This window comes from Myceligenerans halotolerans (genome assembly GCF_054782975.1).
The window spans coordinates 1-44,003 of record NZ_BAAGRL010000009.1; the positions used below are offsets into that span (position 1 = coordinate 1).

The window sequence follows — 44,003 nt, forward strand, 5'->3', positions numbered from 1 at the left end:
CAGCAAAGGTCTCTCACCTCCACACGGATAAACAGCGCCTCGTGGCGCACAACGATCTGCCGATGTTTCGGTGGGCCGCCACCGCCGTCGCCATGGCCGGAGCGCCCGCCGTCGTGCGCGCCGCTGCCGACATCACGACCGGCACCCTTGAGCAGCACGGAGCCGCGTCCATCCTGAACGCCATCGCCGCAGGCAAGCTCGTCACCGAACCGGCCAGCCGCCACTGAGCCGGTCACCACAGATCTTGCGGCCGGTGCACCGCCCCGCACCGGCCGCAGGCCCGCCGTCACCCAGACCAGCGGCGGGAGCGGGCCGGGACCCACACCGGGCCCCGGCCCGCGTATGGACCCAGGACGTACGACGGCGAGTTCCGAGACGGACCTTCCCGCCACCTGACCCGCACCGAGCCCGGCCCATCCTCGGAGGGACGACTGCCGTCCTATGAGAACGTGTCGCCCGTGGATAGCTTGCGCTGCCGCCAGTCCCTGACCGACGACCCCGAGCTCCTGCGACCGCTGGGAGCCACCCCATGACCGACACGCCCGTATCCGCCTGGCGGCCGACCGGGCTCGTCTGGACCGGGACCGGCAGCCCGGCCGCGGCGCTGGCGTGGCTGTCTCCGACCGGCAAGACGCGCAGCAGCCAGGTGGACATGGGTGTGCCGTTCTCCGCGACCGTCGGTGCCGATCGGCGATGCGTCGGCCTGTGGTGGGACGGGCGCCGCATCCCCTGCACCGCCCGCGCCACGATCGCGCCGGAAGCGAAGTCCGGCCAGTGCGCCTCGTGCGCCGCGATCGCCCGCACGCGGTCCATCGCGACCGACACGAAGCTCGACGACCCGCGCCGGTTCACCGTCTACCTCGCCCACCACGGGAGCATCGTCAAGGCCGGAATCACCGCCGCGGAGCGCGGACACGCCCGGCTGCTCGAACAGGGCGCACTGTCCTCGCTGTTCCTGTCGTCCGGGACTCTGCTGTCCGCCCGCCGGTGCGAGTCCCTGCTCAGCGCGGCGCTCGGCCTGCCGCAACAGGTCGGCACCGCCCGCAAACGCGCCGCACGCGCCGCGCCGGGGACGACGTCGTCCCGCGACGACGAGCTGATGGCCATCGCCGAGCAGGCCGAAGGCATGGACTGGCCGCCCGGACAGACCCGGACCCCCGCCGGGCCCGTGGATCACACCCGAACCTACGGGCTGCCCGACGCCGGCGTCGCGCCCACCCGGCAGATCGACCCCCTGCACGCGGGATCGACGATCAGCGGCGAGGTCACCTGCCGCATCGGACGCGACCTGTACCTGACCACGCCATGCGGGATCGTGCTGCTCGACACGGGCCTGCTCCAAGGCTGGTCCCTGACCCGAGCCGCCCACGATGCAACCCTCACCGCCACCACGTCACCTGTCGCCAGGCCGAAGGAGACACCGGGGGAGACGGGCCAGGACGTCCTCTTCTGACCGTCGCTCACCCGCGCAGGCCGTGGATCAGCCCTCTTCCGCGGCAGTGCCGCCCCGGGCGCTGTGCGAGCGCGAAGATCCCGTGCTGCCCCCAGAAAGGTTTGCAGGGGCGGATCTTCCCCAGCTACCAGTCCGACGTGTCAAGTTGCTGAAGGTGGACGCGCACACGCTCTGCGAACTCCGGGCACCCTGCCAGCTTCAGCGGTGCACAGAGGTCGGCCTCGCCGCGGGTGCGCCAGAAGTGACGCGCCTGTCGCTCGGTAACGGCGTGGACCGTCTCGGGTGAGCTGTCGTCAAGGAGAACGAAGAAGTCGTCGGCGCTATAAACCTCGTACGGGAGCGTGTCCTCGATCCGGCTGAACCCGGCGTCGTCGGTGAGAACTATGTCAGCGTTGCACGCCAGGGCTGCCCCGTGTACGTGCCGGTCGTTCGCATCGGATCCCGGGAAGGCGGCACCGACGGGGAAGTCGTCGACTCTGCCGCCCTCGAGTACCTGCGCGATCCGGTCGCGGATCGTGGTGATCCTTCCGCCGTCCCAGTCCGGAAAACTGCGTCGCAGTCGGTAGACCGTCTCGGCAAGGATGTCCTCCGTCCAGTACACGGCGAAGACTTCGCTGTCTGAGACAGTCTGTGACAAGAGAAGCCAGTCACGGAGCGTCCTGGAAAAGAGGATGTTGGCATCGGGGAGGACGCGGATTTGCACCCGTCTAGACTAGATTGCCGCTCTAGATTTCGCGCTCCATGGCGTCCTCCAGCTCGATCAACTCTTCGAGCGCCTTGCGCTGCCGGGCGAGGCGAGCCCTCTTCGCAGCGAGTACGTCCGCGGATCGGACCCGGGTGTGGCTCCCGACCTTGTGCGCCGGCAGCTCGCCCGCCGCGACCATCTTCAGGAGCGTGGTCCGGGAGATGCCCAGCTCACGTGCCGCGACGGTCGTTGTCAGCTCTTCTGGCATCCTCCCGACGGTCACTACTCCGCCTCGCGCGATGGTCTCGACGACCTGGCTGATGACGGCACTGAGCTCCGCGGGAACTTGGACTCGTTCATCGCCCCGTTCGACGACCCACGTCACTGGTTCGTGCGGTGAGCGTTCCTGGCCGACGTGCTGTGCCTGCTTTGCCTCGGCGTCGCTGACGGTGATCGACGTCCTGGCTGTGAGTGTGGACATGACGTCACTCCCTTCTGCGCTCATGGTGCATTCACTACCGAAAAAGCCTACCACTTATAAGTGGTAGGAGTGTCGGATGCGCGATCCTTGTCGGTAGAGGTCGGCAGCACGTTCGACTGTCCTGAACGGCCGCGCGGGTGGGGGACGTCGTCGTGACCGTCGCTCACCCGCGCAGGCCGTGGATCAGCCCTCTTCCGGCCAGCGGTTCGCCAGTGCCAGGGCCTTGCGGGCCGCGTCCGTGGTGGTGCCGGTGGCCGCGGCCACCCCGGCCGCGTAGCCGACGGCGTACGTGGTCACCGGGGCGGCCGGGCGCGCGACGGCGTGCGCCGCGTCGCGTGCGAGGTCGAGGACCGCGTTCATGTCGACGGTCCCGGGCTCGAGCCCGAGTTCGGTCTCCAGGGCGGAGATCCAGGTCTTCAGGTCGGTCATGGTCACTCCTTCGATGCGGGCCCGGGGCGGACGCCGAGCCGTTCGGCGTCGTCCCACGTGTCGACGTCTGCGGACAGACTGCCAGGATCCGGAACTTCGAGCAGGCGGAGACCGCTCACGAGGCGTCGCACGGAGGCGCCGCGCCCGGAAGGCGCATCGTGTCCGACGGCGATCGCGGCCAGACGCTCGGCGAGCGCATCGGCGCGGTACAGCCCGACGAGCCACTGCGACCGCCCGCCGGCGACAAGGTACGCCCCGTCCGCCCCGCTCTCACCCCGGACGGCGCGCCACAGCTGCGGTACGGCCTCGCCAACCCGCGGCACATCGACGGCGAGCAGCAGCACCCACGGCGATCCAGGCTCGGCGTGGTCGGCAGTGGGAGGGGACGGCGGTCCGTCCGGCTTCGTGTGGTCGGGGGTTATCCGTGTGGTCGGTCGATCACTTGCCCGACCACGCGGAAAACCCCCGACCACACGAGTGTCGCTCGTCGGGGGCGCCTCGGCCGGCGCCGGAGGTACGAGCGCGTCGAAGGCCGCGGCGATACCGGCCACCGGGCCACCGAACGGAGGATCCTCCCTGGTCAGGACGGTCCTGGGCGCGGCCGGGTGGGCGGCGATCACCCCCGCGAGGTCGTCGGGGCCGACGACGGCGATCCGGCGCGCCCCCTGCGCCGCGTCCAGCGCGAGATGGAGAAGCGGGACGCCGCCGGACAGCAACCCTGGCTTGGTGGCGCCACCGAGCCGGGACGCGCGACCGCCGGCGAGCACGATCGCGTCGTACGGCTCGAGGCGGGCGTCGCGCTGTGTGGCGGGAACATGTGTGAGGGGGCCGCCGACGGTGGGGCCTCCGGCCGTGCCGTCGACTGCGTCGTCCGCGGCAGCGGATCCTGTCGCTCCGGGAGCGTCGCCGCCAGTGCCTCCCGCGCGTCCGCCGGCGTTCACAGCGGGATCACCGGTACCGGGTCGCCCGGGTCGACCTTCTCGACGCCGGCGGGAACGACGGCGAGTGCGTCCGCCGCTACCAGCGCCGACAGATGGTGTCCGTCCCCGGTGGGCTCGACGCCCTGGGCCAGCACCCGCACCGGCACGACCTGTTCCCGGTCCCGCGGACTCTTCCACCCGACGGCGGCCGGGCGGGTCTCCGGCGCGGTGCTCACCCCCGGGAGACCGCGCAGCCGCCCGATCGCGGGACGCACGAACATCGCGAACGAGACGTAGGCGGCCACCGGAGTACCCGGCACGGCGACCCACGGCACTCCCCGCCAGCGCGCCAGCGCCTGCGGACGCCCGGGCTTCATCCCCACGGCGGCGACGTCGACGTCGGACACCGCCCCGGACGATGCGGTGGACCCGGCCGGCGGCATCGCCGACCGCATGTCGGGCCCGCCCGACCGCGACGCCGCTCCGGCACCCGTTCCACCACCGACAGTGGCGACGTCCGCACCGCCCCCGGACGGCACGCTGTTCCCGGCCGAGAGCAGGGCCCGTACGACGTCCGCCGCCCCGGCCGACACGCCCCCGGCGGTCACGATCAGATCGACACGTGCCCCTGCCGTCGCGGCGGAATGTTCCGGCCCGGGCCGGCCGAACGCCGCATCGTCCAGGGCGGCGCGGAGCGCTTCCGGGTCGTCGGGCACCGGGCCCAGGCGGATGACGTCCGCCCCGGCGGCTCGTGCGGCGGCGGCGAGCATGAGCGAGTTCGAGTCGGTGATCTGACCCGGCAGGGTCGGTGCTCCCGACGGCACGAGCTCCGAGCCGGTCGCGATGACTGCCACCCGTGGCCGCCGTCGGACACGGACCCGGGAGACGCCGGCGGCGGCGAGCGCCGCCACGACCGGCGCGGTCAGCTCCTGACCGGCGCGCGCGAGCACGGCATCCACCGCGATGTCCGAGCCCTGCCGGCGGATGTGGTCGCGGGGCTGCCGCGCCAGCGTCACGGTGTCCGCCGTGCCGGGCCGGGCTTCCGCGGCTGGGTCGAACCGGCCGGTAGACGTCCGTTCCACGGGGACGACGGCGTCCGCCCCCGGCGGGATGGGCGCGCCGGTCATGATCCGGGCCGCGGTGCCCGGCGCCAGCTCGCGAGGTTCGGCCGCCGCGGCGGGGATGTCGGCCACGACCTGGAGCGTCACCGGGTCGCCGGTCACCGGCAGATCGTCGCCGCGGACCGCATAACCGTCCATGGCCGAGTGATCGAAGGCCGGCACAGGACTTGCGGCGCACAGGTTCTCGGCGAGCACGGGGAGATCGGTCGGCTGTCGAGCGGTCGGCCGGTTGTCGTGTGGTCGGTCCGATGTCGTGTGATCGGTCGCTCGGGGGACCGACCACACGACATCGGACCGACCACGCTCCACCCCACACGACAACCAGCCGACCGCACCGCCGCCGACCACATCCCCCAGCGTCACCTCGTACGCGGCCAGCGGCGCGACCATCGCGAGCACGCGTTCGACGTGCTCGGCCACGGTACGGGGCGTCGGTTCCACGACGTCCACGCTAGTCGTCCGCTGTTCGCGACGGGTTGCGCGGGCCTCACTGCCGGCCGGCGTTACCTGTGAGCCGGGAGGGGCACGCCCCGCGCGGTCTCACACCGCCCCCCAAGCACCTGTGCGTTCTTTCTTACGGTTGCTTCACCGCCTCATGACCGGCATGGAAACACCGTTTTCCTACTGTCGTCGCATCCGGTCCGACGTCGGGCCGGTGCCGGGACATCGTTCCCGGTTGCCCGACGTCGTCGGGCACCAAGCCATCAGGGAGGCACCACGTGTCCGCACCGACCGCCCGAGAAGACAACCCCACTACCGCCGTCGCACAGGCGGCGACCGCGACCGATGTGGCGCGGGACGGCGTGACGACGACCCTCGACGCCGCCACCGCCGTAGAGGCCGGCGACGCGGCGACGGCCCCCGCGCACGCCCTGGAAGCAGCCAAGGCCGCGAGCATCAGCGCCGCCGCCGAGCGCCGCCACCACCGCACCGGCCGCTGGATCCAGCACTGGGACCCGGAGGATCCCACCTTCTGGAACGACGGCGGCCGCCGTATCGCCCGCCGCAACCTCCTCCCCTCGATCTTCGCCGAGTTCCTCGGCTTCTGCGTCTGGGCCGTCTGGTCCATCGTGGTACCGCAGCTCCCCGCGGCGGGCTTCGCCCTGACCACCGACCAGATGTTCTGGCTCATCGGCCTCCCCGCCTTGGTCGGCGCGACCCTGCGCATCCCCTACACGCTCGCCGTCCCCGTGTTCGGCGGCCGCAACTGGACCATGGTCTCCGCCGCCCTCCTGCTCATCCCGTGCACGGGGCTCGCCATCGTGGTGCAGAATCCCGGCGTCTCCTTCGGGGTGCTCCTCGCCGTCGCGGCGCTCGCGGGCTTCGGCGGCGGGAACTTCGCCTCGTCGATGGCGAACATCTCGTTCTTCTACCCCGAGAGGGAGAAGGGCGCGGCGCTTGGCTGGAACGCGGCCGGCGGCAACGTCGGCACGGCGGCCGTGCAGTTCGTGGTGCCGCTCGTGATCGTGACGAGCGCCGGTGTCGCGCTGCAGAACGCCGCCTACGTGTTCGTCCCGTTCATCCTGCTGGCGGTGTTCCTGGCCTGGCGGTTCATGGACAACCTCAGCACGGCGAAGGCCGACCCGCGCCAGTTCGCCATCGCCACCCGCAGCAAGCACACGTGGCTCATCAGCTTCATCTACATCGGCACGTTCGGGTCGTTCATCGGGTTCGCCGGCGCGTTCCCGACGTTGATGAACAACCAGTTCCCGGAGGTGTCCCTGTCGCTGGCGTTCATGGGCGCACTGGTCGGCTCCGTGGCCCGCCCGCTCGGCGGGATCCTCGCCGACCGGCTCGGCGGCGTGTCGATCACCCTCGTCTCCTTCGCCGCGATGGCGGCCGGGACCGTGGGCGCGATCTGGTCGCTCGGCACGCACAACTTCCCGGTGTTCTTCGGGTCCTTCATGTTCCTGTTCATCTTCACCGGCGTCGGCAACGGCTCGGTGTACCGGATGATCCCCGCGGTCTTCCGGGTCGCCGGCCTCACCCCGAAGATGGCGGCCGGCTGCATCGGCATCGCGGGAGCCGCGGGCGCGTTCGGCGGCTTCCTGATCCCCCGCGGGTTCGCGGTCTCGACCACCACGACCGGATCGCTCGTCCCCGCGTTCTGGCTGTTCATCGGGATGTACGCCCTGATGGCCGCCGTCTGCTGGATCGTCTACGGGCGCGGCGAGATGCGCGCCGCGAAGGTCTGATGATGGCCGACACCCATTGCCCCTACTGCGCCCTGCAGTGCGGCATGTCCTTGGCGCCGGGCACCGAGCCCGGCGCCGGGGGCGCGCCCGCCACCGCCTCGTCCGTGCACGACGGCGGTCGTGGCTCGGACGGCCCGTCGCCCGACGGCGGCGCCCGGCGCGCACTTCCCCTCACGGTCACCCCGCGCGAGTTCCCCACCAATCGCGGCGGCCTCTGCCAGAAGGGCTGGACCTCCGCGTCCGTCCTGACGGCGCGAGACCGCATCACGACCCCCCTGATCCGCCGCTCCCTCCTGCCCGCCTCGACCCGTGAGACGGCGGGGCGCGACCACGCCGTTCTGCGCGACCACGCCATTCCGGCTGATGGTGACGTCAACACCGGCGAAAATGGCGTGGTCGAGCACGATGGCGTGGTCGCACACGATCGCGTGGCCGGCGGTGACCGGCCGGCGCCGGAAGCTCCTCAGGCGGCGTCGGCGGAGGATCCGCTGGTCCCCGCGAGCTGGGACACCGTGCTCGACCTGGTCGCCGGGAAGCTCGCCGCGCTCCGGGCCGCGCACGGCCCCGAGTCGGTGGCCGTGTTCGGCGGCGGCGGGCTCACCAACGAGAAGGCGTACGCGCTCGGCAAGTTCGCACGCATCGTGCTGCAGACCCCGAACATCGACTACAACGGCCGGTTCTGCATGTCGTCCGCGGCGGCCGCGACCAACCGCGCCCTCGGCGCCGACCGCGGGCTGCCGTTCCCGCTCGCGGATGTCGGCGGCGCGGACGTCGTGCTGCTGCTCGGCTCGAACCTGGCCGAGACGATGCCGCCCGCCGTGCAGCATCTCGCCGGAGCGCGCGAGGCCGGCCGGCGCGGCACCGGCGGGCTCGTCGTCGTCGACCCGCGCGTCTCCGCCACCGCCAGGCTGACCGACGACGGCGCCGGCGTCCACCTGCAGCCCGTCCCCGGCACCGACATGGTGGTGCTCCTCGCTCTGCTGCACGTGCTCCTCGCCGAGGGTCTCGCGGACCGCGAGTACCTCGCCGAGCGGGTGACCGGGTTCGACGACGTCGCCCGCTCGGTCGCCGCCTGGTGGCCCGAGCGTGCCGAGACCGTGTGCGGCGTCCCGGCCGAGGATCTGCGCCGCGTGGCGCGGCTGCTCGCCGTGGCGGCGCCGGTGCACGGCGGTCGTGGCGCGTACGTCCTGACCGGCCGGGGCGTGGAGCAGTCCGCGCAGGGCACCGCGACCGTGACGGCGGCGATCAACATCGCGCTCACCCTGGGCCTCGTGGGCCGTGAGGGCTCGGGCTACGGCGCCGTCACCGGCCAGGGCAACGGGCAGGGCGGTCGGGAGCACGGCCAGAAGTCCGACCAGCTCCCCGGCTACCGCAAGATCGACGACCCCGCCGCGCGCGAGTACGTCGCCGGCGTCTGGGGCGTGACCCCCGAGTCGCTGCCGGGCCCGGGCAAGCCGGCGGTGCAGCTGCTCCAGTCGCTGGGGGCACGCCCGTCCGCGACGGATGCGCCGGCGCGGGGCGGATCGCCGGACACGTCCGCCGCGCCGTCGTCTACCCCGTCGTCGTCTGCCGTGCCGCCCGCTGCCGCGCCGCCCGCTGCCGCGCCGTCCTCCCCGGCTCCGGCCGCCGCGGGCGCCGCCATCCGTCCCCGCGCGCTCCTGGTGCACGGGTCGAACCTGCTCGTCAGCGCGCCGAACGCGGACTCGGTCGTCGAGCGGCTGAGGTCGCTCGACCTCCTGGTGGTCTCCGACTTCGTCCCGTCCGAGACCGCCCTGCTGGCCGACGTCGTCCTCCCGGTCACGCAGTGGGCCGAGGAGGAAGGCACCATGACGTCCCTGGAGGGCAGGGTCATCCGCCGCCGTCGTGCCGCGGACCCGCCCGGCGAGGCCCGGTCCGAGCTGTGGATCCTCGCCGAGCTGGCCCGCCGCCTCGGCACGCCGGGCGAGACCGAGCCGGGCGCGGTGCGGTTCCCCACCGACCCCGCCGAGGTGTTCGACGAGCTGGCCCTCGCGTCGCGGGGCGGCGTCGCCGACTACTCGGGCCTCTCCCACGCCCGCCTCGACGCCGACGAGGCCGAGTCCGGCCCCGGCTACTTCTGGCCCGTGCCTGCCGAGTCGGCCCCCGTAGAGGCGTTGCCCGGCGCGCCGGTCCCCGCAGGACCGTCGCTCGCCGAGCCCGGCTCCGTTGAACCGCAGCAAGCCGCCGAACCGCACGACTCGCCCGCTCCGAGCGCGACGTCCGCCGAGCGGCCCGGCCAGCAGAACCACCCCGGCACGCCGCGCCTGTTCCTCGACGGCTTCCCCACCCCCGGCGGACGCGCGCGCATGATCGCCGTCGACCACAACGGCCCGTCCGACGACGTCCGCCCGGGCGCACCGCTCTACCTGGTCACGGGCCGCGTCCTGCAGCACTATCAGTCGGGCGCGCAGACCCACCGCGTCGCCGAGCTGGAGCGGCTGGTCCCCGAGCCCTACATCGAGATCCATCCGGTGCTCGGCTTCCGGATCGGCGTGCCCGACGGCGCCCGCGCCCGCCTCACCACCGGCCGCGGTTTCGTCGAGGCGACCACACGCTGGACCGACGCCGTCCGCCCCGACACCGTCTTCATGCCGTTCCACTGGTCCGGCGTGGGTTCCGTGAACCGCGTGACCACCGACGCCACCGACCCGATCTCCGGGATGCCGGAGTTCAAGGTGTGCGCCGTGGAGATCGCACCCGTGCCCGACGGCCTCCCGCCGGGCACCGTGCCGGGCCCAGCCCCCGGCGCCCGCCCCGAGTCCGCCCCCACACTCGAGGAGACCCCCGCATGAGTCTGAGAGTCCCTTTGCGGATCGTCGTGATCGGTTTCGGCATGGTCGGCGGCAGGTTCGTCGACGAACTGCTGCGCCGCGACACCGACAACGCCTTCGACATCACCGTCCTCGGCGCCGAGCCGTACGAGCCGTACAACCGCGTGCTGCTGAGCGACGTCATCGCCGGCCGCACCGACGTCGCCGCGATCGGCATGCCGACGCCCGACCTGGAACGGGTCGACCTGCGGCGCGGCGTCGGCGCGGTCTCGATCGACCGCGAGGCGCGGGTGGTCGTGGCCGACGACGGCACCCGGCACCCCTACGACCACCTGGTCCTGGCCACCGGGTCCGAGGCGCGGATCCCCCCGGTCCCGGGTCTCGGCACGGGCGGCGTTCCCGGACTCCCGGCCGGCGCGCACGCACTGCGCACCCTCGACGACGCCCGCGAGATCGTCGCCGCCACCGTGAACACCCCGCGCGCCGTGGTGGTGGGCGGCGGCGTCCTCGGCGTCGAGGCCGCCTACGGACTCGCCGCCCGTGGCCTGGAGGTCACCATCGTCGACGGCGCCCCCTCGCTCATGGCGCGCCAGCTCGACGGTCCCGCCGGCGAGGTGCTCGCCGACGGCCTCGCCGCCCGCGGCGTGACCGTCCGCGCCGGGGTGCTGCCGAGCGAGGTGCTCGTGGCCGGCGGCCGTGTCGTCGGCGTCCGGCTCGGGGACGACGACGTCGTCGCGGCGGGCCTCGTCGTGATGTCCACCGGGACGGTGCCGACGTCCCGGATCGCCCAGGCGGCCGGGCTCACGACCGACCGCGGCATCGTCGTCGGACACGATCTGACCAGCCCGGACGACGACGTCGTCTGCGCCGTCGGCGACTGCGCCCAGCCGCCCGAGGGATCGCGCGGCCTCGTGGCCGAGGGCTGGGACCAGGCGCGGCGCCTGGCCGAGCGATTCGCCGACCAGGCCGCCGCACGTGCCGCGGCCACCGCGCGGGAGACCGCGGGCCTCGACCAGCCGGCCGTCGGCGCGTCATCCGGTCCCCGCGAGCACCTCCGCCTCCCCGAGCAGGGCGGGCGTCCGTCCATGGCCGTGCGCCTCGGCACGCTGCTCGGCTCGCAGGCGGTGTCGCGGACGCCGTCGGACCGGGGTATCGAGACGCGCGGCACCGACGTGGTCAAGGTCAAGGCGGGCGAACTGAGCATCGTCAGCATGGGAGCGGCCGGCCTCGGCCGGGCGCCCCGGCCCGGTGAGCGCGCGGTGCGGCTCGCCGACCCGGCCGCGGGCCGGTTCGTCGAGGCGGTGGTGGCCGACGGCGTCCTGGTGGGCGCCACGTGCGTGGGCGACCCACGCGTTGCGGCCGACCTCACCGCCGCCTACACGCGGCGCACCCCCGTCCCGGCCGACCCGGCGTTCCTGCTGCTCACGCCGATCATGCCGACCGCCGCGCCCGTCGACTCGCCGGAACACATGCCGGACGACGCCGTGGTGTGCCGGTGCAACGGCGTCACCAAGGGCGAGATCGCCGCCTGCTGCGCCGACGGGAAGGACTCCCTCGAAGAGATCGCCGCGGAGACCCGCGCGACCACCGGCTGCGGATCCTGCGAGGAGGCCGTCTGCGGGATCGCGGCCTGGGTGAGGTCGTCGCGGCAGCCGGCCACGGACCGTGACGCGAGCGATGCGCAGGTGCCGGCATGACGGGCGGCTCACAGGGCGGCTCCACGCCGCGTGAGGAAGATGTTCCCGCCGTGCAACCGTCGTCGCACGGTACCGAAAAGGTGCCCACCTACGGTCAAGACATGGTCAACTCATCCGTGCCCGGACCTGCGGGCGACACCCAGCGCGAAGCCGCCCGGAGCGACGACACGCAGCGCGTCGTCGTCGTGGGCGGTGGCATGGTCGCGCAGCGCTTCGTCGAGGCGCTGCGCTCCCGCGACCCCGAAGGCCGCTACTCCGTCGAGGTCTTCGCCGAGGAGCCCCGGCCCCCCTACGACCGCGTCGGCCTGAGCCGCTGGTTCACCGAGGGGCCCGAGGCCCTCGCGCTCGGCGAGCCCGAGCTGTGGGACGACCCGCTCGTCACCCTGTACCGCGACCGCAGGATCACGGCGATCGACCGGGAACGGAAGACCGTCACCGACCGCCTCGACCGCGAGCACCACTACGACCACCTCGTGCTGGCCACGGGATCCTTCCCGTTCGTGCCGCCCATCCCGGGCGCCGACCTCCCGGGCGTGTTCGTCTACCGCACCATCGACGACCTGGCGGCCCTGCGCGGCTGGGTCGAGCAGAAGAGAGAGGCAAGCCCGAACAAGCCCCTACGTGGTGCCGTGATCGGAGGCGGCCTCCTCGGCCTGGAGGCGGCGGGCGCGCTCAAGGCGCTCGACGCGCACGCCACCGTCATCGAGTTCGGCACGCACCTCATGGGCGTGCAGATCGACCTGGGCGGCGGCGAGGCCCTCAAGCGGCTCATCAACAACAAGGGCATCGCGGTCCGCACCGACACCGCCACCAAGGAGCTCAAGCCGCACAAGCGCACCGGCCACGTCGGACGCATGGAGTTCGCGGACGGCGGCCGGCTGGACACCGACATCGTCGTCGTCGCCACGGGCGTGCGCCCCCGCGACGAACTGGCGCGGGAGGCCGGGCTGGAGATGGGGGAGCGCGGCGGCGCCGTCGTCGACCTCGCCTGCCGCACCAGCGACCCGGACGTGTCCGCGATCGGTGAGGTGGCCTGCATCGAGGGCCGCTGCATCGGCCTCGTCGCGCCGGGCTACACCATGGCCGAGATCGTCGTCGACCGCCTGCTGGGCGGCGACGCGACCTTCCCCGGCGCGGACACCGCGACCAAGCTCAAGCTGTCCGGCGTCGACGTCGCCTCGTTCGGCGACGCCCACGGCCGGGCCGACGGCTGCGTCGAGGTCGTCTGGGCCGACCAGGTCGCGGGCATCTACAAGAAGCTCGTGCTGTCCGACGACGCCCGCACCCTCCTGGGCGGCGTGTTCGTCGGCGACGCCGGCCCGTACGCGATGCTGCGGCCCATGCTCGGCGCCCAGCTGCCCGAGGGGGACCCGAGCAGCTTCATTCTCCCCGAGGGCGGTAACGGCGCCGCCCTCGGTGGACTCGAACTCCCGGACGACGCCGCCGTCTGCTCCTGCAACAACGTGTCGGCCAGAGAGATCCGCGCCGCCGTGACGGAGCACGGCTGCACCGACGTCCCCGGGGTCAAGGCCTGCACCAAGGCGGCCACCACCTGCGGGGCCTGCCTCCCGGTGGTCAAGAAGCTCACCAACACCGAGCTGGAGAAGGCCGGCATCGAGGTCAGCACCGCGCTGTGCGAGCACTTCGAGCTGACGCGCGCCCAGCTGTTCGACGCCGTCCGCGTGGCCGACCTGCACACGTTCAGCGAGATCATCGGCCGGTTCGGGCGCGCCCCCGAAGGCGCCACGAGCCCCGGCCGCGGCTGCGACATCTGCAAGCCCGTCGTCGCCTCCATCCTCGCGAGCCAGGGCAACGGCCACATCCTCGCGGGCGAGCAGGCCGCGCTGCAGGACACCAACGACCACATGCTGGCCAACATGCAGAAGGACGGCACCTACTCGGTGGTGCCGCGCATGCCCGGCGGCGAGGTCACCCCGGAAGGGCTCATCGCCGTCGGCGAGGTCGCGCGCGACTTCGGCCTGTACACGAAGATCACGGGCGGCCAGCGGGTCGACATGTTCGGCGCGCGCGTCGAGCAGCTGCCCGACATCTGGCGCCGCCTCGTGGACGCCGGCTTCGAGTCCGGCCACGCGTACGGCAAGTCGCTGCGCACCGTGAAGTCCTGCGTGGGCTCCACCTGGTGCCGGTACGGCGTGCAGGACTCCGTGGGCATGGCGGTCGAGCTCGAGCTGCGGTACCGCGGCCTGCGCGCCCCGCACAAGCTCAAGATGGGCGTGTCCGGATGCGCCCGCGAGTGCGCCGAGGCCCAGAGCAAGGACGTCGGCGTCATCGCCACGGACAAGGGCTGGAACCTCTACGTCGCGGGCAACGGCGGCCAGCGTCCCGCGCACGCCAAGCTGCTGGCCGAGGACCTCACCCGCGAGCAGCTCCTGACCGCCATCGACCGCTTCCTCATGTACTACATCCGCACGGGCGACCGCCTGCAGCGCACCGCCCCGTGGATGGACGAGGTCGAGGGCGGCCTGGAGGGCGTACGCCAGGTCGTCATGGAGGACTCCCTCGGCATCTGCGCCGACCTGGACGCCGCCATGGCCCACCACGTCGCCAACTACGAGGACGAGTGGAAGGCCGTGCTCGACGATCCCGAGAAGCTGCGGCGCTTCACGTCGTTCGTGAACGCGCCGGAGGAGGCGGACCCGAACCTCGCGTACGTCTCCGAGCGCGGCCAGCACCGCCCCGCCACCGACGAGGAACGCGCGGCGGCCCTCTCCGGCGCGGAGGACGCGCCGGTCCTGATCTCGGGCCCCAACCTGGAGGTGCGCTCATGACCGTCCCGGAACGCGAGTCGGAACGCGACAAGTCCCCGACCGTGGCGGCGCCCGGCGGTGCCGTCGCGCTCGCCGAGGTGTCGGAAGGAGGCGAGGGCATGGACGTGTCCAGCGATCTCGTGTGGCACGCCGTGTGCCCGGTGGACGACCTGATGCCCGAGCGCGGCGTCGCCGCGCTGCTCGGCGGCGTCCAGATCGCCGTCTTCCTGCTGGCCGAGCCGCACGACGGCGCACGGGTGCACGCGGTGCAGAACCTCGACCCGTTCTCCGGCGCGTACGTCCTGTCCCGCGGGATCGTCGGAACCCGGGGCGGCGTGCCCACCGTGGCATCGCCCATCTACAAGCAGGTGTTCTCCCTCGTCACCGGCGAGTGCCTGGTCACGGCCGACAAGGAACCGAAGGCAGGCCTCGCGGCCGGCCTGACGGCCTACCCGGCGCGGGTGCTCGACGGCGTCGTCCACGTGGGAGTGCCGGCGTGAGGACCCGGGTGACGGCCCGGCCGGTGTCGGAGCCGGGCGGCGCGGCACGCCGTCCCGGCTCCGATCACTGCGCGCGGGGACGGGTCACCCTCGTGGGCGGCGGGCCCGGCGCCGTCGACCTGCTCACGCTGCGGGCGTGGCGGGCCCTGCAGAGCGCCGACGTCGTCGTCGCTGATCGGCTCGGCGCCGTCGGCGTCCTCGACGACCTGCCCGCCACCACCGACGTCGTCCACGTGGGCAAGACGTCCGGGCACCATCCCGTCCCGCAGGACGAGATCAACCGCATCATCGTCGCGCGCGCCCGCGCGGGGGCGCACGTCGTGCGCCTCAAGGGCGGCGACCCGTTCCTCTTCGGGAGGGGCGGCGAGGAGATGATCGCCTGCCGGGAGGCGGGGATCGAGGTCGACGTCGTCCCCGGGGTCACCTCGGCGGTGAGCGTCCCGGAACTCGCGGGCATCCCCGTCACCCACCGCGGGACCGCCCACGGCGTGCACATCACGTCCGGGCACGGCGGCCTCGACGCCGCCGCGCTCGCGGTCGTCCGGGAGAACACGGCTACGCTGGTGATACTCATGGGGGTCTCGTCGCTGAGCACCATCGTTCAGCAGGCGCTGCGTGCCGGGACCGACCCGGCCACTCCCGTGGCTATCGTGGAGAACGGCTCCACGCCCGCTCAGCGCGTCACGCGGACCCGCCTCGACGAGGCGGCGGACGCCGCCGCTGCGGAGGGTGTGGTGGCCCCCGCCGTCATCGTCATCGGTGGCGTGGCGGCGGACGGACTGCTCGGGGGCGCGCGTGACGGGCGACTGGCAGGTGCCGGTGTCTGAGGCCGCGCAGGGCGTGGCCCTGCCCCGGCCTGCCCTGGGACAGGTCATGGCCGGCTGCACCGTGCTCGTCACCGCCGAGCGCCGGGCCGCCGAGCTGGCCGCGGCCCTGGAGCGCCGCGGTGCCACGATCCGCCACGCACCCGCGCTGAGCATGATCCCGCACGTCGACGACCAGACGCTGCTCGCCGCGACGCGCGCGATCCTCGCCGACCCGCCCGACGTCGTGGTGGTCACCACCGGGATCGGGTTCCGTGCCTGGCTCGAGGCGGCGGACGCGCACGGGCTCGACGGCCCGCTCACCGCGATGCTCGAGCGCGTGCGCCTCGTGGCGCGCGGGCCGAAGGCGCGCGGCGCGATCCAGGCAGCCGGGCTGCAGGCCGACTGGGTCGCCGAGTCGGAGACCTCCGCCGAGGTGGCGGAGGTGCTGCTGAGCGAGGGCGTGTCCGGGCTGCGGATCGCGATCCAGCACCACGGCGCGGGAGCCGACGGGCTGGACGACGTGTTCGAGAAGGCCGGGGCGCAGGTCGCGAGCCTCATCGTGTACCGCTGGGGTCCGGCTCCGGACCCGGGCGCGGTCCTCGCCTCGGCCGATGCCGCCGCGGTGGGGGAGATCGACGCCGTCGTGTTCACCTCCGCGCCCGGCTCGGAGGCATGGACCCGGGCCGTCGAGGAGGCGGGTGTGCTGTCGGCCGTCCGGGAACGCGTCGAGGCGGATCTGCTGGTCATGGCCGCCGTCGGACCCATCACCGCGAAGCCGCTGGAGGACCGCGGGATCAAGACGCTGCAGCCCGAGCGCGGGCGCCTGGGCGCGCTGGTGCGGGCCCTGGTGGGGCACTACGAGCGGATCGAGTCCGTGGCGCTGGCCACCGTCGCCGGGCCGCTGCAGATCCGTGCGCGGGTCGCGGTGCTGGACGGGCAGGTGCTGCCGCTGTCACCGACGGGCGTCGAGGTCCTGCGGCTGCTCGCCGCGGCCGGGGGCGATGTCGTCTCCCGGGACCAGGTGCTGGCCGCGCTGCCGGGCGAGTCCACGGACCCGCACGCCGCGGAGGTGGCGATCGCCCGCCTGCGCGAGACGGCGGGCAGGGACCTGATCCGGACCGTGGTGAAGCGCGGCTACCGCATCGAGCTGGCCTGACGCACGAGGACTGGGCCCGGGCCGTGCGAGGCCTGCCTGCCGAACCGTTGGGGGAGCTCGGCCGTCTTCACTGTTTCTTCACTTCTGGTCTGTATCAGGATGCTGAGAGGTCCCTCTGAGTCAGGTGAGATTGATTTCGCAAGCGGTGTCCGTGATGCGGAAGAATCTCTCGGTTGCCCCCAACCATCGGGGGCGCTCGTTCGTGACGACCTGACATGAGAAACCTCAGGAGGCCCCTGTGCCGCAGTGGGACAAGGAGCTGGCCGACCTCATGATGCATCGAGGGGCCGCTCTGAACGGCTATGCCTACCTGCTGTGCGGTGACCGGCACCAGGCCGAGGACCTGGTCCAGGAGGCGCTGGTCCGCACCTTCTCCCGATTCCGGCGCCCGGCCGCGCCGCGCGTCGCCGACGCGGACGGGCAGCCGTTCGGCGACGACGCGCACGGGACCGGCTTCGACCCGGCGATGGGCATCGAGCGCTACGTGAAGCGCGCGATGACCAACATCTACGTCGACGGCTTCCGCCGCCGCTCCCGGTGGTTCGGCATCCAGCACCTCCTGGCCGACGACGGCCGCGCGCGCAGCCCGGAGCACGCCGCGACGGCCCGGGCGGACATCGAGGCGGCGCTCGAAAGGCTGTCCCCGCGCCAGCGTGCGGTGGTGGTCCTGCGCCACTTCGAGGACATGACGGTGCCGCAGATCTCGGCCACCCTGGGCATCGCGCAGGGTACTGTGAAGCGGCACTTGTCGGACGCCATGTCAGCGCTTCAGAACGTCATGGACGTGCAGCCGGGAGGAAGCCTGTGACGAACGCAGACCACCCGCCCGAAGGAGAACATCCAGGGGCGGGAACGGGTCTTGCCGCCGCACTCGAAGAGATGTCCCGGCGGGGTGCGGCGATGGCACCGCCCCATGAGGACGCCTACGCCGCGGTGCGCGGCCGGGTCCGTACCCGGAGGGTGGCCAAGGCCGCGGGGGCCGGGATGATGTCTGTGGCCGCGGTGACGCTCGTCGCGGCCGGCGCGCTGTACGACCCGCCCCACGACATGAGCTACGCGCCAGGGGTCGTGGGGTTCACGGCGGCCCCCGACGTGCTCGGCCTGGGAGCGCACGGCGAGGCCCACCTGATACTCGGATTCCAGCCGCCCGGCTGGGAGGGCAGCGCGATCGCCTGCGGCGACCGCCTGCCCCAGAGGTTCTTCCCCGACGACCGCGAGGGACGCTCCGTGGATGCGGTCGGCGTCGGGGCATCCGCTGACGGATACGGCCTGCGGATCACCGACGTGCGGCGGAACACGCTGGCCGTCACCCGGACGCCGAGATCGTTGTCGGACGACGTGCTGGCGGGTCCCCTCTCCTACGTGTGGACCCAGGACGGCCGCGTGGTGTCGCTCCCCGTCGACGCCGTGCAGGACGCGACGGTAGGCGTGGAGGACTTCACTCACTACGGCACGCCGCCGACCAGGTCGGCCTGCCTGGGCCACGACAGCGCGGACAAGAAGGCGAGCGGGCCCACCGCGGAGCCGCCCGAGCTTCCGGCGGGCACCTATCAGGTGCGCGCGTACCAGTACCTCGTCCCGACGGGCGACGAGTCCGGGAAGTCCGACACGGACGCCGTGGACCGAGCCGTCGAGGACCCCGCCTCGTGGAGTGCCCCGGTCACGGTCACGCTCACCAAGGACGGCGTCCTGCTGCCGGACGAGTGACCTCGCGCCCCTCCCGGCCGGGAGGGGTCGAGCAGGGGCCGAGCCATGACCGTGAACCTCCTGGAGGCCGCCGCGCCTGCCCGCGCTACCCCTTACCTGTCGCCGTTCAGCGAGCCCTGCAGCAGCTCGTCCTCGGCGTAGTCCCACCGCCGGAACTTCGGGACGTGGGCCGTCAGCTTCGGCTCGCCGACCCACCACCCCGTGTCGCCGTCGCACCGCGGCTTCCGGTCGGCGGGCTCGCCCCGCGCGATCCAGTGATAGCGGCGGGTCTCCTCGACCCAGGTCAGCACGGTCATCTTCCCGCACATCATGCAGGTGGCGTGCTCCCCCCGGAACGAGCGCTCCCCCGGCGGGATGTCACCCGCGGTCCTGCGGGCGGGAGGCCGGGCGGGCGGCTCCGCCGTGGAGCTGTCGTTGTCGCCGCGCGGAGTCATGGGACATCCCGGGGCGTCGAGCGGGCCGTGGAGTCGTGCGAGGGGGAGAGGGGGGAGGCCGGGATGCGCACGACGGCGTGCGTCCCATCAGCCGTGACCTGGGTGTGGACCGAGCACATGCCTCTGGATGTTAGTTTCACCAACGGCGTCGCACGTGGAACTTTCTCAATGTTTCTCGTCGGTTTTCCGCGCTGCGACCTGCTGCGCGGCACGGCTCAGCACCGCTCGTGCCCGCTTGCCGTGGACGGCGGCGCGCTCCAGGGCGTCGAAGGCGGCGACATACGCCTCGACCTCGGCGGCCTGGGTCAGTTGCAGCAGCGCGGAGACGGTCTCGACCTCGACCATCAGGGCGTCGTAGATCCCGAAGGGATGCTTCGGCGTCACGATCAGCGGCTGGTCGAACGGGATGATGCCGAAGCGGACGTTCGTCAGCTTCGTGGCCTCGCGGAGCCGGTCGAGCTGGCCGAGCATCGCGTCCGGGGGGCAGAGGTTGTAGAGCAGGACCGCCTCGGTGACGACGATCCGGAACTCCTTCGACGGATTCCGCAGGACGTCCTGCCGGCGCGTCCGTGCCGCGACGGCCTCCGCGAGATCCGTCCGGCCCCACGTCTTGCTCACGCGCTCCAGGATCGCGCCCGCGTACTCGGGCGTCTGCAGCAGGCCGGGCACGATCCCCGACTCGTACCCACGGAAGAGGCGAGTCTCCTCCTCCCGGCGGGCGACGGCGTTCTGCGTCGACGCCATGCCACCGCGCAGCACACGATCCCACTCCTGGTGGCGCGTCTGGAGCGTGTGCAGCTCCGCGAGGAGCGAGTCGATCTGCTCGGCGCTGTTCGTGGCGTGGCACCACGCGCGGACATCGTCATCCGTCGGCGGCTGATGCGCGTTCTCGAGCTTGGAGACCTTCGACCTCGCCCACGACAGCGAGTCGGCGAGCTGCTGCCCTGTCATTCCAGCAGCTCGCCGGAGGTCGCGAAGACGCGCACCCAACGAGGTGCGCCCCTCGCGGATGCGAGGGCTCAACGCTGTGGTGCGAGGCACGGGCATCTCTCTTCTATCCGGCAACAGGCGACATTACCGAAGACAAGGTAACCGATGCCCCAGCGAGGGATGAACCACACTAATGGCTGGCAGCTCGCTGGTAGCGCCTTGCCCACATCACCATGACCTCTTCGGGTACCTCCACGATGTCCTCATGGTCCGGCACCTCGCCCACCTCCTGCCGGGCCTCGGGATCTCTGACCTTCCAGCCCTGGACGATGTACGTCGCCCGATCGGTACGGTCCGTCGCGAAGAGCGTCGGGGAACCGTTGGGTTCCGACGCGGGATCCTTGCCGAGAAATCGCACGTGCACGAGCATCCTCCCCTGTTCAGTGATTCCCAGGGATCATCACAGTGCCACCCCCCGACGGTCCGCGCATGGGTGTGAAGGGCGAAGACGGCGTCGACCACCTCCGCGTGCCCGGGCACCGCGGACGGCACATCCGCCACGGCGATACAACGATCCCCGCACCCCGCGCGTCATGATCAGTGTGTCCGGCCGGAAGGGCCGGAAAGATCCACGGAGGTGACGCCATCGTGGCGTGGGAGGACGAGCTCGGCGAGCTGATGGCCACGCGCGGCAACGCGCTGGTCCGCTACGCCTACATGCTCTCCGGGGACCGCGCGCTCGCGGAGGACCTGGTGCAGGACGCACTCGTCAAGGTGTTCTCCCGGCTCCGCGGACCGGCCGGCCACACCCGGCGGACGGCCGGAAGCACGAAGGGAGCGCGCGTGCACGCGCTGGACGAGTCACCGCTCGAGAACGCCGAGGGCTACGTACGCCGCGCGATCCTCACCCTCTACCTCGACGGCTACCGCAAGCGGCAGCGCTGGTACGACATCAAGCACCTGCTCGCCGACGACGGCGCCGGCCGCGCCGCGGACGCGGCCGCCACGGCCCGGGTCGACGTCATGTCCGCGCTCGCCCGGCTAGGACCCCGCCAGAGGGCATGCGTGGTGCTGCGCTACTTCGACGATCTCACCGTCCCGCAGATCGCGGACGTCCTCGGCACCGCCCAGGGCACCGTGAAGCGGTACCTGTCCGATGCCACCGACCGGCTGCGGGACCTGCTCCGTCCCGACGATCTCCATCCGGCCGAAGGGAGGGCCGCCCGATGAACAGCAACCTGCCCGAACGTGACGACGCGGACTTCCTCGCCGGCGCACTGCACGGCGCCGCGGACGCGATGCCAGGAGGCGAGACGGAGGAAATGCACCTGCAGTTCGGCGTGGTCCGCGACCGCGTCCACCGGCGTCGAGCCACGAAGATCGGCGGGATCGGGGCCATGGCGTTCGCCGTCGCCGGCGGGCTCGCCGTCGGAGCCGCGCAGCTGACGCCGTTCGGCGACGAGGCCCTGCTTCCCGCGGACCCCTCGGCGTCGGACAGCGCCACCTCGGCACCGAGCCCGACCGCGCAGGACACGAGCCTGAACGGGTACGTGCCCTCCGAGATCTACCTAGGGACCCCGCTCGCTTGCGGCCTGGACGAGGAGGTGGTCCCCCGGTTCGCCGACGACTACTCGATCAGGTTCGAAGGGCCTCCCTACCGTGTCGGTGAGGGCGACACCGCGACCGCGTATGCCGGGCTGGAGCTCCAGGAGCTCCCGAAGTCCGGCGGGGGCACGCTCGACTTGGAGCCCGCGGCCGTGTGGATCCGGGACGGCGAGGTCGTCAACCTGAGCCGGTACTTCGATCCGGAGCCGCCGGGGGTGACGTACGACGAGGCCGGCCTGGCCCGGACCGACATCCGGCTCGACCCCGTCAACGCCTGTGATCCGCCGGAAGGCGTCGACGTGTCGTCCTCCGAGCCGGTGGAGTACGAGCATGTGCTCGCGGCGGGCGAGTACCAGGTGGTTCCCGTCCTGTGGACCGAGGTCATCGTCGGCGCCGCGAACTACGTGACGGGCGAGCCGATGGTGGTCGAGGTCCTGTCGGACGGAACGGTCGCCACGGAGAGGACGGCGACCGGCATCGGAGAGTCCCGGGAACCGTCGGGTGGGGCGTCCGGTGATCCCGGGGACGTACCGAGCGCGGGGGCCGGCGACCCGGAGCCCGGCGACGGGCCCGGCGAGTGCTCGGCGGCCGGGCTGGACGACACGAGTGACTTCTCGTTCGAGCCCGATCCGGTGGCGCGGACCGCGCAGGCGCTGGTCGACGCGGCCCTCGCCTGCGACCTGCTCGCCCTCGAGGAGATCGAGGAGCCCGGCGTCACCCAGCTCCACCGTGCCGCGGAGGTGTCGGTCGCGGAGCGTTTCGCCCTCCCGGAAGAGGGCGACGACGTGTACGCGAAGCTCGCGACGCTCCTGAGCGGGGTCGCCGTCGTCGACCCGGAGACCGGGAACTACGTCTGGCCGACCGTCGCGTCCCCCGAGTACCAGGACGACCCGGTCGCCTGGGACTACGCCGTCGAGCTGGGCTTCGCCACCCCCGCCCAGGCCGACGAGTGGCGTGCCGCCGGCGGCGCGTACCACGGCTGGCGCATGTCGATCGAGCCGGACGGCACCTGGCGCACCTTCCTGGGGCCGGACCAGGGCCAGTGACTCGGATGCGCATAATGTGCGCGTGAGCCCTCAGAATTCGAATCCGCCCATGCCGCCGTCGATCCCGCCGCGCCAGCCCGCGCCGAAGGCGGCCAAGCAGCACGTCGAGGACCTCGGTGCGTTCGTGGCCGCGTCGCCGTCGTCGTACCACGCGGCGGCCGAGGTCACCCGTCGTGCCCGGGTCGCGGGCTTCGTGGCGCTGGACGAGACCGACGCCTGGCACGTGGTGCCGGGTGGGCGGTACGTCGTCGTCCGCGACGGTTCCGTGATCGCGTTCGCGATCCCGGCCGACGCCGGTCCCGACGCCGCGTTCACGATCCTCGGCGCCCACACCGACTCGCCGGGCTTCAAGCTCAAGCCGAAGCCCACCACCGGCGCGCACGGCTGGTGGCAGGCCGGCGTCGAGGTGTACGGCGGGCCCCTGCTCAACTCCTGGCTGGACCGGGAACTCGAGCTCGCCGGGCGGGTGGTGACGACCGAGGGCACCGAGCACCTCGTCCGGACGGGTCCGCTGCTGCGCATCCCCCAGCTCGCCATCCACCTGGACCGCGGCGCGAACGAGGGACTCAAGCTCGAGGCGCAGCGCCACACCCAGCCGGTGTGGGGGCTGGGCGACCTGTCGGGCGCCGACGTGCTCGCGGAGATCGCGCCGCAGGCGGTGGACCCGGCCACGATCGCCGGGTACGACATCACCGTCGCCGACACCCAGCCGCCGCGCACCTTCGGCGCCGGGCAGTCGATGTTCGCCTCGGGCCGCCTGGACAATCTCCTGTCCGCCCATGCCGCGCTGACCGCGCTACTCACCCGCGTCAACGGCGGGAAGAAGGGGAAGGGCGGCGGGGCGCCGTCGCCGGGCACTGCTGCGGCGAACGGAGGAGCGGCGAACACCGCCGCGGTGAACCGCCGGATCGCCGTGCTCGCCGCCTTCGACCACGAGGAGATCGGTTCGGCGTCCCGGTCGGGCGCGGCCGGCCCGTTCCTGGAGGACGTGCTGGGCCGGATCCACGCGGCGCTCGGCGCGTCGGCGGAGGACCGCGCGCGGTCGTTCGCGGCGTCGCTCCACGTGTCGTCCGACGTCGGGCACGCGGTGCACCCCAACTACCCCGAGCGGCACGACCCGGCGAACCGCCCGGTCGCGGGCGGCGGCCCGATCCTGAAGATCAACGCCAACCAGCGCTACGCGACCGACGCGCACGGCGCGGCGGCCTGGAACGCGGCGTGTGTGGCGGCGGGCGTGCCGAGCCAGGAGTTCGTGTCGCACAACGACGTCCCGTGCGGGTCGACGATCGGCCCGATCAGCGCGACGCGGCTCGGTATCCGCACGGTCGACGTCGGCGTCGCGCTCCTGTCGATGCACTCGGCCCGCGAGATGACCGCCGTGGTCGACCCCTGGTACCTCTCCCGAGCCATGACGGCGATCCTGGCGGGCTGACGCCGCGGTAGGGCCCCTCCGCCCGCGCGGTTTGACGCCATTTCTGCCGCCGCGCGGGCGGCTCGGCCCGCTGGCCTGCGACGACGGTCCGGAATGTCGTACCGGAAGCGGGTGAATTCTTGGCTTCTTCGTCATGCATGCATCCGTTCACGGTGATATCACGGAAGTAATCTGCTCAGTCGAAGAGCGATTTGACGAATCATCTGGGAAAGTCGGTCATACAACGACAACGTCATGGGTTGCCAACAGGGGGAGGCTGGCGAAATGCCCAGTAGCAGAAAGTCACGAACGTGCGCTCGATGCGGGTGCGTGTTGAGCCGATACAACTCCGAGGAGCAGTGCGCGGCGTGCCGGCGCACCGAACGCGTCCCGGTGGTCGAACTTCCGACCGTCCCGGCGCACGTCTGGGACGACGCAGGGGTACGCGCCGCACTCGACGACTGGGACTTCGGCCAGGTGAGCCGCATGGTTCGCCAGCTCGTCCCGCTCCGCCAGGAGGACGTCGCCGCGCTGACGGGGCTGAGCCAGTCCTACCTGTCCATGCTCGAGTGCGGTGACCGCAAGCTGACCGACGTCGCCCGCGTTGTCCAGTTCCTCTCGGGGCTGGGTACTCCGGTGGACCTGGTGCGGCTGCCGCTGCCCGGGGCGTCGCGCGGCGATGGCGCCGTCGAACGAACCGCGAGCGGCCGGACGGCCGCGGGCGGCGTGAAGACCGCCACGGCCCCGGTCCGGACCGCGGGCCGGAAGAAGATCGAGACGGCCCAGAAGGGCACCGCGAGGCAGGACGTGGCGGTCGACAGCGAGGTCGCGCCGAGCCTGACCGACCCGATGCTCGACCCGGTCGAGCCGTGGACCAACGACCGCCTGACGCTCGCGCTCCGCGCGGCGCTCCGGTCCGACGTCTCGGTCGAGGAACCGAGCTCGGCACTGCAGTTCGCCGAGCCGAACGCCGGCAACGCGGCCATGCTCAGCGGCCTCACGCTCGCCGCCTACGTGCACCACTGGGGGACGGAGGAGACGGAACTGCTGCGGCGTACCGTCGGCGGGGCGCGGGTGACGCAGCTGATGTGCGATCACCTCCAGGGCACCACCGACCAGCTGCGGATGATGGACGCGGGCGCGGGCAGCGGTAGTGTCGCCGACATGGCGCGCGCCCACCTCGCTCTCGTGCTGCGGGCGCTGGAGCACGGGAACTTCGACGAGTCGGTGGGTCGCCGTCTCGCGGGTGTCGCGGCGGACACGGCCTCGCAGGCCGGCTGGTATGCGTTCGACGCCGACCGGCACTCGGCCGCGCAGGCCTACCTGCTCGGTTCGCTCCGGGCGGCGCACACGGCGCAGGACGCCCGCCTCGGCGCGGGAGCCCTGTCCTACCTCGCCATCCACGCCTACGCCAACGACCGGCCGCGGGACGCGATCGTCGCGGCCCAGGCCGGCCGGCAGCAGGTCCGTGGCTTCGACGTGCCCCACCTGGAGGCCGTGCTGCTCACGCGGCAGGCCCGCGGGCACGCGCTGCTCGGTGAGCGCGAGGCCGTGCGGCGGGCGCTGGGTACCGCGGCCGAGCTCTGCGTGAAGGGCCCGGGCAAGGACGACCCGCACTGGATCTACTGGATGAACGAGGGTGAGATCCACGGGCAGACGGCGTCGGCGAGCCTGGCCATGGGCGACACCGCCGCCGCGGTCCAGTCGTTCGGGCGGGCGGCCGAGCAGCTCAACCCCACCGAGCAGCGCACCCGGGGCCTGTTCCTGTCCCGGGCCGCCCAGGCGTACGCCCGGGCGGGTGACCTCGACGCCGCCTGCGCGACGGGCGGCGAGGTGGTGACGCTGGCCGAGCGCGTGCAGTCGGCGCGGTTGCGCAAGCACCTCACCGACGTGGCCGGCGACGTGCGTACCGCCGCACGCCGCACCACGCGCGGTCGGTCGCACGCCGGTGCGCGCAACCTCACCGAGCGGATCGCCGTGCTGGCGTAGTGAGGTGAGATGAGCTCCAACTCCACGGCACGCGGGGAACACGGCACCATCCTGCTGCTGTGGGACATCGACCGGACGCTGATCTACGTGGGGGACGTGGATCGGACGGCGTATCGCGAGGCGTTCGAGGAGGTTGTCGGACGCCCCGCGAGGCGCTTCCCGGCGCGCGGCACGGGAGTGACCATGCCGCGCGCCATCCGCGGGCTGCTGCTCGACAACGGTGTGCCCGAGGACGACGCCGAGCGCCTGCTGCCCCGGATGCTGAAGGCGGTGCCGGAGCGGCTGGCCGCGCACGAGGAGGACGTACGGCGCGACGGCGTCCTCATGCCCGGGGCGAGGGCGGCCGTCACCGCGGTCGCGGCCGACGGCCGCTTCGTGCCGGCCGTCGTCACCGGCAATCTCGAACCGAACGCCCGGCTCAAGCTGCGTGTGTTCGGGCTCGACCGGTACATCGATCCCGACGCCGGTGCGTACGCGTCGGACGACGAGCACCGGCCCGCGCTCGTCGGGATCGCGCAGAAGCGCGCGGGGGAGCGCTACGGCGAACGGTTCACCCGGGGGAACACGGTGATCGTGGGCGACTCCCTGGAGGACGTGCGAACGGGCATCGAGGGCGGCGCCCGCGTCGTGGGGGTGGCCGCCGGGCGGACGTCGGCGGCGGCGCTCCGCGAGGCCGGTGCGGCCGTGGTCCTCCCGGACCTCACCGATGTCGAGCGGCTGCTCACGGCGGTCGTTTCCTATCGCTCGTGACCGGCGTCACATGCAGGTACACTCGGCCCATTCCCGTTGCCAACGTTGCCGGCGGGACGTAAATACCCACCATGGGTCATGACCTGTTCATGTTCTTCCCCGTCGAGGAGGACGGATGCTCACACTCGGCTCCACCAGCATCACCGTTGTCACGGTGATCGCCCTCATCGCCGTAGGCGCACTCGCCTGCGCGTTCGTGCTACGCAGGCAGGTGCTCGCCGCCCCTGAAGGCACCCCGAAGATGCAGGACATCGCGCAAGCGGTGCAGGAGGGCGCCTCGGCGTACCTCAGTCGTCAGTTCCGCACGCTCGCCCTGTTCGCGGTGGTCGTGTTCGCGTTGCTGTTCCTGCTCCCGGGCGAGAGCGGGGTGCGCGTCGGCCGGTCCGTCGCGTTCCTGTTCGGCGCCGGATTCTCCGCCGCCATCGGCTACCTCGGCATGTGGCTGGCGGTGCGGGCGAACGTGCGCGTCGCCTCCGCCGCGACGCGCCCCGGCGGCCGCGCGGAGGGCGCCCGGATCGCGTTCCGCACCGGCGGCGTCGTCGGCATGTCGGTGGTGGGCCTCGGCCTCCTCGGCGCCGCGATCGTCGTGATCATCTACCGCGAGCAGGCGCCCGGCGTGCTGGAGGGCTTCGGCTTCGGCGCGGCGCTCCTCGCGATGTTCATGCGCGTCGGCGGCGGAATCTTCACCAAGGCGGCCGACGTCGGAGCCGACCTGGTCGGAAAGGTCGAGCAGGGCATCCCGGAGGACGATCCGCGCAACGCCGCCACGATCGCCGACAACGTGGGTGACAACGTCGGTGACTGCGCCGGTATGGCGGCCGACCTGTTCGAGTCCTACGCCGTGACGCTGGTGGCAGCCCTCATCCTGGGCAAGGCCGCGATGGGTGAGCAGGGCCTCGTGTTCCCGCTGATCGTCACCGCCATCGGCGCGTTCGTCGCGCTCCTGGGCGTGTTCATCACTCGCGTGCGCGGTTCGGAGAGCGGGCTGACAGCCATCAACCGGGGCTTCTACGTCTCCGCGCTCGTGGGTGCGGTGCTGGCGGGTATCGCGGCGTTCGTCTACCTGCCGGGCTCCTTCGAGCAGCTGAACGGCACCGCCGATCTCGGCGACGTCAGCGGGATCGACCCGCGCGTCGTCGCCTCCGTCGCCGTGCTGGTGGGTGTGGTCCTGGCGGGCGTGATCCTGTGGATCACCGGCTACTTCACGGACACGAACAAGAAGCCGACCGCGCACGTGGCGGCCACCTCGCGAACCGGCGCAGCGACCGTGGTGCTCGCGGGCATCGGCGTCGGCTTCGAGTCGGCGGTCTTCACGGCCGGCACGATCGCCGCCGCGATCTGCGCCGTGTTCCTGCTGGCCGGCGGGTCGGTGTGGCTCGCACTGTTCCTCGTGGCGCTGGCGGGCTGCGGCCTGCTCACCACGGTGGGCGTCATCGTCGCGATGGACACCTTCGGCCCGGTCAGTGACAACGCGCAGGGCATCGCCGAGATGTCCGGCGAGGTGGACGAGAAAGGCGCGCAGATCCTCACCGACCTGGACGCCGTCGGGAACACCACCAAGGCCATCACGAAGGGCATCGCCATCGCGACGGCCGTGCTGGCCGCGACCGCGCTGTTCGGCTCGTACGCGGAGGCGGTCACCCACGCGCTGAGCGAGGTGGGGGAGCAGGGCGGCGGCCTCGTCACGTCCATGCTGGACTACCAGATCATCAGCCCGGTCACCCTCGTCGGCGTGATCCTGGGTGGTGCGACCGTCTTCCTGTTCTCGGGGCTCGCGATCGACGCGGTGACCCGCGCGGCGGGGGCGATCGTGTTCGAGGTGCGGCGCCAGTTCCGGGAGCACCCGGGCATCATGACGTTCGACGAGCGCCCGGAGTACGGCCGCGTGGTCGACATCTGCACCAAGGACTCGCTGCGTGAACTGGCCACGCCGGGTCTGCTCGCGGCCTTCGCCCCGATCGCGGTGGGCTTCGGCCTCGGCGTCGGGCCGCTCGCCGGCTTCCTCGGCGGCGCGATCGGCGCGGGCGTGCTCATGGCGATCTTCCTGGCCAACTCGGGCGGCGCCTGGGACAACGCGAAGAAGATCGTCGAGGACGGCCGTTACGGCGGCAAGGGCTCCGAGGCGCACGAGGCGACCGTCATCGGCGACACCGTGGGCGACCCGTTCAAGGACACCGCCGGCCCGGCGATCAACCCGCTCATCAAGGTCATGAACCTGGTGGCGCTCCTGATCGCGCCCGCGGTGGTGGCGATGTCCGTCCCGGCCGAAGCGAACCACGTGCTCCGCATCGCCATCGCGCTGGCCGCGGCGGGTATCGCGCTCGGTGCGGTCGCCTGGACGAAGGTTCGCGCGAACCGCGAGAACGGCGCGTCGGAGGCGGCCGAGGAGAAGGCGTCGGCGGTGGTCTGACCCCGCGGGCCGAGGCCGTGGCCGGCGATCGGATCGCCGGCCGGCAACCTTGATCGGTCCTTCGGTGAGTGATCGGCAGACAGACCTGCCGATCACTCACCGAAGGACCGATTGCTGTCAGTACGGGAAGATGGCAGCGTGCCTGTTTCGCCTTTGGTGACCCCGTCGTCCGCTCCGAATGTCGATACCGCGTTGGTCCGCCCGCTGCGCGGCGACCTCGACGCCAGTGGTTACGACGTCGACGGCGTCGACGAGCTGCTCGGTCCGGTGGCCTCGGCGGCGCTGCATCGCGACCAGGCGGTGCCCGCGCGCCGGGTCGTGGAGCAGGCCTCCGCCAGGGATCCGCGTGCCGCGCTCGTCTCGCTCTTCCTGCTCGGCGGCGTGGTCCCCCGGGCCGCGCTCGATCGCGCGCTGCCTACCGTCGGCACCGTCGGCGCGGAACGCCTCGGGCTGGTTCGTTCCGCCGGCAACGAGCCCCACGACGAGGTCCGCGCAGCCGTCGACCTGTGTCCCTACGGAGCGACCGACGCCTCGGGCGAGGCGCGCTGGTGGCTCGCCTCCGACCACGGGGAGATGGCCACCGGGGGCCGCCTTCCCACGGACCACGTGCTCGGCGCGGGTGGCGCCTCGCTGACCCTGGCGCAGGTCACCGTGCGCCATCCGGTCGCGCGCGCCCTTGACCTCGGCACCGGCTGCGGCATCCAGGCGCTGCATGCCTCGCGGCATGCGAGCTCGGTGGTGGCCACCGACATCTCGCGCCGCGCCCTCGCATTCGCCGCGTTCAACGCGGCGCTCAACCTGACCGACGACGACCGCGCGCCCGGCGGTGCCGGCGTGCCCGGCGGTGCCGGGCGCCTCGACCTGAGGTATGGCTCCATGCTGGACCCCGTCGAGGGGGAGCAGTTCGATCTGGTCGTGTCGAACCCGCCGTTCGTCATCACCCCGCACTCCGGTTCCGCGGGCGCGGCCGTCCGGGAGGCGCTCGGGGACTACGAGTACCGCGACGGCGGCCGGGCGGGGGACGACCTGGTCCGCGACCTGGTCACGGGTGTCGGGCAGGTGCTGGCGCCGGGCGGTGTCGCGCAGCTGCTCGCGAACTGGGAGCACCGGCGCGGCCAGGAGTGGGAGGAACGCGTCGGCGCGTGGCTCGACGTCGCGCACGAGCGGTACGGGCTGGACGGCTGGGTGATCCAGCGCGAGGTCCTCGACCCCGCCGAGTACGCGGAGACGTGGATCCGCGACGGCGGTACCACCCTGGACCGCGAGCCCGAGGCATGGACTGCCGCGTATGCCGCGTGGCTGGACGACTTCGCGTCCCGCGACGTCGAGGCGGTCGGTTTCGGGATCGTGACGCTACGGCGGCCCGGGACCGACGGCGACGCCGCGGCCGGCCTGTCGGCGGAGGCGGGCGGTGCGCCGGAGGCGGCGGGCGGCGCACCGAGAGGGGACGACGTCGTCCGTGGCGGCTGGGACAGGCTGCGCCGCCTGGAGGAACACAGCGGATCGGTGCGCCAGCCACTCGGGGGTCATCTCGGCGCGGTGCTCACCGCACATGCGTGGCTCGCCACGCACAGCGACGACGAAGTGGCGGTAACCCGCCTCGTTTCGGCCGCCGATGTCACCGAGGAAAGGTATCTGACACCTGGATCGGCCGATCCGAACGTCGTGATCCTGCGGCAGGGCGACGGACTGGGACGCGGCGTCCAGGCGTCCTCACCGCTGGCCGGTCTCGTCGGAGCGTGCGACGGCGAGCTGACCGTCAGCCAGATTATCGGCGCGCTGGCAACGCTCTTCGAGGTCCCGGCGGACGATCTCGCCGCCGAGCTGCTGCCTGCCGTGCGCCGTCTCGTCCTGGACGGCTTCCTTGTCCCGGCGGCGAACGCTGGTCCGTGACCCCACGTGAACCATCGTCATTTCTTGTCTCAAGTTTCACCCAGAGTTGGGACTGTTTCCGGCGTGTAACGGTCGGTGGCGGGCATCCGCCAATTGACTCCAGTCACAAGACAGGGGCTGGGGTTGACGATTATTTTCCTTGCCGTGGAACTCGACCTGCGCCACCTGCGGATGGTGGTCGCCGTTGCCGAGTCCGGGAGTGTGACCAAGGCCGCCGCTGTCCTTGGCATCGCGCAGCCGGCTCTGACGGCGCAGCTGAACCGCATCGACCGCACTTTGGGCGGAAGCGTCTTCGTACGTGACCGCAACGGCGCGCGCTCGACCGAGCTCGGCGATCTGGTACTGCGCCATGCCCGTGTCCTGCTGCCCGCCATGGCCACACTCACCGACGATGTTCAACGAATGGTCAACAGCCAGGATGGCGATCCTGGTGCGCTCCGGGTGGGCGTCGCCGGCAGCGGGCTCGGCGGGCTCTTCGTCAACCGACTGCACTCGGCACTGCCCGGCTCGGTGGTGACCACCGTGCTGCCCCGGGGCGGCGACGATCTCAGCGGCGCCCTCGCGTGCGGCACGATCGAGGTCGCCGTCACCGGCGTCTGCTCCGACGCGTCGCCTCCGGCGTCCGAGTCGGTGACCTGGACGCGGGTGAGCACCGATCCGCTGTTCGTGCTGCTCCACGAGGGGCACGAGTACGCCGACAAGCCCGAGGTCACGCTGGCCGAGCTCGCCGAGGAGCAGTGGCTCAGAGTGCCCGACCACAGCTGCCTGTACGCCTGCTTCGTGTCCGCCTGCGTGCGCGCGGGTTTCGCGCCGAGCGCCGTCGGCGAGGCCGACTGGACCACGGCCGTCGACCAGGTCCGCACGGGGCGTGCGGTCGCGCTCGTGGAGCCGGGGCAGCCGGACCCGCCCGGGGTCCGCGCGGTGCCGCTCACCGGGGCGCCGCTGCGCCGTACCCACTATCTCGGCTGGCGCCGCGACGTGCGCGGGCTGCTCGACACGGAGCTCATCGAGGACGCCGCGTTCCGTGCTCGTCGCGACGCGGTGGCGCGGAGCCCGCAGTACAGCCTGTGGCTGGAACGACATCCGAACATCGGCTGACCCGCGGCCGTCGCGGGACGCCGCAGATCAGGCGTTGCAGTCCGCGTTCACGTACCTCGTGATGCGCTTGCTCGTCGCGATCATGTCGTCGGTATCGACCTGGGTGGAGGCCACCTGGGCGGCTTCCGCGATGCCCTCGGCGTCGCCGGCCTCCTTCGCCTCGAGCGCGTCGGCGACGGTGGTGTAGAAGGCGCGGGCGGACTTCCAGTCGTCGGCGATCCCCGCCGGTATGTCATCGACCGAGGCCATCGCGTCCCGCGCCTCGATGAAGCCGGAGCGGACCGACGCGGGCTCGTCCTCGGAGATCCCGGTCTGCGCGTTGGCGGCCTTGGTCCAGGCGGTCTGCGCGGCCGCACACTGCCGGGGGTCGGCCGCGGCGATATTCTGCCCGGAGTCGAAGTAGTTGGTGGTCCAGCCGACCCCGAGCCCCAGGGCGACGGCCACGACCGCAGCCACGATCAGCACCGTGGGCCTGTCGGCGGCCTTCGGCAGTCCCTTGGCCAGGATGCGGCGCACCTTCGTGCCGGAGGGCCGCGCCGGTGCGGCGACGGCCGAGCGGCCCTGGGGCCGCTCGCCGGACCTGCCGGAGCGCTTCTCCCCGGGCCCGACACCGTCCGTGTCGGCGTCGGGCGTACGCCCTGGCCTTCGGAAGGCGGACCGGCGCGTCGCCCGGTCGCCCGCGGGATCGCCCTTGGCGCGCGCCGATCTCCGGCTCCGGGTGGGGGCCGCCGGCGTCTCGGCGGCGAGGGAGGGGCCCTGCGTGGTGTCGGGTGGTGGGGTGTCACCATCCGGTCCGATCCCGGCGTCCGGTGCGATCCCGCCGAACGGTCCCGCCCCGGCGTCCGGTCCGGCCCCGGCGTCAGGTTTGGTCACGCCGAACGGTTCGGTTCCGCTGAACGGCGTGGATGCCCCGGGGAGCTCGCCCATCTGGCCGGTCGCGGCGTCCGGGCCCACCGGCTCGGGCCCGAGCGCGGCGCTCCGCCCGCCGCCACGCGACGAGCCGGCGCTCTTCTGGCGTCCGCCACGATCCGGCTTGTCGGCCCGCGCCGTCCGGGAGCTCTTGGTGCCCGCCCCCTTGCCTCCGCGCATCCGGCGGCTGCGGCGGGCCGGGGGCTCGGACGCGACGTGTCCCCAGCCCGGCGCGCCGTCGTCGTCCCCGGGGGCAGCCGCGTTCGCCGCGGCCGCCGCGCCGAAGGGGGCGACTGCCCCGGCGCCGTGCGGCGGGCCGGAGTCCGTACCAATGGGGCCGAACGGGGACGCGGGAGCCGGATCGGGCTCCGCGGGCGTCGCCCAGGGGTTCGACGCCGCGGGCTCCTGGTGATCGTCCGTCGTCGCGAGGCTCTCGGCCCACTCCAGGGCCGTCGGTTGCGGCGCTTCCTCGCCCGTCGCAAGACGCTCGGCCCACTCCAGGGCATTGCTGGTGGGCGGGCCCCCGGCACGTGCGCCGGACCGACCGCTTCGCGAGCGCTTACGCCTTGTCGCCATGATGGGCGAGGATACCTGGGTTGCCGGTCGGTACAGGAGGCCGGGGCAATGTGAATCCTGTCCGTGCCGGGTGAAACCAGGCGCTGTTGCGGCGCGCTACCGCTGCGCGGATCATGCCTGCAGCGTGGCCGTGCCCGCCCAGACCACGACGGTGAGGGCGAGCAGCAGTCCGAGGAGAACGCCGGTCAGCGACCAGTTGCGTGCGGCTCGGGCCGCGGCCCACGCGCCCTGCCTGTCTCCCGCCATCCAGCGCGGCGCGACGCGCGCGGAGAACAGCAGGGCGATCAGGCCGGCGGGCGGGCAGAAGACGAACGTCGTGAGCAGAGCGAGCCAGAGGTAGGTGCGTGGCTGTGCATCCGGTGGAACGACGACGACTGGAACGGTCATGGCGATCTCCCCTGACGTGGTGGGAGAACTTACACCTATTCCGGGTATTTGTTGAATGTACAGGTCAGGGGCTTTCGAGAGGTGCCGCTTCGCGCGGGCGGGCTGCGGCGACAGGGGTGGACGACGTCGCCTCGCTGACGGACATACCGGTCGTGTATGACCTGGGTGCTATCTGTGCCTCGGTCATGAATCGCCCTAGCGTGATGTCCCACGGGTGAAAAATTAAACCCATCCCACATCCAAGGAGCTTCGTGAGAATGAGACGAACACGCGCCCACGCACTCGTCGCGGCCACCGCCGCACTGACGGTCGTCGGAGGAGCCTGGACCGCGGGCACCGCCGCGGCCGCCCCCGAGCGCGGCCCCGACGCGCCATCGAGGTACGCGCCCGGCATGCTCCACGCACTGGAGCGCGACCTGGGCCTGGGAACCACCGAGGCGGTCGACCTCCTCGAGGCCGAGGCGCGGGCCACCAAGGCGTCCGAGTCCCTGACCGGGTCCCTCGACGAGAGCTTCGCCGGCTCGTGGGTCGGGGACTCCGCGGACCTGACGGTCGCCGTCGCCGACGCCGCGGACGTGGCCGCCGTCGAGAAGGCCGGCGCGAAGGCCGTCGTCGTCGACCACTCGCTCGACGCGCTGGACACGTGGACCGCCGACCTGGACGACGCGCTCGCAGGTGTCGACGGCGTGCCGTCGTACTCCGTGGACGTCGAGACCAACAGCATCGTGATCGGCGTGCACGAGGGCGCGCGGGCCGAGGCCGCCGCACTCGTCGAGGCGGCCGGGGTCCCCGCCGACGCCGTGACCTACGAGGTCACCGACGCGCAGCCGCGCCCGTTCGTCGACGTCGTGGGCGGCAACGCCTACTACATCGGCAGCGGATCCCGGTGCTCGGTCGGCTTCTCCGTGACCGGCGGGTTCGTCACCGCGGGCCACTGCGGCGACACGGGCGCGACCACCTCGCAGCCGTCGGGCCGGTTCCAGGTCTCGAGCTTCCCGGGGAACGACTACGCGTACGTCGAGGTGGGCGCGGGCAACAATCTGGTGCCGGGCGTGAACGGCTACGACGGCAACACGTACGCCGTGACGGGCCACTCGGTTGCGCCGGTCGGCTCCACGGTGTGCCGCTCCGGTTCGACGACGGGCTGGCACTGCGGCACCATCCAGGCGCTGAACGCGACGGTGAACTACGCCGAGGGCCCGGTGCACGGCCTCATCCAGACCGACGTGTGCGCCGAGCCGGGCGACTCCGGCGGCTCTCTGCTCGCGGGCAACTCGGCCCAGGGAATGACGTCGGGCGGCTCGGGCAACTGCACCTGGGGCGGCCAGACGTTCTTCCAGCCGGTGGGCGAGGTGCTCTCGGCCGCGGGGGTCTCGCTGCTGACCTACTGAGGCTCGCGCCGGGTGGATGCGGTCGGCGACCCGCCGACCGCATCTGCCTGCCTTCCATACGGTCTATGTATGACCCGGGTGTTATCTGTGCACAGTCACGTTCTACCCCTACCGTGATTTTGGGTGAAAATCACCCATGAAACCCCACACAAGGAGTAGCTGGACATGAGACGAACACGCACCAGGGCGCTCGTCGCAGCCACCGCTGCGACGACGCTCATCGGCGGCTTCTGGACCGCCGCCGTCGCAAACGCCTCACCGGTCCCCGCACCCGAGACCGACACCATCGACCAGTACGAGCCCGGACTCCTGCGCGCGATGGAGCGCGACCTGGGGCTCGAGGCGGCCGAGGCCGTCGAGCTCATGGAGTTCCAGTCCGGCGCGAACGCCACGTCGGACCGTCTGGCCAAGAACCTCGACGACTCGTACGCCGGGGCGTGGCTCGACGGCGCCGAATCGGTGACCGTCGCCGTGACCGACGCCGCCGAGGCGGCCGAGGTCGAGAAGGCCGGCGCGGAGGCGGTCGTCGTCGACCACTCGCTCCAGGCGCTGGACAGCTGGAAGGCCGAGCTGGACGACGCGCTCGCGGGCACGAAGGGCGTCCCGTCCTTCTACGTGGACGTGGAGAACAACCAGGTCGTCATCGACGTGCACAAGGGCGCGAAGGGCAAGGCGGTCGCGGCGGCCCGGAAGGCCGGCATCCCGGCCGACGCCGTGAGCTACCAGGTCACCGACGCGCAGCCGCGCCCGCTGATCGACGTCGTCGGCGGCAACGCCTACTACATCAACGGCTCCTCGCGCTGTTCGGTCGGCTTCTCCGCCACCGGCGGTTTCGTCACCGCGGGCCACTGCGGGGACGTCGGGGACAGCACCACCTCGCCGTCGGGCACGTTCACCACGTCGAGCTTCCCGGGGAACGACTACGGGTACGTCGACGTGGCGTCCGGCAACACGCTGGTCGGGGCCGTCAACAACTACTCGGGCGGCACCGTCAACGTCTCCGGCTACTCCGAGGCGGGGGTCGGCACCTCGGTGTGCCGTTCCGGTTCGACGACGGGCTGGCACTGCGGCACCATCCAGGCGCTGAACGCCACGGTGAACTACGCGCAGGGTTCGGTGTACGGCCTCATCCGGACCAATGTGTGCGCCGAGCCGGGCGACTCGGGCGGCTCGCTGCTCGCCGGCACGCTCGCGCAGGGCATGACCTCGGGCGGCTCCGGCAACTGCTCCTCCGGCGGCACCACGTACTTCCAGCCGGTGGGCGAGGCGCTGTCCGCGGCCGGGGTCTCCCTCATCACCAACGGTGGTGGCGGCGACCCGGGTCCGGGTGACGACTGCGGCGACTACGAGTCCTCGTTCTCGGGCTCGCTGTCGTCCGGCTCGTCGGCCGCGCACCCGAGCGGCGGGTACTTCTACGCGAGCTCGGGCTCGCACGCCGGCTGCCTCGACGGACCGAGCGGCACGGACTTCGACCTGTACCTGCAGCGGTGGAACGGCAGCAGCTGGAGCACCGTCGCGCAGGGCATCACGTCGTCGCCCGACGAGACCGTCACCTACTCGGGCTCGTCCGGCTACTACCGCTGGGTCGTGCACGCGTACTCGGGCTCCGGCTCCTACTCGGGCGGCTACGACGCCCCCTGATCCGGCTGGTCCGGCGTCGGCCCACACCCACACGGCCTGACGCCGGACCTCGTCCACATCCGCCGCCCGCCGGGAGCACGGTCCCACCAGGACCGACCGCCCGGCGGGCGGCGGACCCGTGTGGTCGGTCCTTCCGTGAATGATCGGCAGTTCAACCTGCCGATCATTCACGGAAGGACCGACCACGCCCGCCAGGTTCCGCACCACGCGTCGCGGGCGGCGGGCCTCCGGCGCCGGGTCTCATGGGCCCGGCGCCTCCATGGGGATCCGGACCTCCAGCGTGGTCCCGTCCCCGGCAGCGCGGTCGGCGACCGTGACCTCACCGTCGTGTGCCGCGACGATCGCCGCGACGATCGCCAGCCCCAGGCCCGTCGAGCCGTTGGCGTGACCGCGCGCCCGGTCACCGCGCGTGAAGCGCTGGAAGAGCGTGGCCCGCAGGTCCGCGGGGATCCCCGGGCCGTCGTCGGACACGGAGACGACGGCCGTCGCGTGGTCCGCCGCCGCATCCGTGGCCTTCCCGGTAGCCGCCGGGGACGACGGCGGTCGCTCCGTCCGGACCGACACCACCACGCGCGTCCCCTCCGGGGTGTGCATGCGCGCGTTGCCCAGCAGGTTCGCGAAGACCTGTCGCAGCCGCGCCTCGTCGCCGACGACGATCGCCTCGGGCGGCCCCTCGTCGTCGTCCGCGTCGTCACCCGCGTCGTTGCCTGCCGCGCCGTCGTTGTCCGCGGCGTCCGCCGCGCCCGCCGCGCGATCGTCCAGGTCCAGCTCCCACACATGGTCGCGGCCGGCGGCGTGGGCGTCGGCGACGGCGTCCGCCGCGAGCGCCACGAGGTCCACGGACCCGCGTTCGAGGGGCCGTCCGGCGTCCAGTCGCGCGAGCAGGAGCAGGTCGTTCACGAGGCCGCCCATGCGTGCTGCCTCGGCCTCGATCCGGGTCAGGGCGTGGTCGACGTCGGTGCCGGGGCGTCGCGCGAGTTCGGCGTACCCGCGCACGGAGGCCAGGGGCGTGCGGAGTTCGTGCGACGCGTCGGCGACGAACTGGCGGACCTGCGACTCGGAGTCGTGTCGTGCGGTCAGGGCGCGTTCGACGTGTCCGAGCAGCCGGTTCAGGGCGGCTCCGACCTTGCCGACCTCGGTCCGCTCGTCGGTGTGCGCGGTGGGGACGCGGGGGATCGCGCCGACCTCGCCGCGTGCCAGTTCCAGGTCGGAGGCGTGCACCGCGGCTGTCGCGACCTCGTCGAGGGGGCGTAGTGAGCGGCGCACGAGCCAGGTCCCGACGGCCGCGGCGACGGCCATCCCGCTCAGGCCGATCACGGCCTCGACGCCGACGTATCGCGTGAGAGTGTCGGTGACCTCGCCGGTGGGCAGGGCGAGGATGGTGTTCTCGTCCTGGGTGGGGGTGTTGATGGCGCGGTAGGTGCCGAGGCCGGGGATGCTCACGGTGTGGGGCCGGTCGTCGGCGGGGGTGTCCTCGAGGGCGTCGATCTGTTCCTGGGTGAGATCGCTGAACTCGTTGTCGCCGGTGAGGTATCCGGCTCGGGCGATGTCGTCGCCGTCGTAGGTGACGAGGAGGGTGCCCGCGTTCTGGCCGAGCCAGGGGGCGAGGGGGCGGTCGGCGGCGCCGAGGGATGGAGCGCCGGTGTCGTCGCCGGTGTCGTCGTCAGAGGGTGCCTCGTCGGGGAGGGGCTCGTCGTCGGACGGCCGGTCGTTGGCTCTGGGCGGTGGTCCGGCGGCGCGTTGTGCGGCGTCGGCCAGTTCGGTGTCGAGCTGGCCGGTGAGCTGGGAGCGCAGCGCAAGGGTGGAGGTGACGCCGACCATGAGGGTGAAGGCCAGCAGCACGAGCAGGAGCGTCGTGACGAGCCGCGCGCGGAGGGTGGGCGGGATGAGGGTCACGAGCCGCCGGCCGCCTCGCTCCCGGCTGCGGGCTTGAGCACGTACCCGACCCCGCGCAGGGTGTGGATCATCGGCTCGTGTCCCTTGTCGACCTTGCGTCGCAGGTAGGAGATGTACAGCTCGACGATGTTGGCGCGTCCGCCGAAGTCGTAGCTCCACACGTGGTCGAGGATCTGTGCCTTGGACAGCACCTTGCGGGAGTTGCGCATGAGGTAGCGCAGCAGTTCGAACTCGGTGGCGGTGAGGTGGATCTCCGTGCCGCCGCGGGTCACGTCGTGCGACTCCTCGTCCAGCACGAGGTCGCCCACCACGACGGCGGACTCCGGCCGGATCGGTGACGCGCCCGCACGGCGCAGCAGGCCGCGCAGCCGGGCGACGACCTCCTCCAGGCTGAACGGCTTGGTGACGTAGTCGTCGCCGCCGGCGGTGAGGCCGGCGATGCGGTCCTCGACGGCGTCCTTCGCGGTGAGGAACAGGACGGGCATGTCGTGGCCGCTCGCGCGGAGGCGGCTCAGCAGGGAGACGCCGTCGGAGTCCGGCAGCATGACGTCGAGCACCAGCAGGTCGGGTGCGTTGTCGCGGACGGCGGTGGTCGCGGCGTTCGCGGTTCCGGCGGTGGACACGTCCCAGCCCTCGTAGCGCAGGGTCGCGGCGAGGAGTTCGGCGATGTTGGGCTCGTCGTCGACCACGAGGACGCGCAGCGGGGAGCCGTCCGGGCGGGTGAGGTGCGGGTTGCCGGGGGCCGGGGCTGTCGTGGTGCCCGTGGTGGTCCGGTGCGCGGTCGTGATCATGGGTTCCAGTCTGCTCCTGGCGATGAGGGCTCGCTGAGGCGAGCCTGTGTCCATCCTGTGTGTTGCGTCCGGAGCGTGCCGGTACCTGGATGAGCGCTGGTACCCGATGTCGGACAGCTCGCTTACCGTGTGTTCGTGGCACCGACCGCTGTGCAGCAGACGTCTTCCGCCCGGCCCGGTGGCGGGCGGCTCGGTGCTGCCCGGTTCGGCGCGGCGCTGATCGCGCTGATCGCGGCGGCCGGCGTGTGGGTGGTCTGGCGGGTGATGGTCGTCACGTGGCCCGGCCAGTTGACGGAGGAGGCCGCGTTCGAGGGCGCGGATCGCTTCCAGGACGCGTTCGCCCGGCTCGCCGATCCGGTGCTCGAGCTCGGGGGGATGCGGTGGCTGGTCGTGGGGGCGCTCGTGGCGGTCGCCGTGGCCCTGGCACGTCGCCGCTGGCTGGTGGCCGTCCAGGTGGCCGTGCTGATCGCGGGTGCGAACGTCACGACCCAGGTGATCAAGGCCGAGGTCCTGTACCGGCCGGACCACCTCGTGGGGTGGAACAGCGGCGTGAACACGCTGCCCAGCGGGCACACCACGGTGGCCGCCTCGGTCTGGGCGGGCCTGCTGCTGGCGGCGCCGCGCAGGCTGCGGCCGCTGGTGGCGGTGGGCGGTGCTGCCGCGACGTCGGCGATGGCGGTGGCGACGATCGTGGACCGCTGGCACCGGCCCTCGGACGTCGTCGCGGCCGTGCTCGTGGTGCTGGCCTGGGGCGCGCTGATCTGCGCCCTGACCCCGGGCTCCGCGCTCGACCTGCCCACGGAGTCCGACGGCGGGTTCACGGTGACGGTGGCGGTGCTGCTCGGCGTCGGCGCGCTCGTGACCGCCGTCGTGGCGGTGCCGGCGATCGCGACCGTGGCGGGCTTCGGCCCGCTGCCGACGTCGGGCCTGATGACCGCGTACGCCGGTGCGGTCCTCGCGGTCCTGTCGGCGAGCCTGGCGACGACGGCGGCGCTCCTGGTGGTCCGCCAGGCCACCGCGCGTTCGCACTGACAACGCGGCGATCCTTCCTGCGGGGCTCGACACGGGCGGTAGTGTCTGGAGGCCACCCGTGGCGTACCGTGGGTTCGCCGGTGCCGCACGCCGACGTGGCGGCCCGGATCGTCACACACCAGATGCTGACCGCCAGGAAGTAGGAACGGATTCGGATGCCCCAGCCACGCAAGCTCGTGATCGTCGAGTCGCCCACGAAGGCTCGGAAGATCCAGGGCTATCTCGGCGACGACTTCGAGGTCGAGGCCAGCGTGGGGCACATCCGCGACCTTCCGCAGCCGAGCGACCTTCCCGCGGAGATGAAGAAGGGCCCGTACGGCAAGTTCGCCGTCGACGTCGACAACGGGTTCGACCCCTACTACGTGGTCCACACGGACAAGAAGAAGAAGGTCACCGAGCTCAAGCGGGCCCTCAAGGAGGCCGACGAGCTGTACCTCGCGACCGACGAGGACCGCGAGGGCGAGGCGATCGCCTGGCACCTGATCCAGGAGCTGAAGCCGAAGGTGCCGGTCAAGCGGATGGTGTTCCACGAGATCACCCGCGAGGCGATCATGCGGGCCCTGGAGAACACGCGGGAGCTGGACCAGGACCTGGTCGACGCGCAGGAGACGCGCCGCATCCTCGACCGCCTGTACGGGTACGAGGTGTCTCCCGTGCTCTGGCGCAAGGTGGGCAAGGGCACGTCCGCGGGGCGCGTGCAGTCGGTCGCGACGCGGCTGGTCGTCGAGCGTGAGCGGGAACGCATGGCGTTCGTGTCCGCCACGTACTGGGACGTCACGGGGACGTTCGCGGTGGTGGACGACGCCGACCAGCCCGCCTTCCGCGCTCGGCTGGCCCAGCTCGGCGGGGACCGGGTCGCCACGGGCCGCGATTTCGACGACCGGGGCCGGCTCAAGGTGCGCACCGGCGTGGTGCAGCTCGACGAGGCGGCGGCCGGCGCCGTCGTCGGCGGTCTCGACGGTGCGGACTTCCAGGTCAAGAGCCTGGAGACCAAGCCGTACACGCGCCGTCCCGCGGCGCCGTTCACCACCTCCACGCTGCAGCAGGAGGCGAGCCGCAAGCTGCGGATGAGCTCGCGGCAGACCATGCGCACCGCGCAGGCCCTGTACGAGAACGGCTACATCACGTACATGCGTACCGACAGCCCGTCGCTGTCGAGGGAGGCCACCGACGCGGCGCGGCGTCAGGCCGCCGAGTTGTACGGCCCGGAGTACGTGCCCGGCCCGCCGCGGCTGTACCAGTCGAAGAACAAGGGCGCGCAGGAGGCGCACGAGGCCATCCGCCCCGCCGGCGACTCGTTCCGCACGCCCGCGCAGGTCGCCGGTGAGCTCGCCGGCGACCAGTTCCGGCTGTACGAGCTGATCTGGAAGCGCACCGTCGCCTCGCAGATGGCCGACGCCAAGGGGTCGACGGCGACCGTGCGGCTCGGCGCGCGCGTGGCGGCCTCCGCACCGGCGCACGGGGGCAGCGAGGCGGTGTTCTCGGCGTCCGGCACCGTGATCACGTTCCGCGGGTTCCTCGCCGCCTACGAGGAGTCGCGCGACCTGGACCCGGACTCCGAGAGCGCGGACGGCGCGCCGTCGGGCAGGAACGGCAGGAACGACAACGAGACGCGGCTGCCGCGGATGGCCGAGGGCGACGCGCTGACCGGCCGCGACCTCGTCGCCGAGGGGCACACGACGTCACCGCCCGCCCGCTACACGGAGGCGTCGCTGGTCAAGGCGCTGGAGGAGCGCGGCATCGGGCGCCCGTCGACGTACGCGGCGATCATCTCGACCATCCAGGACCGCGAGTACGTGTGGAGCCGCGGCCAGGCTCTCGTGCCGACCTGGCGGGCGTTCGCCGTCGTCCGGCTGCTCGAGCGGCACTTCGTGCGGCTCGTCGACTACGACTTCACGGCCGCCATGGAGGCCGACCTCGACGAGATCGCCGCGGGCGACCGCCACCGCGTCGCGTGGCTGCGGGAGTTCTACTTCGGGGAGGACGCCCCCGGCGTCGACGACGCCGACGGCACGTCGGACTCCGAGGGGGTCGACGCGCACGGCGGCGGCCTGCGCGACCTGGTCGAGCACCTCGGGGAGATCGACGCGGCGGCGATCAACTCCGTGGACATCGGCGAGGGTATCCGCGTGCGCGTGGGCCGCTACGGCCCGTACCTGGAGGACACCCGCGCCGAGGTGGCCGACGGCGACAAGCCGGTGCGGCCGCGCGTCCCGGACGACATCGCGCCGGACGAGATGACCGTCGCCAAGGCCCGCGAGCTGTTCGCCGCCGGGGCCGACGACGGCCGTGTGCTCGGCACCGACCCCGCTACCGGTCACCCGATCGTGGCGCGGAACGGGCGCTACGGGCCCTACGTGACCGAGCAGCTCCCGGAGCCGGAACTCGACCCGGACCTGTCCGCGGCCGCCCGGAAACGTGCGCTCGCGAAGCTGCCCAAGCCGCGGACCGCGTCCCTGTTCCAGGACATGGCCCTGGACAGCGTCACGCTCGACGACGCGCTGCGGCTGCTCTCGCTGCCCCGCGTGGTCGGCGTCGACCCCGAGACCGGCACGGAGATCACGGCGCAGAACGGCCGCTACGGGCCCTACCTCAAGAAGGGCACCGACTCGCGGTCCCTGCCGAGCGAGGAGGCGCTGTTCACCACCACGCTGGAGGAGGCGCTCGAGCTGTACAAGCAGCCCAAGCGCCGCGGCCGCGCGGCCGCCGCCCCGCCGCTGCGGGAACTGGGCGAGGACCCCACCAGCAAGAAGCCGATCGTCGTGAAGGACGGCCGGTTCGGGCCGTACGTGACCGACGGCGAGACGAACCGGACACTGCCCCGCGACCTCACGCCGGACTCGATCACGCCCGAGCGCGCGATCCAGCTGCTGGAGGAGAAGCGGGCTCAGGGGCCCGCGAAGAAGACGGCGCGGAAGTCCGCGGCCAAGAAGCCGGCGGCGAAGAAGGCACCCGCGAAGAAGACCACCACGAAGAAGTCGACGGCCAAGAAGTAGTCGAGCATGTCGGTGCGGTGCGGTGCGCGCATCACGGGCGCGGGGCGAAGCGGGTGTGAGTCATGGACGTGTCGGTCCGAGCTTTCCGCAGGTCACGGTCTAGGTTGATTG

The 44,003-nt window shown here is 72.4% G+C and carries 35 protein-coding genes; 23 read left to right on the forward strand and 12 right to left on the reverse strand.

The genetic code is table 11. The features are described from left to right. Together ACYVK5_RS07920 and ACYVK5_RS07925 are read left to right on the forward strand one after the other, a co-directional pair. Positions 1 to 227: HAD hydrolase family protein (locus ACYVK5_RS07920; protein WP_460703589.1), on the forward strand; the 227-nt coding region annotated here is incomplete at its 5' end. 302 nt (positions 228 to 529) lie between these two features. Then, the gene (locus ACYVK5_RS07925; protein WP_460703591.1) at positions 530 to 1,453 is read left to right on the forward strand and encodes a DUF2797 domain-containing protein; all 924 of its coding nucleotides are present in this window, start codon (positions 530 to 532) and stop codon (positions 1,451 to 1,453) included. A gap of 124 nt (positions 1,454 to 1,577) precedes the next feature. On the opposite strand, the gene ACYVK5_RS07930 is transcribed toward ACYVK5_RS07925, so the two are convergent. From ACYVK5_RS07930 to ACYVK5_RS07950, 5 genes are all read right to left on the reverse strand, one after another. Further along, entirely contained in the window at positions 1,578 to 2,156 is a 579-nt protein-coding gene (locus tag ACYVK5_RS07930; RefSeq protein WP_460703593.1) for a PIN domain-containing protein, read from the reverse strand. A 22-nt stretch (positions 2,157 to 2,178) separates the two neighbouring features. Then, a complete protein-coding gene (locus ACYVK5_RS07935; RefSeq protein ID WP_460703595.1) occupies positions 2,179 to 2,619 on the reverse strand; it encodes a helix-turn-helix domain-containing protein in 441 nt (146 codons plus the stop codon). Positions 2,620 to 2,802: 183 nt separating this feature from the next. After that, positions 2,803 to 3,048: a DUF6457 domain-containing protein gene (locus ACYVK5_RS07940; RefSeq protein ID WP_460703597.1), complete on the reverse strand. Its 246-nt coding sequence runs from the start codon at positions 3,046 to 3,048 to the stop codon at positions 2,803 to 2,805. A gap of 2 nt (positions 3,049 to 3,050) precedes the next feature. Further along, the gene (gene mobA / locus ACYVK5_RS07945) at positions 3,051 to 3,989 is read right to left on the reverse strand and encodes a molybdenum cofactor guanylyltransferase (RefSeq protein WP_460703599.1); all 939 of its coding nucleotides are present in this window, start codon (positions 3,987 to 3,989) and stop codon (positions 3,051 to 3,053) included. Next, positions 3,986 to 5,530 carry a molybdopterin molybdotransferase MoeA gene (locus tag ACYVK5_RS07950; protein ID WP_460703601.1) on the reverse strand — a complete coding sequence of 515 codons (1,545 nt, stop codon included), beginning with the start codon at positions 5,528 to 5,530 and terminating at the stop codon, positions 3,986 to 3,988. The genes mobA and ACYVK5_RS07950 overlap by 4 nt, the downstream gene beginning before the upstream one ends. Positions 5,531 to 5,892: 362 nt before the next feature. Between ACYVK5_RS07950 and ACYVK5_RS07955 the strand changes: the two genes are divergently transcribed. The 9 genes from ACYVK5_RS07955 (at position 5,893) to ACYVK5_RS07995 (ending at position 18,707) form a co-directional block, all read left to right on the forward strand. Further along, a complete protein-coding gene (locus tag ACYVK5_RS07955; protein WP_460703653.1) occupies positions 5,893 to 7,284 on the forward strand; it encodes an MFS transporter in 1,392 nt (463 codons plus the stop codon). 2 nt (positions 7,285 to 7,286) lie between these two features. Beyond that, complete coding sequence (locus tag ACYVK5_RS07960; protein ID WP_460703603.1) at positions 7,287 to 10,094, forward strand: molybdopterin oxidoreductase family protein; 2,808 nt, start codon at positions 7,287 to 7,289, stop codon at positions 10,092 to 10,094. Further along, positions 10,091 to 11,770 carry an FAD-dependent oxidoreductase gene (locus ACYVK5_RS07965; RefSeq protein ID WP_460703605.1) on the forward strand — a complete coding sequence of 560 codons (1,680 nt, stop codon included), beginning with the start codon at positions 10,091 to 10,093 and terminating at the stop codon, positions 11,768 to 11,770. The genes ACYVK5_RS07960 and ACYVK5_RS07965 overlap by 4 nt, the downstream gene beginning before the upstream one ends. Positions 11,771 to 11,871: 101 nt before the next feature. Further along, positions 11,872 to 14,559 carry a nitrite reductase large subunit NirB gene (gene nirB, locus ACYVK5_RS07970; RefSeq protein ID WP_460703607.1) on the forward strand — a complete coding sequence of 896 codons (2,688 nt, stop codon included), beginning with the start codon at positions 11,872 to 11,874 and terminating at the stop codon, positions 14,557 to 14,559. Next, a complete protein-coding gene (gene nirD, locus ACYVK5_RS07975) occupies positions 14,556 to 15,038 on the forward strand; it encodes a nitrite reductase small subunit NirD (RefSeq protein WP_460703609.1) in 483 nt (160 codons plus the stop codon). The genes nirB and nirD overlap by 4 nt, the downstream gene beginning before the upstream one ends. Then, the gene (gene cobA, locus ACYVK5_RS07980) at positions 15,035 to 15,865 is read left to right on the forward strand and encodes a uroporphyrinogen-III C-methyltransferase (protein WP_460703611.1); all 831 of its coding nucleotides are present in this window, start codon (positions 15,035 to 15,037) and stop codon (positions 15,863 to 15,865) included. The genes nirD and cobA overlap by 4 nt, the downstream gene beginning before the upstream one ends. A 46-nt stretch (positions 15,866 to 15,911) precedes the next feature. Further along, the gene (locus ACYVK5_RS07985) at positions 15,912 to 17,000 is read left to right on the forward strand and encodes a uroporphyrinogen-III synthase (protein ID WP_460703655.1); all 1,089 of its coding nucleotides are present in this window, start codon (positions 15,912 to 15,914) and stop codon (positions 16,998 to 17,000) included. Positions 17,001 to 17,238: 238 nt separating this feature from the next. Next, entirely contained in the window at positions 17,239 to 17,808 is a 570-nt protein-coding gene (locus tag ACYVK5_RS07990) for a SigE family RNA polymerase sigma factor (protein ID WP_460703613.1), read from the forward strand. A gap of 92 nt (positions 17,809 to 17,900) precedes the next feature. Next, the gene (locus tag ACYVK5_RS07995; RefSeq protein ID WP_460703615.1) at positions 17,901 to 18,707 is read left to right on the forward strand and encodes a hypothetical protein; all 807 of its coding nucleotides are present in this window, start codon (positions 17,901 to 17,903) and stop codon (positions 18,705 to 18,707) included. A 92-nt stretch (positions 18,708 to 18,799) separates the two neighbouring features. Here ACYVK5_RS07995 and ACYVK5_RS08000 read toward each other — a convergent pair whose 3' ends face one another. The 3 genes from ACYVK5_RS08000 to ACYVK5_RS08010 form a co-directional block, all read right to left on the reverse strand. Then, positions 18,800 to 19,141, reverse strand: a complete 342-nt coding sequence (locus ACYVK5_RS08000; RefSeq protein WP_460703617.1) for a hypothetical protein — start codon at positions 19,139 to 19,141, stop codon at positions 18,800 to 18,802. Positions 19,142 to 19,306: 165 nt separating this feature from the next. Beyond that, positions 19,307 to 20,188 carry a helix-turn-helix domain-containing protein gene (locus ACYVK5_RS08005; RefSeq protein ID WP_460703619.1) on the reverse strand — a complete coding sequence of 294 codons (882 nt, stop codon included), beginning with the start codon at positions 20,186 to 20,188 and terminating at the stop codon, positions 19,307 to 19,309. Positions 20,189 to 20,261: 73 nt separating this feature from the next. Next, a complete protein-coding gene (locus tag ACYVK5_RS08010; protein ID WP_460703621.1) occupies positions 20,262 to 20,495 on the reverse strand; it encodes a hypothetical protein in 234 nt (77 codons plus the stop codon). Positions 20,496 to 20,719: 224 nt separating this feature from the next. Here ACYVK5_RS08010 and ACYVK5_RS08015 point away from each other — a divergent pair, with 224 nt between their 5' ends. The 8 genes from ACYVK5_RS08015 (at position 20,720) to ACYVK5_RS08050 (ending at position 32,273) form a co-directional block, all read left to right on the forward strand. Further along, the gene (locus tag ACYVK5_RS08015; protein WP_460703623.1) at positions 20,720 to 21,301 is read left to right on the forward strand and encodes a sigma-70 family RNA polymerase sigma factor; all 582 of its coding nucleotides are present in this window, start codon (positions 20,720 to 20,722) and stop codon (positions 21,299 to 21,301) included. Next, positions 21,298 to 22,722, forward strand: a complete 1,425-nt coding sequence (locus ACYVK5_RS08020; protein WP_460703625.1) for a hypothetical protein — start codon at positions 21,298 to 21,300, stop codon at positions 22,720 to 22,722. Before ACYVK5_RS08015 ends, ACYVK5_RS08020 begins: the two co-directional genes overlap by 4 nt. Before the next feature lie 49 nt (positions 22,723 to 22,771). Beyond that, positions 22,772 to 24,154, forward strand: coding sequence for a M18 family aminopeptidase (locus tag ACYVK5_RS08025; protein ID WP_460703657.1), 1,383 nt, complete (start codon positions 22,772 to 22,774; stop codon positions 24,152 to 24,154). Positions 24,155 to 24,463: 309 nt separating this feature from the next. Next, entirely contained in the window at positions 24,464 to 26,122 is a 1,659-nt protein-coding gene (locus ACYVK5_RS08030; protein WP_460703627.1) for a helix-turn-helix domain-containing protein, read from the forward strand. A 9-nt stretch (positions 26,123 to 26,131) separates the two neighbouring features. Beyond that, entirely contained in the window at positions 26,132 to 26,872 is a 741-nt protein-coding gene (locus tag ACYVK5_RS08035; RefSeq protein ID WP_460703629.1) for an HAD family hydrolase, read from the forward strand. 115 nt (positions 26,873 to 26,987) lie between these two features. Continuing rightward, positions 26,988 to 29,282 (forward strand): sodium-translocating pyrophosphatase, encoded by a 2,295-nt coding sequence (locus ACYVK5_RS08040; RefSeq protein ID WP_460703631.1) that lies wholly within the window; start codon positions 26,988 to 26,990, stop codon positions 29,280 to 29,282. Positions 29,283 to 29,474: 192 nt separating this feature from the next. Further along, positions 29,475 to 31,175, forward strand: coding sequence for a DUF7059 domain-containing protein (locus tag ACYVK5_RS08045; RefSeq protein ID WP_460703633.1), 1,701 nt, complete (start codon positions 29,475 to 29,477; stop codon positions 31,173 to 31,175). A 144-nt stretch (positions 31,176 to 31,319) separates the two neighbouring features. Beyond that, on the forward strand, positions 31,320 to 32,273 hold the full coding sequence (locus ACYVK5_RS08050) for a LysR family transcriptional regulator (protein ID WP_460703635.1): 954 nt from the start codon (positions 31,320 to 31,322) through the stop codon (positions 32,271 to 32,273). 27 nt (positions 32,274 to 32,300) lie between these two features. Here ACYVK5_RS08050 and ACYVK5_RS08055 read toward each other — a convergent pair whose 3' ends face one another. Beyond that, the gene (locus ACYVK5_RS08055) at positions 32,301 to 33,758 is read right to left on the reverse strand and encodes a hypothetical protein (protein ID WP_460703637.1); all 1,458 of its coding nucleotides are present in this window, start codon (positions 33,756 to 33,758) and stop codon (positions 32,301 to 32,303) included. A 111-nt stretch (positions 33,759 to 33,869) separates the two neighbouring features. After that, positions 33,870 to 34,145, reverse strand: a complete 276-nt coding sequence (locus ACYVK5_RS08060) for a CD225/dispanin family protein (RefSeq protein ID WP_460703639.1) — start codon at positions 34,143 to 34,145, stop codon at positions 33,870 to 33,872. A gap of 257 nt (positions 34,146 to 34,402) precedes the next feature. Between ACYVK5_RS08060 and ACYVK5_RS08065 the strand changes: the two genes are divergently transcribed. After that, a complete protein-coding gene (locus ACYVK5_RS08065) occupies positions 34,403 to 35,536 on the forward strand; it encodes a S1 family peptidase (RefSeq protein ID WP_460703641.1) in 1,134 nt (377 codons plus the stop codon). 165 nt (positions 35,537 to 35,701) lie between these two features. Then, a complete protein-coding gene (locus ACYVK5_RS08070; RefSeq protein ID WP_460703643.1) occupies positions 35,702 to 37,177 on the forward strand; it encodes a S1 family peptidase in 1,476 nt (491 codons plus the stop codon). A gap of 240 nt (positions 37,178 to 37,417) precedes the next feature. Here the strand turns inward: ACYVK5_RS08070 and ACYVK5_RS08075 are convergent, their stop codons facing one another. Both ACYVK5_RS08075 and ACYVK5_RS08080 read right to left on the reverse strand, forming a co-directional pair. After that, on the reverse strand, positions 37,418 to 39,073 hold the full coding sequence (locus ACYVK5_RS08075; RefSeq protein WP_460703645.1) for a sensor histidine kinase: 1,656 nt from the start codon (positions 39,071 to 39,073) through the stop codon (positions 37,418 to 37,420). Beyond that, complete coding sequence (locus tag ACYVK5_RS08080) at positions 39,070 to 39,864, reverse strand: response regulator transcription factor (protein WP_460703647.1); 795 nt, start codon at positions 39,862 to 39,864, stop codon at positions 39,070 to 39,072. Before ACYVK5_RS08080 ends, ACYVK5_RS08075 begins: the two co-directional genes overlap by 4 nt. A gap of 135 nt (positions 39,865 to 39,999) precedes the next feature. On the opposite strand from ACYVK5_RS08080, the gene ACYVK5_RS08085 reads away from it, so the two are divergent. After that, a complete protein-coding gene (locus tag ACYVK5_RS08085) occupies positions 40,000 to 40,896 on the forward strand; it encodes a phosphatase PAP2 family protein (RefSeq protein WP_460703649.1) in 897 nt (298 codons plus the stop codon). 155 nt (positions 40,897 to 41,051) lie between these two features. Continuing rightward, positions 41,052 to 43,892, forward strand: coding sequence for a type I DNA topoisomerase (gene topA, locus ACYVK5_RS08090; protein WP_460703651.1), 2,841 nt, complete (start codon positions 41,052 to 41,054; stop codon positions 43,890 to 43,892). Positions 43,893 to 44,003: the final 111 nt, after the last annotated feature.

Coding starts and splice junctions, on each gene's coding strand:
- ACYVK5_RS07925 (WP_460703591.1), top strand. CDS start 530: ATGACCGACACGCCCGTATCCGCCTGGCGGCCGACCGGGCTCGTCTGG.
- ACYVK5_RS07935 (WP_460703595.1), bottom strand. CDS start 2,619: ATGTCCACACTCACAGCCAGGACGTCGATCACCGTCAGCGACGCCGAG.
- ACYVK5_RS07940 (WP_460703597.1), bottom strand. CDS start 3,048: ATGACCGACCTGAAGACCTGGATCTCCGCCCTGGAGACCGAACTCGGG.
- ACYVK5_RS07960 (WP_460703603.1), top strand. CDS start 7,287: ATGGCCGACACCCATTGCCCCTACTGCGCCCTGCAGTGCGGCATGTCC.
- ACYVK5_RS07965 (WP_460703605.1), top strand. CDS start 10,091: ATGAGTCTGAGAGTCCCTTTGCGGATCGTCGTGATCGGTTTCGGCATG.
- nirB (WP_460703607.1), top strand. CDS start 11,872: ATGGTCAACTCATCCGTGCCCGGACCTGCGGGCGACACCCAGCGCGAA.
- nirD (WP_460703609.1), top strand. CDS start 14,556: ATGACCGTCCCGGAACGCGAGTCGGAACGCGACAAGTCCCCGACCGTG.
- ACYVK5_RS07985 (WP_460703655.1), top strand. CDS start 15,912: ATGGCCGGCTGCACCGTGCTCGTCACCGCCGAGCGCCGGGCCGCCGAG.
- ACYVK5_RS07995 (WP_460703615.1), top strand. CDS start 17,901: ATGGCACCGCCCCATGAGGACGCCTACGCCGCGGTGCGCGGCCGGGTC.
- ACYVK5_RS08000 (WP_460703617.1), bottom strand. CDS start 19,141: ATGACTCCGCGCGGCGACAACGACAGCTCCACGGCGGAGCCGCCCGCC.
- ACYVK5_RS08005 (WP_460703619.1), bottom strand. CDS start 20,188: ATGCCCGTGCCTCGCACCACAGCGTTGAGCCCTCGCATCCGCGAGGGG.
- ACYVK5_RS08020 (WP_460703625.1), top strand. CDS start 21,298: ATGAACAGCAACCTGCCCGAACGTGACGACGCGGACTTCCTCGCCGGC.
- ACYVK5_RS08025 (WP_460703657.1), top strand. CDS start 22,772: ATGCCGCCGTCGATCCCGCCGCGCCAGCCCGCGCCGAAGGCGGCCAAG.
- ACYVK5_RS08035 (WP_460703629.1), top strand. CDS start 26,132: ATGAGCTCCAACTCCACGGCACGCGGGGAACACGGCACCATCCTGCTG.
- ACYVK5_RS08040 (WP_460703631.1), top strand. CDS start 26,988: ATGCTCACACTCGGCTCCACCAGCATCACCGTTGTCACGGTGATCGCC.
- ACYVK5_RS08055 (WP_460703637.1), bottom strand. CDS start 33,758: ATGGCGACAAGGCGTAAGCGCTCGCGAAGCGGTCGGTCCGGCGCACGT.
- ACYVK5_RS08060 (WP_460703639.1), bottom strand. CDS start 34,145: ATGACCGTTCCAGTCGTCGTCGTTCCACCGGATGCACAGCCACGCACC.
- ACYVK5_RS08065 (WP_460703641.1), top strand. CDS start 34,403: ATGAGACGAACACGCGCCCACGCACTCGTCGCGGCCACCGCCGCACTG.
- ACYVK5_RS08070 (WP_460703643.1), top strand. CDS start 35,702: ATGAGACGAACACGCACCAGGGCGCTCGTCGCAGCCACCGCTGCGACG.
- ACYVK5_RS08080 (WP_460703647.1), bottom strand. CDS start 39,864: ATGATCACGACCGCGCACCGGACCACCACGGGCACCACGACAGCCCCG.
- topA (WP_460703651.1), top strand. CDS start 41,052: ATGCCCCAGCCACGCAAGCTCGTGATCGTCGAGTCGCCCACGAAGGCT.